We start from the raw sequence: 45,655 nt of genomic DNA, 5'->3' as shown, positions 1-45,655 counted from the left end.
ATTGGGCGAAATCATATCGCCCTTAAGAGGTGTCCGGAATCATTAGGCCAGTTCAGAACGGCGCCTCGAATCCCCTGCAGGAGCGAACTTTTTCGCGAGACGGTGGCACAGACAACAGAAAGATGTCGCCTGACATCCCGCCTCGCCAACAAGTCGGCTCCTACAGGTCAATGCGGATTGGCAGCCACAAAAAAGCCGACACCAGGTCGGCTTTTTTGTGGGCGATTGAACGCTTAGATGGTCAGGGTCCAGTCGTAATCCACTACCAGCGGCGCATGCTGCGAAAAACGCGGCTGGCGCGGCAGACGGGCGCTACGCACGAAACGGCGCAACCCCGGGGTCAGCAACTGATAGTCAAAGCGCCAGCCCAGATTCAGCATCTCGGCCTGCTCGTTGTCCGGCCACCAGCTGTACTGATCGCCTTCACGGCTGACTTCACGCAGGGCATCGACATAACCCATGGTGCCGACAATCTCGTCCATCCACGCACGCTCGGGTGCCAGGAAGCCTGGAGATTGCTGGCTGTCACGCCAGTTCTTGATGTCGAGCTTCTGCTGCGCCACATACAGCGAGCCACAATAAATGTACTCGCGGCGTTTGCGACGCTGCTTGTCCAGGTATTTGCCAAAGTCGTCCATGAGCTTGAATTTCTGATTCAAGTCCTCGTCGCCATTCATTCCCGAAGGGAGCAACAAGGTTGCAATACTGACTTTGTCGAAATCTGCTTGCAGGTAACGCCCATAGCGGTCGGCTGTTTCAAAGCCAAGGCCGCTGATTACTGCTTTCGGTTGCAACCGCGAGTAAAGCGCCACGCCACCTTGGGCTGGAACTTCAGCTTCGCAGGCATAAAGGAAATAGCCATCCAGCTGATAGGCTGGGTCGTCCAATTCGAAGGCAGAGGCGCGGGTGTCCTGAAGGCAGATGACGTCGGCATTCTGAGCTTGCAGCCAACTGAGCAAACCACGCTCGACTGCAGCCTGAATGCCATTTACGTTCACACTGATGATCCGCATAAATGGCCCCAAAAATCACGTGCGTGTATGATACCCGAGCTCTACCTAATTAGCTAAATCCGTGGTATTCGGGGCTTTTTTCATGCAGGCGTATCAGCGCGATTTCATTCGTTTTGCCATCGATCGTGGGGTTTTGCGTTTCGGTGAGTTCACTCTCAAGTCCGGGCGCACCAGTCCGTACTTCTTCAATGCCGGCCTGTTCAACAGCGGTTCTGCCCTGGCGCAGCTGGGGCGTTTCTACGCTGCGGCAGTGGTCGAGAGCGGTATTTCTTTTGATGTATTGTTCGGCCCGGCCTACAAGGGCATTCCTCTGGCGGCCGCGACTGCCGTGGCTTTGGCCGAACATCACGGTCGTGACTTGCCATGGTGTTTCAACCGCAAGGAAGCCAAGGCCCATGGCGAAGGCGGCAGTCTGGTTGGCGCGCCGTTGACCGGCAATGTGCTGATCATCGACGACGTGATCACCGCTGGCACCGCCATTCGTGAAGTCATGCAGATCATCAAGGGCCAGGACGCGACCGCCGCTGGCGTGCTGATTGCGCTCAATCGTCAAGAACGCGGCACCGGCGAGCTTTCGGCGATTCAAGAAGTCGAACGTGACTTCGGCATCCCCGTGGTCAGCATCGTTTCCCTCAATCAGGTGTTGCAGTTCCTCGCCGATGACCCGCAACTCAAACAGCATTTGCCTGCGGTCGAAGCTTATCGCGCGCAGTTCGGGATCTAAGGGCCTTCATGTCCGCACTGAATCGGGTTGCTCAGGGATATAAAAAGAGGCTCAGCTGGAGAACGCTGGGCTTCGTTTGTGCACTTTTATCCCTGAGCATTGGCCCGATCACAGCGCCGCAGGCCGCCGACGCCCCGCAGGTAATGCTTTACCGCTACGTCGACAGCAGGGGCGTGACCGTTCTGGATCGCCAGGGTGTGCCGCCGGAATATGTCGGCAAGGGCTATGAAATCCTCAATGCCCGAGGCCGGGTGGTCCAAACCGTCCCGCCTGCACTGACTGCCGAGCAGGTTCAACAGGCCCAGGCGCAGAAGGCCCAGGCCAGCGCGGATGCGCAGCTGATGAGCCTGTACAGCAGTGTTGAAGACGTGGATCGAACCAAGGCTCGCAAGCTTTCAGAGCTGGATACGCTAATCGGCCTGACCCAAGGCAACCTGAACGGCGTAATGGCGCAGCAGGCAAGACTGCAAGGCCAGGCCGCCGATCAAGAGCGAGCGGGCAAGCCAGTGACTAAAGCATTGATCAACAAACTCGATGACCTACGCGATCAGCAGCAGCGTCTTGACCAGGACATCAAGCGCTACCAGGCAACCCGCGAACAAGCCGAGGCGACGTTTGATCAGGATCGGGTGCGGATTCAAAGGTTGATGGCGCAGTAATTTCGGCGCTGGTCAAAAAAGGCCCTGACGGAGAAATCCGGCAGGGCCTTTTTTTTGCTGTGGATCTGACAGACCACTTTCGCAGCCTTCGGCAGCTCCTACGGACGATCACTTAACCTGTGGGAGCGAATTCATTCGCGAATACGCCTGCACAGACGCTGAATCTCTATCGAATGTACTGGCCCTTTCGCGAATGAATTCGCTCCCACAAGGATGGATCTAACTTCCGCTTAAACGTGACGCTTACGGTTGCTGATCAGCGTGCCCACACCAGTATCGGTGAAGATTTCCAGCAATACGGCGTTTGGAACACGGCCATCAATGATGTGCGATGTCGTCACGCCGCCCTGAACTGCTTCCAGCGCGCATTTGATCTTGGGCAGCATGCCGCCGTAGATGGTGCCGTCGGCAATCAGGCCGCTGACTTGCTCGGTTGTCAAACCGGTCAGCACGTTGCCTTGTTTGTCCATCAAGCCAGCGATGTTGGTCAGCAGCATCAGCTTTTCAGCCTTGAGGGCTTCAGCGACTTTGCCTGCAACCAGGTCGGCGTTGATGTTGTAGGACTCGCCGTCAGCACCCACACCAATCGGCGCGATAACCGGGATGAAGTCACCTTTTACCAGCATGTTCAGCAGGTCGGTGTTGATCCCGACCACTTCGCCGACATGGCCGATATCAATGATTTCCGGCTTGGTCATTTCCGGCGTCTGACGTGTGACGGTCAGGCGCTTGGCGCGGATCAGCTCGGCGTCTTTACCGGTCAGGCCGATGGCGCTTCCGCCATGACGGTTGATCAGGTTGACGATGTCTTTATTGACCTGGCCGCCCAGAACCATCTCCACAACGTCCATGGTTTCGGAGTCAGTCACGCGCATGCCATCGATGAAGTGGCTTTCGATGGACAAACGCTTGAGCAGATCGCCAATTTGCGGCCCCCCGCCGTGTACCACTACCGGGTTGATGCCTACTGCCTTCATCAACACGATGTCGCGCGCGAAGCCGGTTTTCAGCTCGTCGCTTTCCATGGCGTTGCCGCCGTATTTGATCACCAGCGTCTTGCCTACGAAGCGGCGGATGTAAGGCAGCGCTTCGGACAGAACCTTGGCGACATTGGCAGCGGAATCACGTTCGAGGGTCATTCAAGGCTCCAGTCAAAGGAAAAAACAATCAGAACGGAAGTTGGAGATCCGGCGCAACTTTTTTCAGTTCAGCGTGGAACACATCCTTGATGCGCTGCAGTTCGGCTTCGGTTTCAGCTTCAAAACGCAGCACCAGGACCGGCGTTGTGTTGGAAGCGCGAACCAGGCCCCAGCCATGTGGATAATCCACACGCACGCCATCAATGCTGGTCAGTTTGGCATCGCCCCACTGAGCGTCTTTCTCCAGTGCTTCTATGATGCTGAACTTGGTGGTATCAGTCACTTTGATGTTGATTTCAGGAGTCGAAACATCGTTCGGGAAGGTCTCGAACAGCTCTTCAGCCGTCATCGACTCCTGGCTGAGGATTTCCAGCAGGCGCGCGGCGCTGTAAATGCCGTCATCAAAACCGAACCAACGCTCCTTGAAGAAGATGTGGCCGCTCATTTCGCCAGCCAGCAGCGCGCCGCTTTTCTTCATTTGCTTCTTGATCAACGAGTGACCAGTCTTCCACATGACTGGGCGGCCGCCATGCTCCTGAATCAGCGGCGTCAGACGACGGGTGCATTTGACGTCGAAAATGATGTCGGCACCCGGATTACGCTTGAGCACGTCCAGGGCGAACAGCATCAGCAGGCGGTCTGGATAAACCACGTTGCCTTCGTTGGTCACCACGCCGACGCGGTCGCCGTCGCCGTCGAATGCCAGACCCAGATCAGCGCCAGTCTCTTTGACCTTGGCGATCAGGTCTTGCAGGTTTTCCAGCTTGCCCGGATCCGGGTGGTGATTCGGGAAGTTGCCGTCGACTTCAGCGAACAGCGAGATCACTTCACAGCCCAGCGCTTCGATCAGCTGTGGCGCGATGACGCCAGCCGCGCCATTGCCGCAATCCACGACCACTTTCATCTTGCGGGCCATGACGATGTCGTCTTTGATCTGCTTGAAATAGCGATCCAGGATGTCGACCTTGGTGACGCTGCCTTTTGCCGAGGTCAGGTTGCCAGTCTTGATGCGCTCATGCAGCGCCTGGATCTGCTCGTTCGCCAGTGTGTCGCCCGCGATTACGATCTTGAAGCCGTTGTAGTCTTTCGGGTTATGGCTGCCGGTCAGCATCACGCCGGTCTTGCCCGCCAGCACGTTGGCCGCGTAGTACAACGCAGGGGTCGGCACCAGGCCGACATCGCTGACGTGGCAACCGCTGTCGTGCAGGCCTTGAATAAGCTGTTGAACCAACTCTGGGCCGGACAGACGTCCATCGCGGCCAACGCTGACGTTCGGCTCGTTCTGGGCCAGGCTTTCGGAGCCAATGGCGCGACCGATCCAATACGCTGTTTCAGCGCTCAGGGTGTCCCCGACCACACCGCGAATGTCGTAGGCGCGGAAGATGTCATCAGGGAATTTTGGTGCAACGGGTACTGGACTGCTCATAACTGGGGGGTGCTCCGATCTCAGGAAGTCCTGGTTTTCGTCGAGGATGTCGATATCGAGAATGTCGGTATCTTGAAACAGCGGGTCGGTCAACATGGTGCCTGAGGCTGCACGTGGAGCCGATGCTGAAGCACTACTCATTTCAATACTGGGTGTACGGCGAGGCTCTGCCGCTAAATCAACGGCCCCGGTTACGGGATGTTGAGTGGAGGGAGAGAAGCGCGCCAGTTGCCGGGCCAGCCTGTCGAGGGCCGGTAGGCCCAAACCGAAGGGTTTGACGGCTTTTCCGCTGGAGAGTTCTTGAAGCAGCTCGTCCAGTTGTCGGACATCAGCGCAAATCCGCCGCTGTATTGCCCGCTCATTGAGGTACAGGCCAAGCAGAACACCGGCTAGCGCCACCAACGCAGCGAATGTCAAAAACAGCCACGCCGGGGTGTTTTTCAACCCGGGCCCGGCGGCAAACTCAAGTTTCCAGCTGGCAAATCCGGTATCGATAGACTGCGGCTGGCCGCCATCTGACTGCCCGCGCTCCAGGAAAACCTGCTCCGGGCCATTGCCAAACTGCTGGATCAAACGCACCCGCGCCATTGCCTCAGGGATTGGCGGTATTGCGTTGACGAGACGTTGCGGGTCGAAGGCTAACAGTAACGTGCCGCTGATAGGTCCCGTTGGCGTTGCACGCACAGCCGCCGCGCTGTAGATCATCCAGCGCTCGCCGACCTTGCGCGCTTCGGGCGCGGCTTGCTCGCCCTGGGCGGCTTTGTTAAGCATATCCAGGGTGGAGAAACTGACGGGCAGTGCGCCCTGGTTATCGATGTCCATGCCCAGCGGGTTGAGGCGGGCGCCCAACACACCGTCGCTTGGCCGCAATTGGCTTTGGGCCTGCTCGATGATGGCGGCGTCGCCACTTTTCAACGCCTGGACCAAGGCCGAATTCTGCGCCGCAGCCCGGGTTTCGGCGTTGATCTGCTTCAGCGCAACACCCACCGACGCGGCCTGACTGCTGCCCAATGCCTGCTCAACCGACGACTGCCCTTGAGAATTACCGCCCAGCGCCAGATACACCAGCATGCTGGCTGCAATCAGGCCGATCAGGGCCGGAAAAATACCCGGAAAGAAGGCGTACAGCCCCGCAGCAGGGGGCTGGTGATCAACCATTGCTTGATGCTGACTGCCTTTCACCTGAGCGCTCTCCGGTAATTCATCCTGCATCTGGACAATCATCCATTCGTCACGCGATGAACTTCAGGCGTCTGGGCCGCGAACCTGCACGTCAATGCTCAGTGACTGCCCGAGTGACCGAAGCCACCAGCGCCACGCTGGCTTTCGTCAAACTCTTCAACCAGTTCGAAATGAGCCTGAACCACCGGCACCAGCACCAACTGAGCCAGGCGCTCGCCGATTGCGATTTTGAAAGCGGTCTGCCCGCGATTCCAGCAGGAAACCATCAGCTCGCCCTGATAATCAGAGTCGATCAACCCCACTAGATTGCCCAACACGATGCCGTGCTTATGGCCCAGGCCCGAGCGCGGCAGAATCAGTGCTGCCAGCCCAGGGTCGCCGATGTAGATCGACAGGCCGGTCGGGATCAGCAAAGTCTGGCCCGGCTCGAGAACAGTGTCTTCCTTGAGCATGGCGCGCAAGTCCAGGCCGGCAGAACCGACGGTGGCGTAAGCCGGCAAAGGAAATTCGCTGCCAATGCGAGGGTCGAGGATTTTGGCTTGTAGAGCGTGCATTCGTGATTAAACCTGGTTCATTCGTTCGGCGATAAAAGTGATCAGCTGACGGGCGATCTTGCCCTTGCTGGTCTGGGCGAAGAGCGTAGCGTGCAACGCTCGGTCGATCACGCTGCAAGCGTTCTCTTCGCTGTTGAAACCGATGCTGGGGTTGGCAACATCGTTGGCCACGATCAGATCAAGGTTCTTGTCCTTGAGCTTACGCGCAGCATAGTCCAGCAGGTGTTCGGTCTCGGCGGCGAAACCGACGCTGAACGGGCGATCCGGACGCGTCGCGATGGTCGCCAGAATGTCCGGATTACGGACCATCTGCAGCAGTAGGCCGTCACCGGTGGATGGGTCTTTCTTGAGCTTGTGCGGCGCGACCACTTCAGGACGATAGTCCGCGACGGCGGCCGAGGCGATAAACAAGTCGCAAGGAATGGCGGCCTCGCAGGCGGCCAGCATGTCCCGGGCACTGACAACGTCGACGCGGGACACCCGGTCCGGGGTCGGCAGGTTGACCGGGCCGGTGATCAAGGTGACGCGTGCGCCCGCTTCAACTGCGGCCTCGGCCAGCGCAAAACCCATTTTCCCGGAGCTGTGGTTGGTGATGTAGCGCACCGGATCGATGTTTTCCTGGGTCGGGCCGGCCGTGATCAGTACATGTTTTCCGGTCAGGGACAGCCGCTGGAAGCAATCAGCCGCAGACTGGGCCAGATCATCCGGCTCAAGCATGCGCCCGAAACCAACGTCGCCGCAGGCCTGGCTGCCGCTGGCCGGGCCGAAGATACGGAAATCACGCTCTTCAAGCAGGCGAATGTTGGCCTGCACCGAGGCGTCGCGCCACATTGCCTGATTCATCGCTGGCGCGACAGCAACAATGGCGTCCGTGGCCAGCACGATGGTGGTCAGCAGGTCATTGGCGATGCCCTGGGCCAGGCGCGCGATGAGGTCTGCAGTGCCGGGCGCAATCAGGATCAGGTCGGCCCATTTGGCCAATTCGATATGGCCCATGGCGGCTTCAGCGGCCGGGTCGAGCAAATCCAGGTGAACCGGGTGCCCGGACAGCGCCTGCATGGTCAACGGGGTGATGAACTCAGCGCCCCCTCGGGTCATGACGACACGCACTTCAGCGCCCTGATCGCGCAGACGTCGAACCAGTTCTGCGCTCTTGTAGGCCGCGATGCCACCGCCGACGCCGAGAACAATGCGTTTCCGATACAGCCGCTGCATAGGCCTGCCTTTTAGTCGAGTGATACGCGACGGCGATGACGCCTCCCAGGGGGCTGTTGCCGTTCAGAGCGAGGGTGCCGGAGCACTGATCGCCGCGCAAAAAAGATGGGCTAAGATAGCACAGCGACCGCACCGGAACAGCGGTGCCCACACACATGGAGGTGCTATGAGTATTCGCAACTGGCCTGCGGCCGAACGCCCGCGTGAGCGGCTGCTTGAACTGGGTTCGGCAAGTCTGTCGGACGCTGAGCTGCTGGCCATTTTTTTACGCACCGGCGTGGCCGGAAAAAGTGCTGTAGACCTGGCTCGTCATCTGTTGAATCAATTTGGCGGGCTGCGTGAATTACTGGAAGCCGACCTGAGTACATTCAGTTCGCATCTGGGCCTTGGCCCGGCCAAATTCGCGCAATTGCAGGCGGTCATGGAAATGGCGCGGCGGCATATGGCTGAAACCCTCAGGCGGGAATCGGCTCTGGAAAGCCCTACACAGGTGCGCAACTACCTCAAAGCCTTGCTGCGCCACGAACCTCACGAAGTCTTTGGCTGCCTGTTTCTCGACAACAAACACCGGGTGCTGGCTTTCGAGGTGCTGTTTCACGGCTCGATCAACAGCGCCCATGTGCATCCACGCCAAGTGGTCAAGCGCGCCATGGCGCACAACGCTGCCAGCCTGATCCTCTGCCACAACCATCCGTCAGGCGTGACCGACGCCAGCCAGGCGGACATCGACCTGACCAAACGCCTGCGCGATGCGTTGTGGCTTATCGATGTAAAGGTGCTCGATCACGTCATCATCGGCGACGGTGACCCGCTGTCGATGGTGGAGTGTGGGTTGATGTAGCCCGGACACCTGTAGGAGCGCGCTCTTCCTGTGGGAGATTCTATGTTTGCTCGCAAGCTGATGTGACGACGTGGGACCGGCTTTAGCCGGGAAGGCGGCATTTCAGACGATAAATATCGGATGAATATACTGACCTCTTCCCGGCTAAAGCCGGTCCCACGTCGTCGTCCTAATATTGAGAACACTTCTGTGCGAGCTTGCTCGCGAAGGCGATGGTACTACCGATGGAAGGCATCTGGATGTGCCGGCCTTTTCGCGAGCAAGCGCGCTCCCACAGGATCCCCGATTCGCAAAAAATCGGTGATCACTCCATAAAGGTCACAACCCCATCCGCCAGCGACTTGACCCGGGCCAGGGACTCTACGCGATAGCCTTGGGCATCCAGCTCGGCGCGGCCGCCCTGGAAGGACTTCTCGATCACGATGCCAAGCCCTGCCACCTTTGCACCTGCCTGTTTGATGATCGAAATCAACGCCTGGGAGGCTTTACCGTTGGCCAGGAAGTCATCGATGATCAGCACGTTGTCGCTGCTGTTCAAATGCCGAGGTGAGATGGCGACGGTGCTTTCAGTCTGCTTGGTGAACGAGTAAACCGTCGCCAGCAGCAGGTTTTCGGTCAGCGTCAGCGACTGATGCTTGCGGGCAAAGATCACCGGCACACCCAGCAACAAACCTGTCATGACCGCCGGGGCAATCCCCGAAGCCTCAATGGTGACGATCTTGGTCACGCCGGAATCAGCGAACAGCGCGGCGAATTCCTGGCCGATCTGCTGCATCAACACCGGGTCGATCTGATGGTTGAGAAACGCATCGACCTTCAATACCTGGTCGGAAAGGACGATGCCTTCATCGCGAATTTTCTGATGCAGTGCTTCCACGGTGCTTCCTCAGGTGCGCGTACAGGCGCAAAAAATGGTCAGACTTATCGTTTGAGCATGGCGCGGATGTCCGCCAATGCCGTATTGCCGCGCACGGCCTTCACTTCGGTCGGTGTGTCATCGTTGCCTTCCCATGCCAGATCGTCCGGTGGCAGCTCATCGAGGAATCGGCTCGGTGAGCAGTCAATGATTTCTCCGTACTGTTTGCGCTTGGCGGCGAAGGTGAACGCCAGTGTCTGCCGGGCGCGGGTAATGCCCACGTAGGCCAGACGGCGCTCTTCCTCGATGGTATCGGCCTCGATGCTGGAGCGGTGCGGGAGGATTTCTTCTTCCATGCCCATGATGAATACGTAGGGAAACTCCAGCCCTTTGGATGCATGCAGGGTCATCATCTGCACGCCCTCGGCGCCGTCCTCTTCTTCCTGTTGACGCTCCAGCATGTCCCGCAGAACCAGCTTGCCGATGGCCTCCTCGATGGTCATCTCGCCTTCTTCGTCTTTTTCGAGGGTGTTTTTCAACGCCTCGATCAGGAACCAGACGTTGCCCATTCGGTAATCGGCAGCCTTGTCGCTGGAGCTGTTCTGGCGCAGCCAGTTTTCGTAATCGATGTCCATGACCATGCTGCGCAGGGCGGCAATCGGGTCATTCTGGGCGCACTGCTGACGAACGCCATCCATCCAGCGCTTGAAGCGTTGCAAACGGTCGGTGTAGCGGCTGTCCAGATGCGTGCCCAGGCCGATTTCGTCGGTGGCGGCGTACATCGAGATCTTTCGCTCGGTGGCGTAGTTGCCCAGCTTCTCCAGAGTCGTGGAGCCGATTTCCCGGCGCGGCACGTTGATCACCCGCAGGAAGGCGTTGTCGTCGTCCGGGTTTACCAACAGGCGGAAGTAGGCCATCAGGTCTTTCACTTCCTGACGGCCGAAGAAGCTGTTGCCGCCAGACAAGCGATACGGGACCTGATGGTGCTGCAACTTCAGCTCGATCAGTTTCGCCTGATAGTTGCCGCGATAGAGAATCGCAAAATCGCTATAGGGGCGGTCGGTACGCAAATGCAGGCTGAGAATTTCAACCGCGACGCGCTCGGCTTCGGCGTCTTCGTTGCGGCAACGGATGACGCGGATTTCATCGCCGTGGCCCATTTCACTCCACAGTTGCTTCTCGAACTCGTGGGGGTTGTTGGAGATGAGTACGTTGGCGCACCGCAGAATCCGGCTGGTGGAGCGGTAGTTTTGCTCCAGCATGACCACCTTCAGGGACGGATAGTCATCCTTGAGCAGCATGAGGTTTTCAGGCCGCGCGCCACGCCAGGCGTAAATCGACTGGTCATCGTCACCCACCACGGTGAACTGGTTGCGCATGCCGATCAGCAGCTTCACCAGCAAGTACTGGCTGGCGTTGGTGTCCTGATATTCGTCCACCAGCAGGTAACGGACCTTGTTCTGCCACTTTTCCAGAATGTCGGCGTGCTCCTGGAACAGCTTGACCGGCAACAGGATCAGGTCGTCGAAGTCCACCGCGTTATACGCCTTGAGCGTGCGCTGGTAATGGGTGTAGACGATCGCGGCGGTCTGTTCCTTGGGGTTGCGGGCGTTTTCGAGCGCCTCGGCTGGCAGAATCAGGTCGTTTTTCCAGGAGCCGATCATGTTCTTGATTTCGTCGACGCCGTCGTCGCCGGAATATTCTTTTTGCATGATGTCGGTCATCAGCGCTTTGACATCAGTTTCGTCAAAGATCGAGAAGCCCGGCTTGTAGCCCAGCCGCACATGTTCCTTGCGGATGACGTTCAGGCCCAGGTTGTGAAACGTCGACACCGTCAGGCCGCGACCTTCGCCTGCACGCAGCAGCGAGCCGACCCGCTCCTTCATCTCGCGGGCCGCCTTGTTGGTAAAGGTCATGGCGACGATGTACTGGGCACGAATGCCGCAGTTCTGAATCAAGTGGGCGATCTTGCGCGTGATCACACTGGTTTTGCCGGAGCCTGCGCCGGCGAGCACCAAAAGAGGGCCGCCGACGTAGTTCACGGCTTCTTGCTGCCGGGGATTGAGTCGGGACATCGGGAAGAGAGTCACTTACGAAATGGGCGGGCATTTTAACAGGCTGTGGCGATTGTGCAGCGACCGTCCGCCATTACGTGCCGACTTATATAGCGCGCGGCTATCTAATTTTTTTGGTTTTGTTACATTTGCGCACCTAAACGCTGTGTGAGCGTCGGCTAGTCCCTACGCCAGGGCTGTCTGTTCGGTCTCTTTTTCGAGTCTTTGGAGCTAACTTGCCAACGCCTGTCCAACCCTTGCGGTTGTTGTTACTGGCCCAAGAGCCAGAATGGCCGGCATTGCTGCGCGAGTGCCTCGGCCCGCCAGGAACTGAAACGGTACTGCATTGCGCCACCCACTGGGATGCTGGCTGCCAGGTTTTCGTTGACGACGACACCGTGCTGCTGACCACGCCAGCGCTGCAACCGGCGCCGGGACGCTGCAAGCTGTCCGTCATCATGCTGCTTGATGAGGAGCCAGCATCTGCGCCCATTGGCGCGGTCGACTGGCTGGTTCGCAGCGAACTCACCCCCGCCATCCTGCGCCGTTGCCTGCGCCATCTGCGCGAGCGGGCCTTGCTGGAAAACACCTTGCAGAGCCTTGCCGAGCAGGACCCATTGACCGGCATCGCCAATCGGCAGGGCTTTCAGACCTTGCTGGCAGCGCGTTTGCTGGAGAACAAAGGTCGCGGCCTGGCCCTCGGCCACCTGGATCTGGATAACTTCCGCCGCGCCAACGACGCTCTCGGCCATCAAGCAGGGGACCGACTGATCTTGCAGGTGGTTGCCAGGCTCAAGAGCCAGTTAGAGGCGGGCGATCAGATTGCTCGCTTGGGCAGTGATGAATTCGCGCTTCTCATTGACACCCGCCGCGCTCCCCACAGAGCCGAATGGATGGCAGAGCGCATCACCCAGACCTTGTCCGAACCCTATTGGATCGATGGCGAAAGTCTGCTGATCGGCTGCAGCCTGGGCATCGCCCATTCACACGTGGAATCCGGCGCCGACCCGCTGATGTGGCACGCGCACATCGCCATGCAACAGGCTAAAGGCATACAGGGCTGCACCTTTCATGTGTTCAACGAGCGCATCAATCGCAATGCCCGCAGCCTGGCTGATCTCGAAACAGACCTGCGTCGCGCGCTGCGCCGAGACGAGCTGGAGCTGCATTATCAGCCCCGGCTGTGCCTGACCAGCGGCCAGATTGTCGGCCTCGAAGCGCTGGTACGTTGGCGGCATCAGGAGCGAGGGTTATTACCACCCAACGAATTCGTGCCTCTGGCGGAACAAAGCGGGCTGATCGTGCCGCTCGGCTACTGGGTAATTTCTCGCGCCTTGCGCGATATGCAGGCCCTGCGTGAACGCGGTCTGCCGCCACTGCACATGGCGATCAATCTGTCCTTTCGGCAATTTCAGGACAACCAGCTGCTGGCGACACTGGGCAGGCTGATTGACGAGCGCGATATCGATGCGCAGTGGCTGGAGTTCGAACTGACAGAAACCGCCGTCATGCGCCGTAGCGATCTAGTCAAACAGACCATGGACGCTCTCGGCCGTCTTGGAGTACGTTTTTCGCTGGACGACTTCGGCACCGGATTCTCGTCTTTCGTCCACCTCAACAGCCTGCCCATCGCGCTGCTCAAGATCGACAAAAGCTTCGTGGGCGAGATGGAACAGCGCGAGGAAAATCGCAAGCTGGTTCACGCCATGATCAACCTGGCGCACAACCTGAACCTTGAAGTGGTCGCCGAAGGCGTTGAAACCGCCGAGCAACTGGCCCTGCTGCGAGAGTTTGGCTGTGACCAGGTTCAGGGCTACCTCATCAGCCGACCGCTGCCGATGCCTGAGCTGGTGAACTACCTGACGTTTGATCAGCATGCGTCAGGGGTTTTGGCCGGAAATTGAAGTACCGCATAACCCTGCGGGAGCGAGCTTGCTCGCGAAGGGGCCGATAAATCCAATGCATCTCTGATGATGCTCGGAATATCGCCTTCGCGAGCAAGGTGGAGCGCCACCCCAGCCGCTCCCACAGGTGCTGCATCTTGCAGGCATGTCACCGTCTTGTAGGAGCTGCCGAAGGCTGCGACAGCGGGCTTTCTGACACACCAGCATTCGCAGCCTTGGGCAGCGCCTACAAGGCGATCAGCCCATCACCGGCACTGCCGCCTCCTGCCGCAACAACCGCGAAGTCTTGCGCTCGAACGCCCAGGTCAGCGCCACTGCTGAACACAGCAACCCCAGCGCCAACCCCCACCACACGCCGACCGCACCGTGGCCTGTATAAAAGCCGAAGATCCACGCTGCGGGCGCTGCGACCAGCCAGTAACTTGCCAGGCCGATCAGGAAGGTGGTGCGGGCATCTTTGAAGCCGCGAATCGCACCCATGGCGATGGTCTGCGTGCCATCGAGAATTTCGAACCAGGCGGCGATCGCCAGTAGCTTCACGGTCAGCTCCACGATTTCGGCGAACTTGGGGTCGCGGATGTCGAGAAACAAGCCAATGATCGTATGGGGCGCGAGCCAGAACAGCATGCCGAAGGCCAGCATCACGGTGCCGCCAAAGGCTATGCCTGCGCGGCCGGCAGTCCGGGCCAGAAGCAGGTTGCCTGCGCCGTAGTGCTGGCCGATGCGCATGGTCACCGCGTAGGAAATCCCCACCGGAATCATGAACGCCATGGACACCGTCTGCAGCGCGATCTGGTGGGCAGCCATCTGAGTGCTGCCCATGGCCCCCATGCAAAAGGCCGCAAAGGTGAACAGGCCGACTTCAACGGCGTAGGTCCCGCCAATCGGCAAGCCCAGCCGCCACAACTCCTTGAGATGACCGCTAGACAGTTGCCAGAAACCATCGCGAATCGGGTACGGCGCATAAGCCGGATGGCGGCGGATATGCAGGGCAAGAATCAGGGCCATGGCATTGGTGACCACGGCGGTGACCAAACCGATGCCCACCAGCCCCAGATTGGGCAGACCGAACATTTCATGAATCAGCGCGTAGTTGAGCAGGAAGTTGGCCGCTGCTCCACCAAGGCTGATTGCCATGACCGGACCCGCACGCCCCAATGCACTGGTAAAACCGCGCAGCGCCATGAAGGTCAGCAAACCGGGCAGGGCCAGGGGCAAAGTGATCAGAAACTGACCTGCCATGTGTACGTTGGCCTCGGTCTGGCCGAACTGGAGCAGGATCGGTTCCAGGTTCCACAACAGCAACATGGCAATAAATGCCATGCCCCAGGCCAGCCAGATACCGGCTTGCACCAATTGCGCGGCACCTTTGTTATCACCAGCCCCGTGGCGAATCGAGACCAGCGTGCCTACCGCCGCCATCACGCCCACGCAGAAAAACGAAATCAGGTTGTAGCTGGCGGCGCCCAATCCTCCGCCCGCCAACGCTTCGGGGCCGATTTTGCCCATCATCACGGTGTCGGTGAAGACCATCAGCATGTGCGCCATCTGGGACGCAATCAGCGGTCCGGCCAGACGCAGGATGATCCAGAGTTCTTTTAGGGCAGGTTGTTGCATAGGAACGGCGCTCGATGCTTAGGCACTTATGAGCGGCACATTCTCGGCATTTTTCTGGCTTGGCACAAAGGGATAAATCAGATCAGTAGCATGAGTAAAAATCATGAGTTAGATTTGCCGGCAAAAGTCTGCTATCCCGCAGTAGGAGCGTTCTGAATGCCTCGTAGTCTTCCTCCCCTTTATGCGTTACGCGCATTTGAAGCTGCTGCGCGACACAGTTCGTTCACCCGCGCCGCGCAGGAGCTGTCGATTACCCAAAGCGCGGTCAGCCGGCACATCAAAACCCTCGAAGAACACTTCGGCTGCCGACTGTTTCAGCGCATCGGTCGCACAATCCAGCTCACCGAAGCCGCACGCACCTTGCTGCCGGGAGTACGCGACGGGTTTTCTTCACTGGAGCGGGCGTGCAATACGCTGTCCATCGAGGAAGGCGTGCTGCGCATGAAAGCCCCGCCGACATTGACGATGCGCTGGCTGCTCGCGCGGCTCAGCCGGTTCCGCCACCTGCAGACGGGCAACGAGGTGCAACTGACCAGCGCCTGGATGGAAATCGACGTGGTGGATTTCAGTCATGAACCGTTCGATTGCGCCGTGCTGCTCAGCCGCGGCCACTTCCCGGCGGACTGGGAAGCGATCTATCTGTTTCCGGAACTGCTTATACCCGTGGGCGCGCCGACCCTGATGGATGAGCCGTGGGATATCGAAAGGCTGGCCGCTGCCGAGTTGCTGCATCCAACCCCCGATCGTCGGGATTGGCGCAACTGGCTGGAGCGCACCGGGTTATCAGACAAGGTTTCGCTAAAGGGCGGCCAAGTCTTCGACACACTGGAGCTCGGCATGATCGCCGCCGCCCGGGGTTACGGGGTTTCCATGGGCGATTTGCTGATGGTTGCCGAAGATGTCGCGCAAGGCCGTCTGAGCCTGCCATGGCGCACGGCGGTGTACAGCGGTGAGGACTATTATCTGGTCGGCCCACGCACCCGGCCAGGGACAGAGCGGCTGCGCAGACTGGGGGATTTCCTGCAGAGCGAGGTCAAGGCGATGGAACTGCCCACGGTCGAAATTCTCAGGTAACGCTACATTTTGAAACATCTCGCAATCGTTTGCTTTATCCAAATGGTACTCAAGTTCTATCTCCCGTTGCCGATGTGTAACATTGAGGCCCTTTTCTGACAGCCCTGTCAGAAACCGCCCACCCACCTAATCAAAATGCAGCTGAACGGCTATTAGAGGTCATTGAAGACCCTCCGTTCGGCCAGGAGTCGTCATGTCCAAGCCTCGTGCCCGAATTGCTTCGCAACTCGGTATTGCCCTGGCTGTCATTCTGGCAGTCGTAATATCCGGCAGTACCCTATTTGCATTGCGTTCCCTGGACTCGTCCAACCTTGTCATCCGCGAAGAACACATGGCGAGTGAGGCGCGGTTATTGGCAGACCAGCTCAACACCTTCCACAGCACTTTGCGCGACAGCACCCAGCGGCTGAGCGGGCTGTTTGAAAAGCGCTTTTCCAGCGGTTTGACGGTGCAAGCCGACCAACCCGTGGCAGTGGCCGGTGTGCAAACGCCCAGTCTGATGCTGGCGGGCGCTGCGCTGAACAACAACTTCAAGGAAGTTGACGAATTCCGCCAGCTCACTGCCGGTGTTGCCACGGTATTTGTGCGCAGCGGTGATGAATTCGTCCGCATCAGTACCTCCCTGACCAAGCAGGATGGCTCCCGCGCCATCGGCACTCTGCTGGATCGTAAGCACCCAGCATATGACCGCCTGATTACAGGCCAGAGCTATGTTGGCAAAGCGGTGCTGTTTGATCGCTATTACATGACTCAGTACAGCCCGGTGCGCGACGGCGCGGGCAAGGTCATCGCCGTTCTGTTCGTGGGTTTCGACTACACAGACGCGCAAAATGCCCAGTTCGAGAATCTGAAGAATTTCCGCATCGGCAAAACCGGTTCGCTGTCCTTGCTTGATGATCAGAATCGCTGGCTGGTACCGCCCGCAGGCGTTCAGGCGCTGGAGGAGGCGGGCAAAACGGTTTCCGGATTCGTCCAGCAACCGGGTAAAGGCCAGACCTGGAGCGACGGCACTCAGGATTTCTACAGCGTCGCACAGCCTTTCAAAGACGGCCCATGGACGGTGCTCGCCAGCATGCCAGACACTGAAATCAGTGCCGTTACCTGGACCGTGGGAACACAACTGGCGATTGGCAGCCTGCTGGCGATGCTCATCGCAGTGGCCTCGGCAATCTGGCTATTGCGCAGCAAACTGCGTCCGCTGTCCGATCTGGTACAGCAGGCAGAAGCGTTGGGGGCAGGTGACCTGAGCGTGCGCCTGAATATCACCAGCAATGACGAAATCGGCCAGCTGGCGACCAGCTTCAACAAGATGGGCGAAGCTCTGTCGACCATGGTTTCGCACATTCGCACGGCGGCTCAACAGGTGAGCAGTCGCGCCCATGAACTGTCAGGCCTGTCCGGTGGCGCCTATCGCGGCATGGAGCAGCAGTCGGGTGAGATCGTCAGCATGGCTGGCGCGGTCGAGGAATTCAGCGCCACGTCGCTGAATATCGCCGACAACATGGGCAATACCGAGCGATTGGCTCAGGAAAACGCCCAGCAAACCCGTATCGGCCGTGCATCCATGCAAGAAGCCTCTTCGTCGCTGGAGCAGATCGCCACGTCCATCAACAGCACTGCGACAGTGATCAACACCCTTGGTCAGCGCTCGCAGGAAATCGGCAGTATCGTCGGCGTAATCACCTCGATCGCCGATCAGACCAACCTGCTGGCTCTCAACGCCGCCATCGAAGCTGCCCGCGCAGGCGAGCAGGGTCGGGGCTTTGCGGTGGTCGCCGACGAGGTTCGCAGCCTGGCAACCCGCACACGGGATGCCACCAACGAAATTTCAGTGATGATCACCAGCATCCAGCAAGAAACCGGCAATGCCATTACCACCATGCAGCAAGGTAATGCGCAGATGCAGGAAGGTCTGGCCCGCAACGCCAAAGTCGCTGCCGCACTGGCGCAGATTGATGAGCAGAGTCGCTCGGCCGGTCAGCAATTCGCTGCGATCACGACTGCAACCCAAGAGCAGAGCAGTACCGCAACCTTGCTCAGCAGCAACTTGCAAAGCATCGCGATGGCGAACAGTGAACAGCGCGAAGTGGTTTCGCATCTGGCAGTGACTGCCGAAGAGCTGAACTCATTGGCCGCCGAACTGCGCAACGAGGTTGATCGGTTTCGCTGAGTCAGACAGCAAACGCGAATCCTTGGAGCTCACGAGCAACGCGAGGCGGCGATGGCGGTGTGTCTGACACACCGCTATCGCTGGCCTCGTAAGCTCGGGGAGCTCCTAAAGGTCAGCGTTCGTGCCCGCTGACCACGTGGGACCGGCTTCAGCCGGGAAGAGGCCAGTACATCCACGCCATATTTGTCTTCTGAAATACCGCCTTCCCGGCTAAAGCCGGTCCCACGAGATCGCATTTCGCTCGTGGAAGTGGTGCTTGCCAGGGCTGCGAAGGCGGTGCGTCAGATACACCGTTTTTTCGCAGCCTTCGGCAGTTCCTAAAATCCTGTTTACTGCCCGACAGCCACCAATTCGATTTCAAATACCAGCGGCGTGAACGGATCGATCAGATCTCCTGCACCTTCAGCGCCGTACGCTTCCGATGAAGGAATCACCAACCGCCATTTCGCCCCGACCGGCATGTTCTGCAAGGCGGTGGTCCAGCCGCTGATCACGCTGTCCAGGCGGAACCACTGTGGCTGGGCGCTCTGGTCGAAGATCGTGCCATCAGGCAAGCGCCCGACATAACGGACCTGCACACGACCATCGATACTCGGCTTGGCGCCGGTGCCGGGCTTCAACTCAGTCATCAGGATACCGTCGGCCAGTTCGGTGACACCGGGCTTGGCTTTCTCGCTGGCCATGAACTTATGTTCCGCTTCCAGAGCCGCTTCGCTTTGCGGGGCGCTCACACCTGAAGCTTCAGCCTGGGCGAGTTCTGCATCGTGCTCACTCAGAATCTGTTCGATGCGCTCCTTCTTGATGGCCAGCGGCTCGCCTTTGTAGGCTTGCTGAAGACCTTCCATCAAAGCCTTCAGATCAAGATCCGGGACTTCCTGATGCAAGCGCTCACCCAGACTCGCGCCCAGACTGTACGCAAGATCGTGCGACTCGCTCGAGGGTGCAGCTTGTACGGCCTGAACCACCGGCAACAAGAGGAACAACGACGTTAACAAGTAGCGCGACATGAATGCTCTCCGGCCTGGGAAGGCAGCGATTATGCCAGTGCAAGCGGCCTGTGTGTGGGGGGTATTTTCGGGGTGATCCTGACGCGGTTTTTTGCTGCCGCCTCAAGGCATTTTCCCGGTCATGCAACAGGGGCCATATTGCAGTGTCAAGATGCCCTAGCGGCGGTGCAGGCAGAGGTCTAGTATGAGCCGCAATTCAGTCAGTCAGGAGGTAAGTCATGTCGGCCAAAAAGAAGCCAGTAAGTACCCCGTTGCATTTGCTCCAACAACTGTCGAGCAGCCTGCTTGAACACCTTGAAACCGCCTGCTCGCAAGCTTTGGCTGATGCCGAAAAACTGCTCGCCAAGCTCGAAAAGCAGCGCGGCAAGGCTCAAGAAAAACTGCACAAGTCGCGAACCAAATTGCAGGACGCCGCGACCGCTGGCAAAGCCAAGGCTCAGACCAAGGCCAAGGACGCCGTTGCTGAACTCGAAGAATTGCTCGACGCGCTGAAAGAGCGCCAGACACAAACCCGTGGCTACATCCTGCAACTCAAGCGCGACGCTCAGGAAAGTCTGAAGCTCGCTCAGGGTGTAGGTCGCGTCAAGGAAGCGGTAGGCAAGGCACTGAGCACTCGCGCTGCGAAACCGGCTCCAGCCAAGGCAGTGGCCGCCAAAGCCGCAACGCCAGCAGTTAAAACTGCTGCAGCAAAAGCACCGGCTAAAACGCCTGCCAAAGCTGCGGTGAAAGCGCCTGCCAAGGCTCCAGCCAAAGTTGCAGCGGCCAAGCCTGTGGCTAAACCAGCCGCAACCAAAGCCCCCGTCAAGGCAGCTGCAACCAAAGCACCGGCTGCAGCAGCCAAGCCCGCCGCTAAGCCAGCAGCCAAGGCACCGGTTAAAGCCCCGGCCAAAACTGCAGCGACAAAAGCTCCGGTTAAAGCCGCTGCCGCCAAGGCTCCAGCCAAACCGGCCGCTGCCAAGACCCCGGCTGCAAGCGCTGCCACCAAGCCGGCCGCGAAAGCCGCTGCCAAACCGGTAGCTGCAAAAACGCCCGCAAAAGCAGCTGCCAGGCCAGCCGCCAAAGCACCGGTCAAGGCTCCGGCCAAACCGGCCGCCGCTAAACCTGCTGCCAAGCCTGCTGTAAAACCAGCCGCTGCCAAGCCAGCAACTCCGGCCACACCTGCCGCTACTGCCTCTCCGGCAGCTGCTGCACCGGTAACACCTGCTGCACCAGCCAACGGCAACAACACGCCAACCAGCGCTTCCTAAGGCCGGTTCATCGCGACGCGCAGCACTTGCAGCGCGTCGCGATTCCGGTTGGCGGCTTCACCCGCAAGGCCCGTCAACCAATCTGCCTGATCTTCCGTTGATACCCCTGGCCAGTCCTGGCTCAGCGTCTCCAGTCGCACAATCAGCTCCCGTTCCGCAGCCAGCTCCAGCGCCTTGACTTGCTCTCGAAGCAACGCCAAAGGCGGGTCCAGTTGTGCAGCGTCGCGCCATTGCATTCGCAATTCCCGAAGCGGACGCACCACCGCGTCATCCCAAGGTCTGGCCAACTGTCCGATTTCCAGCATGCACCGCGAATCGCAGGGCACGCCGCGCTGCATCAGCCAGGCACCGCATAACAGCACGCAGACATTGGCCCCGCTGGCTTGCAGACTCAGGCAGGCCTGTTCGACACCCTGTCTGGCGTACAAATCGAGAGTGAAACTCCAAAGGTCAGAAGGCATAGTTGAGCTACCTGTTTGAGACGAAGCTGGTAGACTCCGCCGCCATTATGATTCGACTTCAAAGCCTTACCTTACAGCGTGGCCCGCAACGTCTGCTAGAAGACGCCGAGCTGACCCTGCACGCCGGTCAAAAAGCCGGCCTGATCGGTGCCAACGGCGCCGGCAAATCCAGCCTGTTCGCTTTGCTTCTGGGTGAGTTGACCCCGGATTCGGGCGACTGTCTGCTACCCGCGGACTGGCGCATCGCTCATATGCGCCAGGAGATCGACACCCTCGATCGAATTGCCGTGGACTATGTGCTCGACGGCGATCAGCGCCTGCGCGAGGTGCAACGTCTGTTGGCCGAAGCCGAGACAGCTCAGGATGGGGCCGCGCAAGCGCGCATGCACTCCGAGCTGGACAGCGCTGACGGCTATACCGCCGACGCACGTGCTCGCAAGCTGCTGGCCGGGCTGGGGTTCACCAACGAGCAAATGGACAAGCCGGTTGCCGACTTCTCCGGTGGTTGGCGGATGCGTCTGAACCTGGCGCAGGCCTTGATGTGCCCATCGGATCTGCTGCTGCTCGACGAGCCAACCAACCACTTGGACCTCGACGCGATCCTCTGGCTTGAGGACTGGCTGAAAAGCTATCCGGGTACATTGCTGCTGATTTCTCACGACCGGGATTTCCTCGATGCCGTGGTCGATCATGTGGCCCATGTCGAACAGCGCAAGATCACCCTCTATCGCGGCGGCTACAGCGCTTTCGAACGAGCCCGTGCCGAGCGTCTTGCCCAGCAGCAACAGGCCTACGAGAAACAGCAGGCCCAACGCGCGCACATGGAGAAATTCATTACGCGCTTCAAGGCTCAGGCCACCAAGGCCAAGCAGGCCCAGAGCCGGATCAAGGCGCTGGAGCGGATGGAAGAGCTGTCGGCAGCCCATGTGGACTCGCCGTTCGATTTCACCTTCCGCGAATCGACGAAGATTTCCAGCCCATTGCTGGACCTGTCCGATGCGCGCCTGGGTTACGGCGACCGGGCCGTGCTGGAGAAGGTCAAACTGCAACTGACGCCGGGGGCACGTATCGGTTTGCTGGGGCCTAACGGCGCTGGCAAATCCACCCTGATCAAAAACCTGTCGGGTGAGCTTGAGCCACTGAGTGGCCGTCTGGTTCGCGGCGAAAACACCGTGGTCGGTTATTTTGCCCAGCATCAACTGGACTCGCTGGACTCCAAAGCCAGTCCGTTGCTGCATTTGCAACGTATTGCACCGACCGAGCGTGAGCAAACCCTGCGTGACTTCCTCGGCGGTTTCGACTTCCGTGGCGCTCGCCTTGACGAGCCGGTGCTGAATTTCTCCGGCGGCGAAAAAGCGCGGCTCGCTCTGGCCTTGATCGCCTGGGACCGACCTAACCTGCTGCTGCTCGACGAACCCACCAACCACCTGGATCTGGAGATGCGCCTGGCTTTGACCATGGCCCTTCAGGAATTCAGTGGCGCGGTTCTGGTGGTGTCTCACGATCGACACTTGCTCAAAAGCACCACCGATGACTTCCTGCTCGTGGCCGATGGCCGGGTGCAGGAGTTTGATGGCGACCTTGAGGATTACGCGCGTTGGCTGGTGGATTACCGCTTGCGCAATGCACCGGTCAGCAACACGCCGCTTAACGCCGACAAGACTGACAAAAAGGCTCAGCGCCAACAGGCTGCAGCCCTTCGTCAGCAACTGGCTCCGCACAAAAAGCAGGCTGACAAGCTTGAGCGTGATCTAGGCTTGCTCCACGAGAAGCTTGCCAAGGTCGAGGCTGCGTTGGCCGATAGCGCCAACTATGAGGCTGCCAACAAGGACAAACTGCGCGATCTGTTGGCCGAGCAGGCCAAGCTGAAGGCCAGTGAATCCGACCTGGAAGAAGCCTGGATGGAAGCGCTGGAGTTGCTGGAATCGATGCAGGCCGAGCTGGAAGCCTTGTCGTAATGAAGTCGAGGGTTTGATGGAAGCGCTAGGTTTGCCGGTCCCGCCCACGTGGGTCGAGCCGATCTTTCTCGGGGTGCAGATCCTGCTGATTCTGTTGGCCGGTTACATCGCCCAACGAGTAGTGGGCCGTTTCCTGACCGGGCTTGGCGAACGCTATCCATTACCGCCCGAACTGCTGATGCCCCTGCGGGGTGGTTTGCGCTGGTTCATCATGGGCAGTTCGTTCGTGGTGGTGCTGGGCCAGCTCGGGGTTTCCGCTACGGTCCTCTGGACCGCGCTCTCGGGCTTCGTCGCCGTCGCTGCGGTGGCGTTCTTTGCCATGTGGAGCGTGCTTTCCAACCTGCTGTGCGCGGTCTTGATCTACACCATCGGGCCATTCCGCATCGGTGATGTGGTCGAGCTGGTCGATACCCTCGACAAGCCGGGCGTCAAAGGCCGCGTGGTGGAGATCAACCTGATGTTCACCACCCTGATCGAATTGCCCGAAGCGGGCGGCGCTCTGGTTCAGGTACCCAACAGCCAGTTTTTCCAGAAGGCAGTGCGTCGTTGGCGCGGCGCTGACGTCTTGCCTGTTGTTTCGGTCGAGAAACACCTGGGCGAGTGACGGGCACGACGACGTGGTACCGGCTTCAGCCGGGAAGGGGCCAGCACACCCACCCGATATTTATCGCCTGAAATGCCGCCTTCCCGGCTAAAGCCGGTCCCACGTCAGCTTTCGACCAGCCATAGGATATCCAACAGAGCACCACCCTGCCGGGCCGCCCATTTTTCCGCCAAACCTTTCAAAAAAACCCGCACAAAGCAGCAAGAAAACGTTAGTCAATTCTCAACGAAACCACTAATTTATCGGGCAGTGCCGTTCTGTCCGAGGTGTGTAATGTCTTTAGAAACGTGGCTGGCTTTTTTTGCGGCGTGTTGGGTTATCAGTCTTTCGCCGGGGGCCGGTGCCATTGCGTCCATGTCCAGCGGGCTGCGTTATGGCTTCTGGCGCGGCTACTGGAACGCCCTGGGTCTGCAAGTGGCGCTGGTTGCCCAGATCGCAATTGTTGCGGCGGGTCTGGGCGCCATTCTGGCGACGTCCGAGATGGCGTTCTCGTTGATCAAATGGTTTGGCGTCGCGTATCTGGTTTATCTGGGGGTCAAGCAGTGGCGTGCGCTGCCCAGCGATATGTCCGAGGATGCCACCCCGCGCGCTATCGGCAAGCCGCTGGCACTGCTGACGAGAGGTTTCCTGGTCAATATCAGCAACCCCAAGGCACTGGTGTTCATGCTGGCGATACTGCCGCAGTTCATTGATCCGAATGCGCCGTTATTGACTCAGTACGTGATCATTGCGGCGACCATGGTTACCGTGGACTCGATTGTCATGGCGGGCTACACAGGCCTGGCATCAAGAGTTCTGCGGGCCCTGAAAACCCCGAAACAACAACGCCGCATGAACCGCACCTTTGCCGGTTTGTTCGTCGGCGCAGCGGGGTTTCTGGCGACGCTTCATAAGGCCTGAGCCCTGCTCCCTAACGCACTTAATCCGTGGGAGCGAGCTTGCTCGCGAAGGCGGTATATCTGCCAACAAGATGCGGTGATTGTACTTGCCTCTTCGCGAGCAAGCTCGCTCCCACAGGTCGTTGTGCCTACAAAATTGCGCCGTTGCCTACAAAAGCCTACAAATACTCACCCGCCGCTTCCGGCTGATATTCCACCGCCAACAACGTGAGCTTGAGGGTTTTGCCGCCCGGTGCGGGCCAGTCGATGTGCTGGCCGACCTGCAGGCCCAGCAACGCTGAACCTACCGGGGCCAGGATCGAAACCGTGCCCTCGGCGCCGGCATCTTTCGGGTAGACCAGTTTGAGGTGGTAATCCTTGCCGCTGACTTCTTCGCGGCAGTGGACTTCCGAGTTCATGGTCACGACCCCAGCAGGCACTTCATCGTGGCCGACCACTTGCTCGGCACGGTCCAGCTCGGCTTGTAGAGCCAGAACACCCGGCGCTGTGTCATCCAGGCTGTCGATCAAATGCTCAAGACGCTGTACGTCCAGGCGGGTCAGGATGATGGAAGGTGCGGTAGTCATGGCAGACTCCTTTTTTCTGCGCGGCATAAAGCAAAACCCCGCCGGGTTCGGCGGGGTTTTGGAAGGCTTCGTTCGTTGAAGCATGTCTGGACACTAACACAGCCCGAGCAATACACAACCCGCCGGACCTGCTAAGCGTCGGCGGCCTGATCTGAATCAGCTGCGGCTCGACGGGTGTCGGCATTGGCGCGAATCTGGCGGCGACGATCGTCGTCGGCCGAGCGCCATTCGCGGATGTCTTCCACGTGTCGGAAACAGCCCCGGCAGACCTTTTGCTCGTCCAGCCGACACAGGCTGATGCAGGGCGAGGGCACGGCCGGGCTGACGTTGCTGAACAACGGCTTGGGCGGGCGCACAGGTGCAGAAGTCACAGTCACCAATCAGATCTCGTCGAAGTCGAGCTCAACGCCCGCCTGTTCTTGCGTGATGCGCTGGAGCATTTCGCTGAGCAGTTCATCGCTGGTGTCACAGACCCAACGCTTCTCTTCTTCGTCATAGTCGAAGTGGAAGCCGCCGGAGCGCGCCGCCAACCACAGCTGTCGCAGAGGTTCCTGGCGGCTGAAGATGAGCTGGGTGCCATTTTCGAACTTGACGGTCAGCACGCCAGCCGAGTTTTCAAGATCCAGGTCCAGATCACTCTCGTCGAAAATATCCTCCAGCGCTTGCTGGGTGGCATCGACCAGATCGTGAAAGCGGGCTTCGGTCAGACTCATTACAGGAACCTCAAAAAGTGTCTACTGGTGGCACAGCGACGCAAGATACGGACGCTTAAAGGCAAATGCAAAGCTTACCCGCCCAACGAGCAGTGGTACGCCAATAATCCGCGCCTGTTGCTGTAAATCACCGACGCCGCGTCAAACCCCCGCCGGACGGGAACCGCGCCACGTAGGCAAGCCGCCGGGTGGCCGGTATACTCGGGCGCAATTAATGCTTTTTCAAAGGATTTCGCCATGAAGCGCCTGATCTCTTCGCTTGCTGCGCTTGTCGCGGTTGCTTGTCTTGTTACTGCCTGTGGTCAAAAGGGTCCGTTGTACCTGCCTGACGACACCAAATCACCAGACGAACAAGCCAAGTCGCAATCGCACAAGCATCTTTAAGGGAATCACATGGACGCCTTCAACTACCGCGACGGTGAGCTGTTCGCGGAAGGAGTAGCCTTGTCTGCCATTGCCGAGCGTTTCGGCACGCCGACCTACGTCTACTCCCGCGCTCATATCGAAGCACAATATCGCGCCTACGCTGACGCGCTCAGCGGCATGCCGCACCTGGTCTGCTATGCGGTCAAAGCCAACTCCAACCTGGGCGTGCTGAACGTCCTGGCACGTCTGGGCTCGGGCTTCGACATCGTCTCCCGTGGCGAACTGGAACGTGTGCTGGCTGCTGGCGGCCAGGCCGACAAAATCGTTTTCTCCGGTGTAGGCAAGACTCGTGACGACATGCGTCGTGCGCTGGAAGTCGGCGTGCACTGCTTCAACGTGGAATCCACCGACGAGCTGGAGCGCCTGCAGATTGTCGCCGCCGAAATGGGCGTTCGTGCGCCGATCTCGCTGCGCGTCAATCCGGACGTCGACGCCGGTACGCACCCGTACATTTCTACCGGACTCAAGGAAAACAAGTTCGGCATCGCCATCGCTGATGCTGAAGACGTTTACGTGCGTGCTGCGCAGTTGCCAAACCTTGACGTGGTCGGTGTTGATTGCCATATCGGTTCGCAACTGACCACGCTCGAGCCTTTCATTGACGCGCTGGATCGCCTGCTGGCTCTGGTCGATCGCCTCGGCGATTGCGGCATCTACCTGCGTCATATCGATCTGGGTGGTGGGCTTGGCGTGCGTTATCGCGACGAAGAGCCGCCGATGGCGTCGGATTACATCAAGGCGGTGCGTGAGCGTCTGGATGGCCGTGACCTGTCGCTGGTCTTCGAGCCAGGCCGTTTCATCGTCGCCAATGCCGGCGTGCTGCTGACTCAGGTCGAGTACCTCAAGCACACCGAGCATAAAGACTTCGCTATCGTCGATGCGGCGATGAATGACTTGATCCGCCCGGCGCTGTATCAGGCCTGGATGGACGTGACCGCTGTGCGCCCGCGTGACAGTGCAACTCGAACCTACGACATCGTCGGTCCGATTTGCGAAACCGGTGATTTCCTCGCCAAAGGCCGAGAACTGGCCTTGGCTGAAGGTGATCTGCTGGCTGTGCATTCAGCTGGTGCCTACGGTTTTGTCATGAGCTCGAACTACAACACCCGCGGCCGAACCGCTGAAGTGCTGGTCGATGGCTCGCAGGCTTTCCAGGTGCGCCGCCGCGAGACTGTGGCCGAGCTGTTTGCTGGCGAAAGCCTGCTGCCGGAGTAACCCATGCTGCTGCGTTTTACCAAGATGCACGGCCTGGGTAACGACTTCATGGTTCTGGACCTGGTCAGCCAACACGCTCATATTCTGCCCAAGCATGCCAAACAATGGGGCGATCGCCACACGGGTGTTGGTTTCGATCAACTCCTGCTGGTCGAGACACCTACCAATCCGGATGTCGATTTCCGTTACCGGATCTTCAATTCCGATGGCTCGGAAGTGGAGCAGTGCGGCAACGGTGCGCGCTGTTTCGCCCGCTTCGTGCTGGACAAGCGCCTGACTGCCAAGCGGCAAATCAAGGTCGAGACCAAGGGCGGCATTATCGAGCTGGATATCCGTAACGACGGCCAGATCAGCGTTGATATGGGCCCGCCACGGCTCGTACCTGCAGATATCCCGTTCCAGGCCACCGAGCAGGCGTTGAGTTACAGCCTTGATGTGGACGGGCAAACGGTCGAGCTGGCTGCTGTGTCCATGGGCAACCCCCATGCGGTGCTGCGGGTGGATGACATCAACAGCGCGCCGGTGCATGCTCTAGGCCCGAAAATCGAACATCACCCGCGCTTTCCGGCCCGGGTCAACGTCGGCTTTCTCTATGTCGTGGATCGTCAGCGTGCGCAGTTGCGGGTCTGGGAACGCGGAGCCGGGGAAACCCAGGCGTGCGGGACCGGCGCTTGTGCCGCCGCCGTTGCAGCCATCAGCCAGGGCTGGATGGATTCGCCATTGCTGATTGATCTGCCAGGCGGGCGTTTGTCCATCGAATGGGCAGGCCCAGGCCACCCGGTACTGATGACCGGCCCCGCCGTGCGGGTTTTTGAAGGCCAAGTTCGTCTATGAGTGAGCCAAAGCGATGACCGACAAGCCTCAGACTTCGACCGACAAGCCCTGCGAATCGCCTGCCGATAGCGTAGTGGCAAACCCTGAAGCAGAGGCGATCATCGCTTACCTGCTCGACCATCCTGATTTCTTCGCCGAACACGACGATTTGCTGGTGTCGATGCGCGTTCCGCATCAGCGTGGTGACACGGTCTCGCTGGTCGAGCGCCAGCTCAAGCTGCTGCGCGAACGCAACATCGAGATGCGCCATCGTTTGTCGCAGCTGATGGATGTCGCGCGTGATAACGACCGCCTGTTCGACAAGACTCGCCGCCTGAACCTCGCCCTCATGGATGCCGGCAGCCTCGAAGAAATCGTTATTGCCGTGGAAGACAGCCTGCGCCAAGACTTTCAAGTGCCCTTCGTCAGCCTCATTCTGTTCAGCGACAACGCGATGCCGGTGGGTCGCTGGGTCAGCAGCGCTGAAGCACAAAAAGCTATTGGCGGGCTGATTGGCGATAAAACCGTATGCGGCGCCTTGCGTGAGCATGAGCTGAACTTCCTGTTTGGCGCAGACCAAGGCAAGGAAGTTGGCTCCACGGCGATCGTGACCCTCAATCATCTGGGGCTGCATGGGGTTCTGGCCATCGGCAGCCGCGATCCGCAGCACTACAAGAGCTCGGTGGGCACCCTGTTCCTCAATTACATCGCTGATGTTCTGAGCCGTCTGCTGCCGCGCTTTACCCACTCGCTGCGCTCGGTTCGCTAGGTATGGAACGGCAGCTGGACGCTTACTGCACGCATCTGCGCAGTGAGCGCCAGGTTTCGCCGCACACGCTGGAAGCCTATCGGCGCGACCTCAACAAAGTCCTGGCTTACTGCGAAAAACAGCAACTGACCAGTTGGGCCGCGCTGGACATCCAGCATCTACGCAGCCTGGTCGCCCGTCAGCATCAGCAAGGGCAGTCATCACGCAGTCTGGCGCGTTTGTTGTCGGCGGTCCGCGGGCTTTATCACTACCTCAATCGCGAAGGTATTTGCGAGCACGATCCGGCCAATGGTCTGTCGCCCCCCAAGGGTGAACGGCGGCTGCCCAAAACCCTGGACACCGACCGCGCCCTGCAATTGCTGGATGGAGCCATCGAAGATGATTTCCTTGCCCATCGCGATCAGGCGATTCTCGAGCTTTTCTATTCCTCGGGTCTGCGCTTGTCTGAACTGACCGGCCTGAACATGGAGCAACTGGACCTCAGCGAAGGCCTGGTGCAAGTGCTCGGCAAAGGCAGCAAGACCCGTGTTCTGCCGGTGGGTAGCAAGGCCCGTGAGGCCTTGCAGGCGTGGATCCAGCTGCGCGCCCTGGCCAACCCCGAAGACGACGCAGTATTCATTAGTCAGCAGGGCCGACGCCTTGGTCCCAGGGCGATACAGAAACGGGTCAAAGCCGTAGGCGAGCGCGAGCTGGGGCAGAACCTGCATCCGCACATGCTGCGTCACTCTTTCGCCAGCCATTTGCTGGAGTCCTCTCAGGACCTGCGCGCCGTGCAAGAACTGCTGGGGCATGCGGACATCAAAACCACACAGATTTATACGCACCTGGATTTCCAGCATCTGGCGACGGTCTATGACAGTGCCCATCCGCGAGCCAAACGCAAAGGTTCTGACCATGATTAAGTTGATCACCTTCGACCTTGACGACACGCTATGGCACACCGCGCCCGCTATCGTCGGCGCAGAGGCCATATTGCGTGACTGGCTGACGGATAACGCCCCACGACTTGGCCCTGTGCCTGTCGAGCATCTTTGGGACATTCGTTCGCGGCTGGTGGAGGCAGATCCGACGTTCAAGCACCGCATCAGCGCGTTGCGCCGGCAGGTGCTGTTCCACGCCCTGCAGGATGCCGGTTACCCGGCTGTTGAAGCTCAGGAGCTGGCAGAGCAGGCTTTTGAGGTCTTCCTGCACGGCAGGCATCAGGTCGAGATCTTCCCAGAGGTCCATCCGACCCTGGAAATTCTCGCGAAAACTTTCACCCTCGGGGTAATCACCAACGGTAACGCCGACGTGCGCCGCCTGGGGTTGGCGGATTATTTCGCCTTTGCTTTGTGTGCCGAAGAACTGGGCATCGGCAAGCCTGACCCGGCTCCATTTCTGGAAGCCCTCAAGCGCGGCAACGTCGATGCCGGCGCGGCCGTGCACATTGGCGACCATCCGGGCGACGACATCGCTGGCGCCCAGCAGGCCGGCATGCGCGCCATCTGGTACAACCCGGCGGGTTTGCCATGGGAGGCGGACAAACTGCCTGACGCAGAGATCAGCAGCCTGACGCAGTTGCCAGGGGTGTTGAAAGCCTGGGCCCAGATGGTCTGACGGCCAAGGGATGACTGTGGGAGCGAGGCTTGCCCGCGATAAGGCTGGACGCGGTTCACTGTGGACCGAGGGGCCCTCATCGCGGGCAAGCCTCGCACAAGAGTGATCTCAATATTGGCGCGACGACGTGGGACCGGCTTCAGCCGGGAAGAGGCCAGTACATCCACCCGATATTTTTCGTCTGAAATGCCGCCTTCCCGGCTAAAGCCGGTCCCACGTCATCACACCCGCTTGCGAGCAAACATAGAATCTCCCACAGGTTCCGCCGATCGTCCGCGAACCAAGCGGGCCTTTGACATACCCCGATCCTGTGGGAACGACCGGGGTGGCGCTCCACCTTGCTCGCGAAGGCAAGGTTCCTGCCCCCAGAGTTATTTTCGGATGTCCTGACCTCTTCGCGAGCAAGCTCGGTCCCACGAGGAACGCGCGTGTTCCCTAAAACCCAGGCAAAAAAAAGCCCGCAGCGACAGCGGGCTTTTTCTCATACGGCATCTGACACCCTTAGATAGGGCGGCTACCGTATTTGTTGTCAGGCTTCTTGGGCGGATCGGCAACCACGTTGGCTTCCACTTCCTGCACCTTGCCGCCACGGGCGAGAAACTCTTCCATGGCGCGAGCCAGAGCATCACGCTCCTTGTTTTTGGCTTCTACGCTAGGCAGCTCATCGACCGAGACCGCAGCCTTGGCCTTGCCTTTGGTCGGTGTTACCGAAGCTTCGACACCGTCCTCGGCTTCAGAACCATCATCCTCGGGAGCAGCTGCAAGCTCCTCACCGTCCTCTTCACCTTCCAGATCATCAACCAGATCGTCGTTGTCGTCGTCGCTCATGTTCTACCTCATGACTTGCGAAAGCTCGTTAGTTATAGCCCAGCTGCGCCCGTTTACGAATGCTGCCGGAAAAAATTCAACATCCGCCATCAAACAGCGGTCATGCCTGCTCACCCTGAAGGGTGGCGAGGACATTGCGAGCACCGCCAGCATCGCGATGCTCACCTAAATAAACACCTTGCCAAGTGCCCAACGCCAATCGGCCCGCCGTGACCGGCAAAACCAACTGGCAGCCTAGCAAACTGGCCTTGAAATGCGCCGGCAGATCGTCAGGTCCTTCGTCGTCATGCTCAAACCCCTGAACGCCCTGCGGCACCAGACGATTGAAAAAGCGTTCAAAGTCGCGACGCACAGCCGGGTCGGCGTTCTCGTTGATGGTCAACGAAGCCGAGGTATGCTGCAGCCACAAATGCAACAGGCCGACTCGGCAACTGCGCAGCTCCGGCAAGCCTGCGACAATTTCGTCGGTTACCAGATGGAACCCGCGTGGCCTTGCCCGCAGGGTAATTCTGGTCTGTTGCCACATACAGTTCTCCGCACGTTCGGCGCGCATTCTAACGCGCTGGTAGAAAAAGCAAAGCGCGCAATAATCCGCCTTCTTTGTAAGCCATTGACGTCAGGCGCATCGAACCCACAGCGTGGGCGCAAATCGGCCTGACATCGCGGGCAGAAGACTCTCTGAACCGCTCCTTATCGACAAACGCCAGACAAAAAAATGCCCGGAAATCCGGGCATTTTTTTGCGGTAGCTTACAAGTTGTAGCCACGCTCGTTGTGTTGCGCCAGGTCGAGACCGACAGCTTCTTCCTCTTCGGTGACACGCAGGCCCATGACCGCGTCCAGCACCTTGAGGATGATGAAGGTCACGATCGCGGTGTAGATGATCGTGAAGCCAACGCCTTTGCACTGAATCCAGACTTGCGCTGCGATGTCAGTCACGGTGCCGAAGCCGCCCAGAGCCGGTGCTGCAAACACGCCAGTCAGGATTGCGCCGATGATGCCGCCGATACCGTGAACACCGAAGGCGTCCAGGGAGTCGTCGTAGCCGAGCTTGCGCTTGAGGCTGGTGGCGCAGAAGAAGCAGATTACGCCCGCAGCCAGACCGATGATCAGAGCGCCCATCGGGCCAACGGTACCAGCGGCCGGAGTGACGGCAACCAGACCGGCAACCACGCCGGAAGCGATACCCAGTGCGCTTGGCTTACCGTGTGTCAGCCACTCGGCGAACATCCAGCCCAGTGCGGCAGCGGCGGTAGCGATCTGGGTAACCAGCATCGCCATGCCTGCAGTGCCGTTGGCAGCAGCAGCGGAGCCAGCGTTGAAGCCGAACCAGCCAACCCAGAGCATTGCCGCGCCAACCAGGGTGTAACCCAGGTTGTGCGGAGCCATTGGAGTGGTAGGGAAGCCTTTACGCTTGCCAAGTACCAGACAGGCAACCAGACCCGCCACACCCGCGTTGATGTGAACAACGGTGCCGCCTGCGAAATCCAGGACTCCCCAGTCCCACATCAGGCCGCCGACGCCGCCCCAGACCATGTGCGCGATAGGCGCGTAGACCAGGGTGAACCAGATAGCCATGAAGATCAGCATCGCGGAGAACTTCATGCGTTCTGCGAAAGCACCGACGATCAGGGCTGGAGTGATGATGGCGAAAGTCATCTGGAAGGTGACGAACACCGCTTCAGGGAACAGAGCTGCGGAGCCGGTGATGCTCGCTGGCGTGATGCCTGCCAGGAACGCCTTGCCCATGCCGCCGAAGAAGGAGTTGAAGTTGACGACGCCAGCTTCCATACCAGTGGTGTCGAACGCAATGCTGTAGCCGTAAACGACCCACAGAATGCTGATCAGACCAGTGATAGCGAAGCACTGCATCATCACGGAAAGAATGTTTTTCGAGCGGACCATGCCGCCGTAGAACAGTGCAAGACCAGGGATGGTCATGAACAGTACCAAGGCTGTCGAGGTCAGCATCCAGGCGGTGTCGCCTGAGTTGAGGACTGGGGCTGCCACTTCGTCTGCCGCCATGGCCAAGCCAGGGGTTACGAGGGACAACAGGGCTCCTAGCCCTGCGAATTGACGCAGAGTCATATTGTTTTCTCCTGGGGCGTTGGGTTTGGCGGCTTAAATTGCGTCGGTATCGGTTTCGCCGGTACGGATGCGAATAGCCTGTTCCAGATTGACTACGAAAATCTTGCCGTCACCAATTTTTCCGGTGTTGGCGGCTTTGGTGATCGCCTCGATAACCCGATCCAGATCCTTATCATCAATCGCAACGTCGATCTTCACCTTTGGAAGGAAGTCGACTACATATTCCGCACCGCGATACAGCTCGGTGTGGCCTTTCTGACGACCGAAGCCTTTGACTTCAGTAACGGTGATGCCCTGCACGCCGATTTCCGACAACGACTCGCGCACGTCGTCCAGCTTGAACGGCTTGATGATGGCAGTGACTAGCTTCATGAAACTTTCTCCCGAATTGGTGGACTTGCCCCAGGAAAACAAACCCGACTCAAGTCTAAGCGCAGTACCTGGCTTTGTAACGTGTCGGTCGCCTGATGGGGCTCCGACCAACTCCAGAAAACCGCTTATGACGAAACACTCCCCGCTCCGCCTGCCGCACTGCATTCGTCACAGCGACTGCATCAGTGCATGGGTCTACTGCGACTAAGCAGAAAGCTTGCCATCTCCTGATTTTCCATTGAATACAGGGTCTTGATCCCGGATTACCGGGACAAAACCACCTCATCCACGGGGCATACGCACAACAAGAGTGCGCACGTGCACGTCGCCGTGCCCGATTATCGTGCACGACCAGTGGCTTGAATTGACTATAGGCGCTGCGTGCTACACTGCCGCCCATCTGAATCTGGAGGTTTGCCATGCTCGCGCCCAAAGCTTTTCTCGATGCCCTGAGCGGCCACGCCTCGCGCTTGTTCAACGGCGAGACGCCCATCCCGCGTAATGAGTTCGAAACCCAATTCAAAGCGTTGCTGCAAAGCGGTTTCAGCAAGCTGGATCTGGTCAGCCGGGAAGAATTCGACAGCCAGATGGCCGTCCTGGCACGCACCCGCGCTCGCCTTGAAGCCCTTGAGGTGAAAGTCGCGGAGATGGAAGCAAAGCTGAACCCGCCTGCAGCGGAGTAATCCTCCCGTTCTTGTGGGAGCCGAGCTTGCTCGCGATGCAGGCGCGGCGGTCAATCAGGCATACCGTGTCATCGTTCTTAGCGAGCAAGCTCGGCTCCCACGGGATCGTGGTGTGGCAGACCGTATGGGTCGCGGTCTCAAATTGGTGCATGCCTTTGGGAACAATGCCGCCAGGGACTCAAGAACCGATCCGCTGTTTTCCATATGGGAATTGGCAACCCTGTAGTGCAAGGCGCCCATTTGCGGTCACGCCTTCAGATAATCCAGAACCGGATCAATGCTCGCCAGCTGCGGCGCGGATGCAAGGTCCTCGGATGAGCACCATGGATAATTGACCTGCTGCAACCAGTCCATTACAGGCGCCAACTCTGTCGCAGGGCGCACCAGCATGTGGTCGATGGTGATGCTCAAGTGCGTTGCCAACCCTGAAGCAAACCGCCATTCATAATCCCCGCAACCGAACCGCAGTTCTCCCGTGGACTTATCCGACATCCCCACCAGCCACTTGCAATGGTGTGAGGTCGCATCGCCTGCGGGCGGCTCGCCCATGCAGAGGGTGAAGACGTTCTCGTAGGTTTGCCCGAAGCGACGCACCAGAACCTCGGCGATGCCGTCACGCCCCTCAACCTTCGGCGGAAATGAAATGGTGCCGGTGTTCACGATCATCTCCAGCGTGGCATCGCTGGCGAATGCCTGACGCAGCAGGTGCGGACGGTTGCCGTCTTTAGCCAGGATGTAGCTTTCAATGGACTGGGCTGGAGTGGGCATGGCGGACTGGCCTTATAGGGACTTCTATTAGTCGGCGAGCTTAACGTACCGCCCGCACCCCAAACATACCCTGTAGGAGCGAGCTTGCTCGCGATAGCGTCAAGTCAGGCGATGATGAGCCGATAGACAAACCGAATCGCGAGCAAGCTCGCTCCTACAAGGGCTGCGTTTGTGGTCAGACAGCGGTGCGCCTGGAGATTTGATACCCATTAGGGTTTCAATTCAGTGCGGCCGTTAACACCCTGTATCCATTGCTTCCTTCAAAACTTCGTCCAATACCGCACGATGCGGGGGTCGTTTTTTCAAGGAAGAATCAATGTCTCTAGCCATCGTCCATAGCCGTGCCCAAGTGGGTGTGGAGGCACCTGCAGTTACTGTCGAAACCCATCTGGCCAACGGTCTGCCTGCTCTGACACTGGTGGGATTGCCCGAAGGTGCTGTGCGCGAAAGCAAGGATCGGGTGCGCAGTGCGATTCTTAACTCAGGCCTGAAATTTCCGGATCGACGCATTACCCTCAATCTCGCCCCGGCGGACTTACCCAAGGATGGCGGGCGTTTTGACCTGGCGATTGCGCTGGGTTTGCTGGCCGCCAATGGGCAAGTGCCGTTAGTGGCGTTGCAGGATGTGGAGTGTTTGGGGGAGTTGGCATTGTCCGGTACGATCCGGCCAATTCAAGGGGTGTTACCCGCAGCACTGGCGGCCCGAGCTGCCGAGCGGACGCTGATAATCCCTGCGGTCAATGCTGAGGAAGCGTGCCTGGCCTCCGGTTTGCGCGTGATTGCGGCCAATCATTTACTGGAACTGGTGGCCCACTTCAATGGCCACGCGCCAATTGCTCCTTATCAGGCCAGCGGGCTCTTGCATCAGGCCAAGCCTTATCCAGACCTGAGTGAAGTTCAAGGGCAGACGGCCGCCAAGCGCGCTCTGATCGTTGCCGCGGCGGGTGCACATAACCTGCTGTTCAGTGGCCCACCGGGGACCGGCAAAACCCTGCTTGCCAGCCGATTGCCGGGATTGTTGCCACCGCTGGACGAATATGAGGCGCTTGAGGTGGCCGCGATTCAGTCGGTCGCCAGCCAGGTGCCGCTTACCAGTTGGCCGCAACGACCGTTTCGCCAACCGCATCACTCGGCGTCAGGCCCGGCGCTGGTGGGCGGTGGCAGTCGCCCACAGCCCGGCGAAATCACCCTCGCCCACCACGGTGTTTTATTCCTCGATGAGTTGCCGGAGTTTGATCGCCGGGTGCTGGAGGTGCTTCGCGAACCGATGGAATCGGGGCATATCGTGATTTCCCGGGCGCGGGATCGGGTGCGGTTCCCGGCGCGGTTTCAGCTGGTCGCGGCGATGAATCCCTGCCCGTGTGGCTATTTCGGCGAGCCAACCGGGCGCTGCCGTTGCTCCACCGACCAGATCCAGCGCTACCGCAACAAATTGTCCGGACCGCTACTGGATCGGATCGACCTGCATTTGACCGTCGCCCGGGAAGCCACCGCCCTCAATCCGGGCGCGCAGAGCGGTGACACCACCGCAAGCGCAGCCGTTCTGGTTGCACAGGCTCGAGACATACAGAACCAACGACAGGGTTGCGCCAATGCCTTCCTCGATTTACCCGCCTTGCGTCGTCATTGTGCGCTGTCCAGCGCCGATGAAGCCTGGCTGGAAACTGCCTGCGAACGCTTGACCCTGTCCCTGCGCTCGGCCCATCGCTTGCTCAAAGTGGCGAGAACTCTGGCGGATCTGGAAGGGGTCGAGGCCATCAACAGAAACCATGTGGCGGAGGCGTTGCAGTATCGGCCGTCGAGTACCTGAAGCGGCGTGCTTTTCAGTAGGAGCGCGCTTGCCCGCGATAGGGTTCGCTCAGGCAATAATTTCTTCCGACCGAACCATTGCTATCGCGGGCAAGCGCGCTCCTACTGGTTCGGTGTTTGCGCCGCAACAGCGATTTGCCAGGGGATTGCGAGACCTCCTACAACTCTTGCGAACGGCTTAATGCCTGCTTAAAGTGGCGCGCATTCTTGTCCTCATGGCCGCACGGAACACTCCCAATGGAATTCAATAACGGCTTCCTGCTCAGCCTGTCGCTGTGCCTGGAGATCGGTCTGGCCAACATGGCGATGATCAATATCGCGATGCAACGCGGCTTTACTCAAGGGGTTTGGCTGGGGCTGGGCACCTGCGTGGGAGACTTGGTCTACGCCGTGCTGGCGATGCTGGGCATGGCTGTGCTGCTGCAGTTCGAAGCGGTGCGCTGGGTGCTGTGGATTGGCGGCTCGCTGGTGCTGTGCTATCTGAGCGTAAAAATGCTGCTCAGTGCGTTCAGGCCCGCCGGGGATATGCAGGGAGCGGGCGAGCAATGGGGTAAAACCAGAGTTGCCTTGTTCTCCAAAGGCATCATGCTGGCGATGTCTTCACCCAGTGCGATCCTGTGGTTCGCGGCGGTAGGTGGCGCGATCATCGCCCGGCAGGGCAACGACCTGGCAACTGCAGGGCTATTTCTGTCGGGCTTCTTCTCGGCCGGCGTGCTGTGGTCTATTTCGTTATGTGCGGTGGCGTATCAAGGCGGTCGGCTCATCGGCGAGCGCCTGATGAGGTACACGTACATAGGGTCGGCGCTGATCTTCGCGTACTTCGCGGTGTACGTGGTGGTCAGTGGTTACAAGGAATTTGTAGGCCTGTAGGAGAGCAAGGTTACGAAGCCAGCGATGGGGTGTGTCAGACACACCACCATCGCGGCCTCGTGCTGCTCGTGCGCTCCCACAGGATCGTGGTACGCCTGAAAAAACCCGGAGGGTGGGTGATCAAGCCTGAGCGGCTACATCTTCCTTGTGGGAGTTGTGCAGCACTTCGATCAGGCAGTCTTCAAGCTCAAAGCGCTCATGCATCAGGCCGCCGAGCTTCTTGAATTCGGCAGCCACGACCGTGCAGTCAGAGCAATCGCCGTTGTCGCAACGGTCGTTGAAGGCCAGTGCGGACTCGGTGATCACTTTCAATCGAGGGTAGATGGTATCGGCAAGCTCAAGGCCGCGCTCATCGTTGAACGCCTTGGCTTCGCTGTTGAGTTGTTCGTAGATTTCGAAGTGTCCAGCCGAAACGTAATCGACCAGAACCTCACAAAATTTCTGCAGGCCTTCACGGTCGGCTGCCAACGCTTCGGGTGTATCACCCAGAGCATCGTAGACGCGAACCAGTTCAAGGCGATCCTGCAACCAGCGGTCGATCAGCTTATTGACCCCGCCCCAGCGTTCCTGAGCATTCTGACAGCTTTCCAACATGATCTTCTCTCTTCCCTTCAGGGGCATGCAGCCTGCCCAAACCTGGAAAAGTCCCGTCCGCATGGAGGGCAACAGGCTTGATGAATAGCAGATGATGCATATTTCCAATAACGCTTACGGGCCAGATTATGCCCGCAGGACTAGGCCATCAAGGTACGCAGGAGAGAAAGTTCATACAAGTGTTTAATCCCCGGCCCGACTTTCGGCAGTCGGCCAGCGGGCGAATGCTCTGTAAAGGGCGTATAGCGCGATCATTGCCAGACCAACGAAAGCCAGCAGGCTCCATTCCGGCAGACTGATGCCGAACAATGACCAGGTAATTTCTGCACAAAAGGTAGCGTCGCTGAGCAGACGATCCACCAGGTCGCTCAGCGCAAGCAGCTCAAGCAGGCGTTCGAACCAGGCAATGACCGGAATCAGCTCATCAGGCGTAGCGGTCTGTAACCAGACCTGACCGCCCGCCATCGCGGCGCCGGCCAGCGCTATCAAGAGAATCAGGGAGGCGTACCAGCGGCTGCCAGATTTGCCCGGAGCCTGCAGGGTTGCGATCAGACTGAGAGCGCCGCTGGCGATCAGTGCGCAGCGTTGCAACCAGCACAGTAGGCAAGGCGACAGGCCGATTACACGCTGCAAATAAACAACCGAACCGATGATCGATGCACATGCGATAAACGCCAGGAAAAACAAGGAGCGCGTGCGAGCCAGATGCATGGCAATTCCGTAACAAGAAACGAAGGCGGTTACGGTAGAGGAAAGGCCCCAGCCCTTACAAGGCGCAGGCGTGAGGATATTTCGTCACGTCTCACGGGCTTTGGCGACTCGGAGGTAGGGCTTTCGGAACCCGCCTTGAAAGAAAAGAACTGCGGAAACTGGATATGCAGGAAATTTCCTACAAATCAATTGAAATTGAAGTCGCCAGCTGGCGCCGGGCGTAGCATTTGTGAGAGTGAGCTTGCTCGCGAAGACTGTGATAAAACCGCCGCATATTCGTCGGCTGATCGACCTTCGCGAGCAAGCTCGCTCCCACAGAAATACTGTGCGAGATCCAGACAACTCACCTGAACGTCACCCCGCCAAAGCAGGCAGCGGCCGTGCCAGCAGGCGCTCGTCCAGCAGGCCTAGTCCTTCCTGAAACAACTGATTACTGCGCTCGGTTTCCCCCAACTGGGCAAGTAAACGTGCCAGCTCGGCGCAGGTTTCAGGGTTGCGCTGAAAGCGCAGGCTGCTTTCCAGATAATCCCGCGCCTTGCCCCACAGACTGCTCTGAAGACACAAACGGCCAAGGGTCAGCAACAGGCTGGGATCTTCGGGATGATGCTTGAGCCAGCCCTCAGCGGTCTGGAGTTGCTTCGCTGGATCACTGCCGCGTACCAAGCCATACAAACGCGCCAGGTGGCTGTTGTAGTCACGCTTGAGCGCCTGACGCAGCGCCTCTTCAGCCTTGGCGTCAGCGCCGAGCCGACGCAGTTGCTCAGCGTAGGCCAGGACCAGTTGCGGCTCTTGGCGCTGCGCCGATGAAAGACCATTCCAAGTCAGGTCCAGCGCTGGCAGGCCGCCGGCGGTCTCTTCACCATCCTGCTCGCGGTAGGCCGCCAGCGTCAGGTTTTCACCCCAGGCGCGACGTTCCAACTCGGCCAGCTCTTGTGGCGGCAGGACCTTGTCTTTGCGTAGCTCTGGCATGAGCTTGATCAGCGCTGACCACTCGCCGCGCTGGCGATATAGACGTTGCAACTGACGAAGGATCTGCGCGTTATGCGGGTGGCGTGCTTGCATGGCTTGCAGCGTGCTCAGGGCTCCATCATTGTCACCGCGATCCTGCTGCAATTGCGCGTGGCTCAACGCAATCGCCAACTCGGCCTGAGGCTGACGTTCCAGCGCTCGCTCCAGCAGGTTGTCACTTTCGTCGTAATGACCTTGTTCGTTGGCTGCACGGGCAGCGCCAAGGTAATACAGCAAGGGTTGAGGCTCGGCTTCCGCTGCACGGTGTAGATGACGTTGAGCGCTGGACCAGCGGCCTTCCGCCAGATCCATCTGCCCTTGCTCAATGGCGACTTGCACGCGACGGCTGCGGTTGCGGTGTGACCATGGGTTGACTACGCCACCGGACGCGGTCAGCAATCTGATCAGCAGCCGGACCACAAATATCACCAGCCAGATGAGCAGCAATAAGCCCAAAGCAGCCCAGAGGCTCGATTCATAGCGGAAGTTCTGATACGAGATCAGCACGTAGCCAGAGTGTTCGGCAATCGCGACACCAACCACCGCCGCAACGGCAATCGCGACCACTAGCAGCAGATAGATACGCTTCATGGGCTAGTCCCCTGCAACGCTTCGGTAGGCTGTGCCGCTTTGCCGGAGGCATCAGGGGAAGCGTGACGCCGCTCCAGGTAAGCCTGAACGGCGCTCAGGCTCTGAGCCAAGTCTGGCGTCATAACCGAAACGGGCTGTTGCGAGAGGACGTCCAGACGCTCGCTAAGCATCTTGCTCTGGGCGTTGTCCTGATTGAAGTTGGTGCGCAACACGTCCTTGGCTTGCGCCAGGGCACTGGCGTAAACCTGCGGCTGGCCGTTCAAGGCTGCCCATTGCGCCTGCTCCAGTGCGAGGCTCAACGCCAGTCGAACCTGGGTCAGGCTCTGCCCGGCCAGCAAAGGTCGAACATTCTTGTCGGCGTTGAAATCGATGCGGATGTAATGCGAAACCTGATTCCACCACTGTGCCCAATGACTGTCTTCAGTGTTGCCCGTGGTGAGGCCCAGCAGGGATTCGCCTTTGTCCTTGTACTCAGGAGCCAGCTCGTTGAGCTGCGAGACCTGGTCGCGCAAGGCCGCCAGTTGCAGGAACAACCCGGTGCGATCCGGCTGATCAATGCTGCGCAACGAAGCGAGGCTCTTAGCCAGTTGATCGCGGGCGGCAAAGGAACCTGGATCGTCCTGTTCACGCAGGATTTCATCAGCGCCCTGGACCAACGCCTGAGCGCTGTTGATGTCCTGCAACGCCGAGAGCCGCAGACTCGCCAGACGCAACAGATGCTCGGCCTCAGCCAGTCTCCAGTCCTTGCGGCTGGAACCCAGTACGGTTTCCAGACGCTGGCTCAGACGCTGCTGATCCCCTTGCAGCTGCGCCACCAGGCGACGACGATCTTCAAGCTCATCGGCCGGTGGCAATTGCGCCAGGCGCTCCGAGAGTTGTTGTTCGTTGTGCTGCAAGGTCAGCGTTTGCGCAGCGATGTCCTGCATCTCTGTGCGTTGCTGCATATGACTTGCCTGGACGGCACGCAGCTGCCAAACACCCCAGCCGGCAACGCCAATGCCCGCCACGCCGAACAACAAGGCCAGTATCACCAGACCATTGCTGCGACTCGCAGGGCGCTCGGGCCGCAGCGGATCGGGTGTCGGTGCCGTCAACACGGCTTCGGAATCATCTTTGGGCAAGGCTGTTTCGCTCACGTATCCATCCTTTGCATTTGGGCGTTATCGGTGAAAGACAGTCAGTCAATCAATACGCCTGAAGGGCAGGTCCGGGTTGTTCCCGTAACGCTGCCAGCAAAGCCGCAGCGCTGGCGCCACGGCAATTCACAACTGTTCGAGCGCCTGCCTCGCGGGCTAATTGGGCTACACGCGGGCTTGGCACGAATAAAGTCAAACGCGACAGTTGCGGCCAGACATCGCCCGCCAACTGACGCAGGTGTTCAAAACCCTGCCCACTGCTGACCACCAGCGCGTTCAGGCGTTCCGCCTCAATGCGCTGTATCAGCGTCGAAACCGGATAGTGGGGCAGCTTACGCTTGTACAGCTCAAGGTAATCGACACTAGCACCCTCGCCGCGTAAACGCTCGGCCAACAACTCTCGGCCTCCCTCGCCACGCATGATTAACACGCGTGCGCCGGGCGAAACGATGGCTTGTTGCAGACGTGGCAAATCAAGCAAGGCTTCGCTGTCATCACCTTGCTCGGGCCAACTGACATCCAGGCCATATTCCTGAAGAACTTGCGCAGTGCCCGCACCCACCGTGAACCACGGCTGGATCGGCGCTTGCGGCCATTTTTCACCGACCAGTTTCAAACCCAGGCGTGCGGCGGGCTTACTGACCACGATGACAGCGTCGTACTGATCAAGATTCGCCATGAGCGAGCGTTGCGCATCGGTCACAGGCAAAGGCTCGATTTCAAGCAAGGGCAGGCAGCTACTGAAGACACCGGCGTCGGCCAGCGTCGAAGCCAGCAGCGCCGACTCCTCGGCGGGACGCGTCAGCAGCAGGCGCCATGCACTCATTCCCTTTCGGCCTCGCCATAGACCGCTTTGAGAATGTCTGCCGCGCCTTGATCCAGCAACGCTTCGGCTACCTGTACACCCAACGCCTGGGCATCGGCCAGCGGCGCTCGGGCATCGGCGTGCAACAACACCGCCCCGGAAGGATCGCCTACCAGTCCACGCAGCCAGATCTGCTCGCCTTCGAGCACGGCATAACAGGCGATAGGCACTTGGCAGCCGCCATTAAGGTGTTTGTTCAGAGAGCGCTCGGCCGTTACGCGAGTCGCCGTGTCGTCGTGATGCAACGGAGCGAGCAACGCGTGGATTTCCGCATCGACGCTACGGCATTCGATGCCCACCGCGCCTTGACCACCCGCAGGCAGACTGTCGTCGACGCTGATGCTGGAGGTGATCCGGTCTTCGAAACCCAGACGAATCAGGCCCGCCGCGGCGAGGATGATCGCGTCATATTCACCGGCATCGAGCTTGGCCAGGCGGGTGTTGACGTTGCCCCGCAGGAAATGGATTTTCAGGTCCGGGCGGCGGGCGAGCAATTGAGCCTGGCGGCGCAGGCTGGAAGTCCCGACCACGCTGCCGGCGGGCAAGGCTTCAAGGCTGGAGAAGACATTGGAAACGAAAGCATCCCGGGGATCTTCGCGCTCACAGATGCAGAACAGGCCCAACCCTTGAGGGAAGTCCATGGGCACGTCTTTCATGGAGTGCACAGCGATGTCTGCGCGGTCTTCGAGCAAGGCGGTTTCCAGCTCCTTGACGAAAAGCCCCTTGCCACCGATTTTCGACAGTGGCGAGTCGAGCAGTTTGTCACCGCGACTGACCATGGGCACCAGCGTGACGAACAACCCCGGATGAGCCTGTTCCAGCCGAGCCTTGACGTATTCGGCTTGCCATAGAGCCAGCGCACTTTGACGGGTGGCGATGCGAATTTCGCGAGAGGACATGGATCAATCCGTACTGACAGAATAATTGCGACGGATAATAACAGTTCAGGCAAAACGGCTCAGTGCTGTGTGGTCGCAGTTATGATCCAGATCAGCGTTAAATGCCCCGTAGGAGCGCGCTTGCCCGCGATGGGGGCGTGTCAGGCAATGAATGAGTCGTCTGACACTTCGCCATCGCGGGCAAGCGCGCTCCTACAGTCAGGATTTCAATTCAAATCCACGGATATGCCGAGGACCTGTGGGAGCGAGCTTGCTCGCGAAAGCGGTCTATCGGCCAGGAAGAAGCGGTGGATGTACTGGCCTCTTCGCAAGCAAGCTTGCTCCCACAGTCAGGATTTAAATTCAAATTCGCTAATTCAAAGCTGCTGCATCATCTTGCGCACTCCGGCCACGTGCCGGCGGCTGACGATCAATGCATCGCCATTAAGGCCGCGCAGGAACAGCTGGAAATGCCCCAGCGGCGTGCGCTGCAGACGTTCGATTCGTTCGCGTGCAACCAGCGCGTTGCGGTGGATGCGCACAAAGCGATCACCGAACTCATCCTCGAGGGCTTTGAGTGGCTCGTCGAGCAAGACCTCACCACCTTCATGACGCAAGGTGACGTACTTGTGATCGGCGATGAAGAAAATCACCTGATCCAGCGGGATCAATTCGATGCCTTTACGAGTACGGGCGCTAATGTGGCTGCGTGGGCCGTTGCCGCTTTCCGCCGCAGGACGGGTCAATGCCGCCAGCTGCACACGGTTCGGACGCTCAGCTTTTCTCAAGGCCTCAATCAGATGTTCAGGCCGCACGGGTTTGACCAGGTAGCCAACCGCACTGACCTGAAATGCCTCAAGGGCAAATTCGTCGTGTGCCGTGCAAAAGACGACAGCGGGTGGAGTCTCCCGCTCACACAATTTGGCAGCGACTTGCAGGCCATCCAGGCCTGGCATGCGGATATCCAGCAAAACGATATCCGGCTTGTGGCTTTCGATCAGGGCCAAGGCTTCTTCGCCATTGGACGCACTGGGTTCCAAAACCCGATAACCCTCGATTTCACTGACCATTCGGCTCAGCCGTTCGCGGGCCAGGGGTTCGTCATCAACGATCAGGACATTCATATAGCTCTGGCTTCCTGCGTGAGTCTCGCACAAGGATAGCGTAGACAGGTGTAGTGACGACCGTCACGGCGCTCCACGCTCAGACTGGCGTGCGGACCAAAAAGTGCCGTAATACGTGCACCGATATTTACCAGGGCCTGTTGAGTGCCGTTGGAAGTCTGCCGACTGGCAACTTCATCGTAGGGATTACTTACGCACAATATGAATTCACCCCCTTCATAGTCCGCCTCAACTTTTACGACACCACCTTCGACCCGAGGTGCGATGCCATAAAGCAAAGCGTTTTCCAGTAATGGCTGCAAGGTTAGCTGGGGAATTGGCAGGTCGTCTGGAATTCCACTGATCACCCAGTCCAACTGTAGACGCTCGCCGAGACGATATTGCTCAATCGATAAATATCGTTTCGCCAATTCAACCTCGTCGCGCCAGGTCACCAGGCTTCCGGGCTTGGCAAGACTGGCGCGAAAAAGATCGGAAAGGTCCAGCACCGCCTGCTCGGCCTTGGCCGGACTGGTCGCCACGAGGCTGGCGATGCTGTTCAGGGTGTTGAATAGAAAGTGCGGGCGGATGCGCGCTTGCAGGGATTCAATCCGGGCCCGCAGCTCACCTTGCTGTTGCTTGCGCCACTG

General features: G+C 59.2%; 45 protein-coding genes (1 of these 45 running past the window's edge). 19 read left to right on the top strand and 26 right to left on the bottom strand.

Going from position 1 to position 45,655, the window contains the following annotated elements; genetic code table 11:
* Nucleotides 1–233: 233 nt before the first annotated feature.
* On the bottom strand, nt 234–1,013 hold the full coding sequence (locus IV01_RS16155) for an exodeoxyribonuclease III (RefSeq protein WP_032627668.1): 780 nt from the start codon (nt 1,011–1,013) through the stop codon (nt 234–236).
* Nucleotides 1,014–1,095: 82 nt separating this feature from the next.
* Between IV01_RS16155 and pyrE the strand changes: the two genes are divergently transcribed.
* Together pyrE and IV01_RS16165 are read left to right on the top strand one after the other, a co-directional pair.
* Nucleotides 1,096–1,737, top strand: coding sequence for an orotate phosphoribosyltransferase (gene pyrE, locus IV01_RS16160; RefSeq protein ID WP_032627679.1), 642 nt, complete (start codon nt 1,096–1,098; stop codon nt 1,735–1,737).
* 143 nt (nt 1,738–1,880) lie between these two features.
* Nucleotides 1,881–2,396 (top strand): DUF4124 domain-containing protein, encoded by a 516-nt coding sequence (locus IV01_RS16165; protein ID WP_229636105.1) that lies wholly within the window; start codon nt 1,881–1,883, stop codon nt 2,394–2,396.
* Between the two features lie 230 nt (nt 2,397–2,626).
* Here IV01_RS16165 and argB read toward each other — a convergent pair whose 3' ends face one another.
* The 4 genes from argB to coaBC all read right to left on the bottom strand — a co-directional run bounded on the left by argB (nt 2,627) and on the right by coaBC (nt 7,912).
* Nucleotides 2,627–3,535, bottom strand: a complete 909-nt coding sequence (gene argB / locus IV01_RS16170; protein WP_032627665.1) for an acetylglutamate kinase — start codon at nt 3,533–3,535, stop codon at nt 2,627–2,629.
* A 28-nt stretch (nt 3,536–3,563) separates the two neighbouring features.
* Nucleotides 3,564–6,119 (bottom strand): phosphomannomutase/phosphoglucomutase, encoded by a 2,556-nt coding sequence (locus IV01_RS27280; RefSeq protein WP_154232199.1) that lies wholly within the window; start codon nt 6,117–6,119, stop codon nt 3,564–3,566.
* A gap of 122 nt (nt 6,120–6,241) precedes the next feature.
* Complete coding sequence (dut, locus tag IV01_RS16180; RefSeq protein WP_032627664.1) at nt 6,242–6,697, bottom strand: dUTP diphosphatase; 456 nt, start codon at nt 6,695–6,697, stop codon at nt 6,242–6,244.
* Nucleotides 6,698–6,703: 6 nt separating this feature from the next.
* Entirely contained in the window at nt 6,704–7,912 is a 1,209-nt protein-coding gene (gene coaBC, locus IV01_RS16185) for a bifunctional phosphopantothenoylcysteine decarboxylase/phosphopantothenate--cysteine ligase CoaBC (protein ID WP_032627663.1), read from the bottom strand.
* A 166-nt stretch (nt 7,913–8,078) separates the two neighbouring features.
* On the opposite strand from coaBC, the gene radC reads away from it, so the two are divergent.
* Complete coding sequence (gene radC / locus IV01_RS16190) at nt 8,079–8,753, top strand: RadC family protein (RefSeq protein WP_032627662.1); 675 nt, start codon at nt 8,079–8,081, stop codon at nt 8,751–8,753.
* Nucleotides 8,754–9,057: 304 nt separating this feature from the next.
* Here radC and IV01_RS16195 read toward each other — a convergent pair whose 3' ends face one another.
* Complete coding sequence (locus tag IV01_RS16195) at nt 9,058–9,630, bottom strand: xanthine phosphoribosyltransferase (RefSeq protein WP_032627661.1); 573 nt, start codon at nt 9,628–9,630, stop codon at nt 9,058–9,060.
* Nucleotides 9,631–9,674: 44 nt separating this feature from the next.
* The gene (gene rep / locus IV01_RS16200; RefSeq protein ID WP_032627660.1) at nt 9,675–11,684 is read right to left on the bottom strand and encodes a DNA helicase Rep; all 2,010 of its coding nucleotides are present in this window, start codon (nt 11,682–11,684) and stop codon (nt 9,675–9,677) included.
* A gap of 215 nt (nt 11,685–11,899) precedes the next feature.
* On the opposite strand from rep, the gene IV01_RS16205 reads away from it, so the two are divergent.
* A complete protein-coding gene (locus IV01_RS16205; RefSeq protein ID WP_032627659.1) occupies nt 11,900–13,567 on the top strand; it encodes a putative bifunctional diguanylate cyclase/phosphodiesterase in 1,668 nt (555 codons plus the stop codon).
* 237 nt (nt 13,568–13,804) lie between these two features.
* On the opposite strand, the gene IV01_RS16210 is transcribed toward IV01_RS16205, so the two are convergent.
* Nucleotides 13,805–15,184, bottom strand: coding sequence for a NorM family multidrug efflux MATE transporter (locus tag IV01_RS16210; RefSeq protein ID WP_032627658.1), 1,380 nt, complete (start codon nt 15,182–15,184; stop codon nt 13,805–13,807).
* A 156-nt stretch (nt 15,185–15,340) separates the two neighbouring features.
* Between IV01_RS16210 and IV01_RS16215 the strand changes: the two genes are divergently transcribed.
* The gene (locus tag IV01_RS16215) at nt 15,341–16,258 is read left to right on the top strand and encodes a LysR substrate-binding domain-containing protein (RefSeq protein WP_032627656.1); all 918 of its coding nucleotides are present in this window, start codon (nt 15,341–15,343) and stop codon (nt 16,256–16,258) included.
* A 193-nt stretch (nt 16,259–16,451) separates the two neighbouring features.
* Nucleotides 16,452–18,428: a methyl-accepting chemotaxis protein gene (locus IV01_RS16220; RefSeq protein ID WP_032627655.1), complete on the top strand. Its 1,977-nt coding sequence runs from the start codon at nt 16,452–16,454 to the stop codon at nt 18,426–18,428.
* A gap of 329 nt (nt 18,429–18,757) precedes the next feature.
* Here the strand turns inward: IV01_RS16220 and IV01_RS16225 are convergent, their stop codons facing one another.
* Nucleotides 18,758–19,435 carry an FKBP-type peptidyl-prolyl cis-trans isomerase gene (locus IV01_RS16225; RefSeq protein ID WP_032627654.1) on the bottom strand — a complete coding sequence of 226 codons (678 nt, stop codon included), beginning with the start codon at nt 19,433–19,435 and terminating at the stop codon, nt 18,758–18,760.
* 218 nt (nt 19,436–19,653) lie between these two features.
* On the opposite strand from IV01_RS16225, the gene IV01_RS16230 reads away from it, so the two are divergent.
* Nucleotides 19,654–20,682 carry an AlgP family protein gene (locus IV01_RS16230; protein WP_032627653.1) on the top strand — a complete coding sequence of 343 codons (1,029 nt, stop codon included), beginning with the start codon at nt 19,654–19,656 and terminating at the stop codon, nt 20,680–20,682.
* On the opposite strand, the gene IV01_RS16235 is transcribed toward IV01_RS16230, so the two are convergent.
* Complete coding sequence (locus IV01_RS16235) at nt 20,679–21,143, bottom strand: TIGR02444 family protein (protein WP_032627652.1); 465 nt, start codon at nt 21,141–21,143, stop codon at nt 20,679–20,681. The two genes, IV01_RS16230 and IV01_RS16235, sit on opposite strands and share 4 nt — an antisense overlap.
* A gap of 47 nt (nt 21,144–21,190) precedes the next feature.
* Between IV01_RS16235 and IV01_RS16240 the strand changes: the two genes are divergently transcribed.
* The 3 genes from IV01_RS16240 (at nt 21,191) to IV01_RS16250 (ending at nt 24,605) form a co-directional block, all read left to right on the top strand.
* Nucleotides 21,191–23,101, top strand: coding sequence for an ATP-binding cassette domain-containing protein (locus IV01_RS16240; RefSeq protein ID WP_032627675.1), 1,911 nt, complete (start codon nt 21,191–21,193; stop codon nt 23,099–23,101).
* Nucleotides 23,102–23,117: 16 nt separating this feature from the next.
* Nucleotides 23,118–23,705 carry a mechanosensitive ion channel family protein gene (locus IV01_RS16245; protein WP_032627650.1) on the top strand — a complete coding sequence of 196 codons (588 nt, stop codon included), beginning with the start codon at nt 23,118–23,120 and terminating at the stop codon, nt 23,703–23,705.
* A gap of 273 nt (nt 23,706–23,978) precedes the next feature.
* On the top strand, nt 23,979–24,605 hold the full coding sequence (locus tag IV01_RS16250) for a LysE family transporter (protein ID WP_032627649.1): 627 nt from the start codon (nt 23,979–23,981) through the stop codon (nt 24,603–24,605).
* A gap of 157 nt (nt 24,606–24,762) precedes the next feature.
* Here the strand turns inward: IV01_RS16250 and rnk are convergent, their stop codons facing one another.
* The 3 genes from rnk to cyaY all read right to left on the bottom strand — a co-directional run bounded on the left by rnk (nt 24,763) and on the right by cyaY (nt 25,883).
* Nucleotides 24,763–25,170 carry a nucleoside diphosphate kinase regulator gene (gene rnk / locus IV01_RS16255; protein ID WP_032627648.1) on the bottom strand — a complete coding sequence of 136 codons (408 nt, stop codon included), beginning with the start codon at nt 25,168–25,170 and terminating at the stop codon, nt 24,763–24,765.
* A gap of 131 nt (nt 25,171–25,301) precedes the next feature.
* Entirely contained in the window at nt 25,302–25,541 is a 240-nt protein-coding gene (locus tag IV01_RS16260; protein WP_032627673.1) for a DUF1289 domain-containing protein, read from the bottom strand.
* A gap of 9 nt (nt 25,542–25,550) precedes the next feature.
* Nucleotides 25,551–25,883, bottom strand: a complete 333-nt coding sequence (cyaY, locus tag IV01_RS16265; RefSeq protein WP_032627647.1) for an iron donor protein CyaY — start codon at nt 25,881–25,883, stop codon at nt 25,551–25,553.
* A gap of 237 nt (nt 25,884–26,120) precedes the next feature.
* Here cyaY and lptM point away from each other — a divergent pair, with 237 nt between their 5' ends.
* The 6 genes from lptM to IV01_RS16290 are packed head-to-tail and all read left to right on the top strand — an operon-like array spanning nt 26,121 to nt 30,702.
* Nucleotides 26,121–26,267: an LPS translocon maturation chaperone LptM gene (gene lptM / locus IV01_RS0124855; RefSeq protein WP_032610549.1), complete on the top strand. Its 147-nt coding sequence runs from the start codon at nt 26,121–26,123 to the stop codon at nt 26,265–26,267.
* A gap of 9 nt (nt 26,268–26,276) precedes the next feature.
* Nucleotides 26,277–27,524: a diaminopimelate decarboxylase gene (gene lysA / locus IV01_RS16270; protein WP_032627646.1), complete on the top strand. Its 1,248-nt coding sequence runs from the start codon at nt 26,277–26,279 to the stop codon at nt 27,522–27,524.
* A gap of 3 nt (nt 27,525–27,527) precedes the next feature.
* Nucleotides 27,528–28,358 carry a diaminopimelate epimerase gene (gene dapF / locus IV01_RS16275; protein WP_032627645.1) on the top strand — a complete coding sequence of 277 codons (831 nt, stop codon included), beginning with the start codon at nt 27,528–27,530 and terminating at the stop codon, nt 28,356–28,358.
* 13 nt (nt 28,359–28,371) lie between these two features.
* A complete protein-coding gene (locus IV01_RS16280; protein ID WP_032627644.1) occupies nt 28,372–29,106 on the top strand; it encodes a DUF484 family protein in 735 nt (244 codons plus the stop codon).
* A 2-nt stretch (nt 29,107–29,108) separates the two neighbouring features.
* A complete protein-coding gene (gene xerC, locus IV01_RS16285) occupies nt 29,109–30,008 on the top strand; it encodes a tyrosine recombinase XerC (protein WP_032627643.1) in 900 nt (299 codons plus the stop codon).
* Nucleotides 30,001–30,702 (top strand): HAD family hydrolase, encoded by a 702-nt coding sequence (locus IV01_RS16290; RefSeq protein WP_032627642.1) that lies wholly within the window; start codon nt 30,001–30,003, stop codon nt 30,700–30,702. Before xerC ends, IV01_RS16290 begins: the two co-directional genes overlap by 8 nt.
* Nucleotides 30,703–31,203: 501 nt before the next feature.
* Here the strand turns inward: IV01_RS16290 and sutA are convergent.
* The 4 genes from sutA to glnK all read right to left on the bottom strand — a co-directional run bounded on the left by sutA (nt 31,204) and on the right by glnK (nt 33,989).
* A complete protein-coding gene (gene sutA / locus IV01_RS16295) occupies nt 31,204–31,530 on the bottom strand; it encodes a transcriptional regulator SutA (RefSeq protein WP_032627641.1) in 327 nt (108 codons plus the stop codon).
* 100 nt (nt 31,531–31,630) lie between these two features.
* Nucleotides 31,631–32,056, bottom strand: a complete 426-nt coding sequence (locus IV01_RS16300) for a secondary thiamine-phosphate synthase enzyme YjbQ (RefSeq protein WP_032627640.1) — start codon at nt 32,054–32,056, stop codon at nt 31,631–31,633.
* Nucleotides 32,057–32,279: 223 nt separating this feature from the next.
* On the bottom strand, nt 32,280–33,617 hold the full coding sequence (locus IV01_RS16305; protein ID WP_032627639.1) for an ammonium transporter: 1,338 nt from the start codon (nt 33,615–33,617) through the stop codon (nt 32,280–32,282).
* Between the two features lie 33 nt (nt 33,618–33,650).
* Nucleotides 33,651–33,989, bottom strand: a complete 339-nt coding sequence (gene glnK, locus IV01_RS16310) for a P-II family nitrogen regulator (RefSeq protein WP_002555808.1) — start codon at nt 33,987–33,989, stop codon at nt 33,651–33,653.
* A 419-nt stretch (nt 33,990–34,408) separates the two neighbouring features.
* On the opposite strand from glnK, the gene IV01_RS16315 reads away from it, so the two are divergent.
* Nucleotides 34,409–34,672 carry an accessory factor UbiK family protein gene (locus tag IV01_RS16315; protein WP_032627638.1) on the top strand — a complete coding sequence of 88 codons (264 nt, stop codon included), beginning with the start codon at nt 34,409–34,411 and terminating at the stop codon, nt 34,670–34,672.
* A 246-nt stretch (nt 34,673–34,918) separates the two neighbouring features.
* Here IV01_RS16315 and IV01_RS16320 read toward each other — a convergent pair whose 3' ends face one another.
* A complete protein-coding gene (locus IV01_RS16320) occupies nt 34,919–35,440 on the bottom strand; it encodes a hypothetical protein (protein WP_032627637.1) in 522 nt (173 codons plus the stop codon).
* A gap of 316 nt (nt 35,441–35,756) precedes the next feature.
* Between IV01_RS16320 and IV01_RS16325 the strand changes: the two genes are divergently transcribed.
* Together IV01_RS16325 and IV01_RS16330 are read left to right on the top strand one after the other, a co-directional pair.
* Entirely contained in the window at nt 35,757–37,250 is a 1,494-nt protein-coding gene (locus IV01_RS16325; RefSeq protein WP_032627636.1) for a YifB family Mg chelatase-like AAA ATPase, read from the top strand.
* Nucleotides 37,251–37,486: 236 nt separating this feature from the next.
* Nucleotides 37,487–38,119, top strand: coding sequence for a LysE family translocator (locus IV01_RS16330; protein WP_032627635.1), 633 nt, complete (start codon nt 37,487–37,489; stop codon nt 38,117–38,119).
* Between the two features lie 120 nt (nt 38,120–38,239).
* Here the strand turns inward: IV01_RS16330 and IV01_RS16335 are convergent, their stop codons facing one another.
* From IV01_RS16335 to IV01_RS16370, 8 genes are all read right to left on the bottom strand, one after another.
* The gene (locus tag IV01_RS16335) at nt 38,240–38,713 is read right to left on the bottom strand and encodes an Rsd/AlgQ family anti-sigma factor (protein ID WP_032627634.1); all 474 of its coding nucleotides are present in this window, start codon (nt 38,711–38,713) and stop codon (nt 38,240–38,242) included.
* 183 nt (nt 38,714–38,896) lie between these two features.
* The gene (locus IV01_RS16340; RefSeq protein ID WP_032627633.1) at nt 38,897–39,424 is read right to left on the bottom strand and encodes a disulfide bond formation protein B; all 528 of its coding nucleotides are present in this window, start codon (nt 39,422–39,424) and stop codon (nt 38,897–38,899) included.
* Between the two features lie 354 nt (nt 39,425–39,778).
* Nucleotides 39,779–41,023, bottom strand: coding sequence for a heme biosynthesis protein HemY (locus tag IV01_RS16345; protein WP_032627632.1), 1,245 nt, complete (start codon nt 41,021–41,023; stop codon nt 39,779–39,781).
* Nucleotides 41,020–42,159 carry a uroporphyrinogen-III C-methyltransferase gene (locus IV01_RS16350; RefSeq protein ID WP_032627631.1) on the bottom strand — a complete coding sequence of 380 codons (1,140 nt, stop codon included), beginning with the start codon at nt 42,157–42,159 and terminating at the stop codon, nt 41,020–41,022. The genes IV01_RS16345 and IV01_RS16350 overlap by 4 nt, the downstream gene beginning before the upstream one ends.
* Before the next feature lie 49 nt (nt 42,160–42,208).
* Entirely contained in the window at nt 42,209–42,985 is a 777-nt protein-coding gene (locus IV01_RS16355) for a uroporphyrinogen-III synthase (RefSeq protein ID WP_032627630.1), read from the bottom strand.
* Nucleotides 42,982–43,923, bottom strand: coding sequence for a hydroxymethylbilane synthase (hemC, locus tag IV01_RS16360; RefSeq protein WP_032627629.1), 942 nt, complete (start codon nt 43,921–43,923; stop codon nt 42,982–42,984). The genes IV01_RS16355 and hemC overlap by 4 nt, the downstream gene beginning before the upstream one ends.
* 356 nt (nt 43,924–44,279) lie before the next feature.
* Nucleotides 44,280–45,026 (bottom strand): LytR/AlgR family response regulator transcription factor, encoded by a 747-nt coding sequence (locus IV01_RS16365; RefSeq protein WP_032627628.1) that lies wholly within the window; start codon nt 45,024–45,026, stop codon nt 44,280–44,282.
* Nucleotides 45,023–45,655 carry the 3' portion of a sensor histidine kinase gene (locus tag IV01_RS16370; protein ID WP_032627627.1) on the bottom strand. The gene runs 450 nt beyond the window's last position, so 633 of the gene's 1,083 nt are visible here — the last part of the coding sequence; its start codon lies off the right edge, out of view; its stop codon occupies nt 45,023–45,025. The genes IV01_RS16365 and IV01_RS16370 overlap by 4 nt, the downstream gene beginning before the upstream one ends.

Origin of the sequence: Pseudomonas syringae, assembly GCF_000737245.1 — a bacterium.
Classification (GTDB): Bacteria; Pseudomonadota; Gammaproteobacteria; order Pseudomonadales; family Pseudomonadaceae; genus Aquipseudomonas; species Aquipseudomonas syringae_J.
The sequence above is the reverse complement of the archived record's forward strand: the minus strand, read 5'-3'. Positions and strand labels throughout refer to the sequence as shown.

Bases quoted from the DNA above. Each gene is read 5' to 3' on its own strand.
- IV01_RS16155 (WP_032627668.1), bottom strand. From the start codon at position 1,013: ATGCGGATCATCAGTGTGAACGTAAATGGCATTCAGGCTGCAGTCGAG.
- pyrE (WP_032627679.1), top strand. From the start codon at position 1,096: ATGCAGGCGTATCAGCGCGATTTCATTCGTTTTGCCATCGATCGTGGG.
- IV01_RS16165 (WP_229636105.1), top strand. From the start codon at position 1,881: ATGCTTTACCGCTACGTCGACAGCAGGGGCGTGACCGTTCTGGATCGC.
- argB (WP_032627665.1), bottom strand. From the start codon at position 3,535: ATGACCCTCGAACGTGATTCCGCTGCCAATGTCGCCAAGGTTCTGTCC.
- IV01_RS27280 (WP_154232199.1), bottom strand. From the start codon at position 6,119: ATGGTTGATCACCAGCCCCCTGCTGCGGGGCTGTACGCCTTCTTTCCG.
- dut (WP_032627664.1), bottom strand. From the start codon at position 6,697: ATGCACGCTCTACAAGCCAAAATCCTCGACCCTCGCATTGGCAGCGAA.
- coaBC (WP_032627663.1), bottom strand. From the start codon at position 7,912: ATGCAGCGGCTGTATCGGAAACGCATTGTTCTCGGCGTCGGCGGTGGC.
- radC (WP_032627662.1), top strand. From the start codon at position 8,079: ATGAGTATTCGCAACTGGCCTGCGGCCGAACGCCCGCGTGAGCGGCTG.
- rep (WP_032627660.1), bottom strand. From the start codon at position 11,684: ATGTCCCGACTCAATCCCCGGCAGCAAGAAGCCGTGAACTACGTCGGC.
- IV01_RS16210 (WP_032627658.1), bottom strand. From the start codon at position 15,184: ATGCAACAACCTGCCCTAAAAGAACTCTGGATCATCCTGCGTCTGGCC.
- IV01_RS16215 (WP_032627656.1), top strand. From the start codon at position 15,341: ATGCCTCGTAGTCTTCCTCCCCTTTATGCGTTACGCGCATTTGAAGCT.
- IV01_RS16220 (WP_032627655.1), top strand. From the start codon at position 16,452: ATGTCCAAGCCTCGTGCCCGAATTGCTTCGCAACTCGGTATTGCCCTG.
- IV01_RS16225 (WP_032627654.1), bottom strand. From the start codon at position 19,435: ATGTCGCGCTACTTGTTAACGTCGTTGTTCCTCTTGTTGCCGGTGGTT.
- IV01_RS16230 (WP_032627653.1), top strand. From the start codon at position 19,654: ATGTCGGCCAAAAAGAAGCCAGTAAGTACCCCGTTGCATTTGCTCCAA.
- IV01_RS16235 (WP_032627652.1), bottom strand. From the start codon at position 21,143: ATGCCTTCTGACCTTTGGAGTTTCACTCTCGATTTGTACGCCAGACAG.
- IV01_RS16240 (WP_032627675.1), top strand. From the start codon at position 21,191: ATGATTCGACTTCAAAGCCTTACCTTACAGCGTGGCCCGCAACGTCTG.
- IV01_RS16245 (WP_032627650.1), top strand. From the start codon at position 23,118: ATGGAAGCGCTAGGTTTGCCGGTCCCGCCCACGTGGGTCGAGCCGATC.
- IV01_RS16250 (WP_032627649.1), top strand. From the start codon at position 23,979: ATGTCTTTAGAAACGTGGCTGGCTTTTTTTGCGGCGTGTTGGGTTATC.
- rnk (WP_032627648.1), bottom strand. From the start codon at position 25,170: ATGACTACCGCACCTTCCATCATCCTGACCCGCCTGGACGTACAGCGT.
- cyaY (WP_032627647.1), bottom strand. From the start codon at position 25,883: ATGAGTCTGACCGAAGCCCGCTTTCACGATCTGGTCGATGCCACCCAG.
- lptM (WP_032610549.1), top strand. From the start codon at position 26,121: ATGAAGCGCCTGATCTCTTCGCTTGCTGCGCTTGTCGCGGTTGCTTGT.
- lysA (WP_032627646.1), top strand. From the start codon at position 26,277: ATGGACGCCTTCAACTACCGCGACGGTGAGCTGTTCGCGGAAGGAGTA.
- dapF (WP_032627645.1), top strand. From the start codon at position 27,528: ATGCTGCTGCGTTTTACCAAGATGCACGGCCTGGGTAACGACTTCATG.
- IV01_RS16280 (WP_032627644.1), top strand. From the start codon at position 28,372: ATGACCGACAAGCCTCAGACTTCGACCGACAAGCCCTGCGAATCGCCT.
- xerC (WP_032627643.1), top strand. From the start codon at position 29,109: ATGGAACGGCAGCTGGACGCTTACTGCACGCATCTGCGCAGTGAGCGC.
- IV01_RS16290 (WP_032627642.1), top strand. From the start codon at position 30,001: ATGATTAAGTTGATCACCTTCGACCTTGACGACACGCTATGGCACACC.
- sutA (WP_032627641.1), bottom strand. From the start codon at position 31,530: ATGAGCGACGACGACAACGACGATCTGGTTGATGATCTGGAAGGTGAA.
- IV01_RS16300 (WP_032627640.1), bottom strand. From the start codon at position 32,056: ATGTGGCAACAGACCAGAATTACCCTGCGGGCAAGGCCACGCGGGTTC.
- IV01_RS16305 (WP_032627639.1), bottom strand. From the start codon at position 33,617: ATGACTCTGCGTCAATTCGCAGGGCTAGGAGCCCTGTTGTCCCTCGTA.
- glnK (WP_002555808.1), bottom strand. From the start codon at position 33,989: ATGAAGCTAGTCACTGCCATCATCAAGCCGTTCAAGCTGGACGACGTG.
- IV01_RS16315 (WP_032627638.1), top strand. From the start codon at position 34,409: ATGCTCGCGCCCAAAGCTTTTCTCGATGCCCTGAGCGGCCACGCCTCG.
- IV01_RS16320 (WP_032627637.1), bottom strand. From the start codon at position 35,440: ATGCCCACTCCAGCCCAGTCCATTGAAAGCTACATCCTGGCTAAAGAC.
- IV01_RS16325 (WP_032627636.1), top strand. From the start codon at position 35,757: ATGTCTCTAGCCATCGTCCATAGCCGTGCCCAAGTGGGTGTGGAGGCA.
- IV01_RS16330 (WP_032627635.1), top strand. From the start codon at position 37,487: ATGGAATTCAATAACGGCTTCCTGCTCAGCCTGTCGCTGTGCCTGGAG.
- IV01_RS16335 (WP_032627634.1), bottom strand. From the start codon at position 38,713: ATGTTGGAAAGCTGTCAGAATGCTCAGGAACGCTGGGGCGGGGTCAAT.
- IV01_RS16340 (WP_032627633.1), bottom strand. From the start codon at position 39,424: ATGCATCTGGCTCGCACGCGCTCCTTGTTTTTCCTGGCGTTTATCGCA.
- IV01_RS16345 (WP_032627632.1), bottom strand. From the start codon at position 41,023: ATGAAGCGTATCTATCTGCTGCTAGTGGTCGCGATTGCCGTTGCGGCG.
- IV01_RS16355 (WP_032627630.1), bottom strand. From the start codon at position 42,985: ATGAGTGCATGGCGCCTGCTGCTGACGCGTCCCGCCGAGGAGTCGGCG.
- hemC (WP_032627629.1), bottom strand. From the start codon at position 43,923: ATGTCCTCTCGCGAAATTCGCATCGCCACCCGTCAAAGTGCGCTGGCT.
- IV01_RS16365 (WP_032627628.1), bottom strand. From the start codon at position 45,026: ATGAATGTCCTGATCGTTGATGACGAACCCCTGGCCCGCGAACGGCTG.